Raw genomic sequence first — 51795 nt, forward strand, 5'->3', positions numbered from 1 at the left:
GCCGGTGCCTTGGCTCTCAGCGCCCGGTGGTGGTTGCCGGCCAGCGGCCGGCATGACCGTTACTCGAACGAACCGACCGAATCGTGGGCCAGGTTGTCGAAGCGGGTGTACTCACCGAAGAACTTCAGCTTGCACGAGCCAGTCGGGCCACCACGGTGCTTGCCGATGATGATTTCGGCCAGGCCCTTGTCCGGCGAGTTTTCCTTGTTGTAGTAGTCGTCGCGGTAGATGAACACGATCATGTCCGCGTCCTGCTCGATTGCGCCCGATTCGCGAAGGTCGGCCATCACCGGGCGCTTGTCGGTACGCGTTTCCAGCGAGCGGTTGAGCTGCGACAGCGCGATCACCGGCACGTTCAGTTCCTTGGCCAGTCCCTTCAGCGAACGCGAGATTTCCGAGATTTCGGTCGCGCGGTTCTCGCTGTTGCCCGGCACGCTCATCAGCTGCAGGTAGTCGATCACCACCAGGCCCAGGTCATGCTCGCGCTTGAGGCGGCGGCACTTGGAACGCAGCACTTCAGGCGACACGCCCGGCGTGTCGTCGATGAAGATCTTGGTCTCCTTCAGCATCTTGATCGCGCTGGTGACGCGGCTCCAGTCCTCGTCTTCCAGCTGGCCGGTACGCAGGCGCTGCGCGTTGATGCGTCCATTGGAGGAAATCAGGCGCATCGCCAGCTGCGATGCCGACATTTCCATCGAGAACACCGCCACGCCCTTCTTCGACTTGATGGCCGCGTACTCAGCGATGTTCAGCGCGAAGGTGGTCTTGCCCATTGCCGGGCGCGCCGCGAGGATGATCAGGTCGGTCGGCTGCAGTCCGGCGGTCATCGCATCGAACTCGTTGTAACCGGTCGGCAGGCCGGTGATGTTGCCGCCGTTCTCGAAGCGGTTGCGCAGCTCCTCGAAGGCATCCTTCAGTGCACCGGGCATGGCCACGAAATCGGTACGGCCACGCGCACCCTGTTCGGCGATTGCAAACACGCTCTTTTCCGCCGAGGCCAGCAGCTCGCTGCTGTCACGCCCCTCCGGCTGGAAACCGTCGTTGACGATGTCGGTGCCGACCTGGATCAGCTGCCGCAGCACCGCCTTGTCGCGCACGATCTCGGCGTAGGCCACGATGTTGGCAGCTGACGGCGTGGTACTGGCCAGTTCGATCAGGTAGGCGCCGTCACCCACCAGTTCCATCTTGCCCTGCGATTCAAACCACTCGCCCAGCGTCACCGCGTCGAACGGCCGTTCGCGCTCGGACAGCTCGCGGATCGCACGATAGATCATCTGGTGATCGCGACGATAGAAGTCGCTTTCGGTCAGCTGGTCGTTGACACGGTCATACGCCTCGGGCGCCAGCATCAGCCCCCCCAGCACCGCCTGCTCGGCTTCCACCGAATGGGGCGGTACCCGCAACTGGTCGATGCGCGACTCGTCGCGATCGCGATCGAAGCCATCACCGCGCTCTCTGCGGTTGGAACGGAAGCCGGGACGAGCGGACATGCTGCGGTGTTTCCTGCAAAAGTGGGCCAGACGAGTGTAGGCATGTGCCGACCCCGGCAGCCATGGACAAGCCTGTGGATAAGCCGCGGGAAAACGGGGGATATCCGCCGGTACCTGGCCAGACTGGCGTGAAAGCGTCGCACTGCCTGCGACGGGCGCCGTTGCGGCGCCCGAGCGGGACATTATCGCAGATCAACGCCCCGGGGTCGGATCCCCTTCGACGCAGGGGACTCTGACCCCGCAGGCGTCAATCGCCCTTGACGTGCACTGCGATCAACGCCAGGAACCGGTCCACGTAGCCCTGCAGGAACTTCTGCGTGCCTTCGTTGTGGATCGTGCCGTCGGCATCGATCAGGCCGTCCTTGAAGTGGATGAATGCCTCGGGCTGGCCCAGCACATGCATGTCCAGGAAGGCCAGGCTGTTGCGCAGGTGCTGCTGGGCCACGGCGGTACCGATCTGGCCGATGGAGGCGCCGATCACCGCCGCCGGCTTGCCGGCAAACGCACTGTCACCGTACGGGCGCGATCCGATATCGATGGCGTTCTTGAGCACGCCAGGCACCGACCGGTTGTACTCGGGTGTCACGAACAGCACCGCGTCGGCGGCGCGCACCTGGTCCTTCAGCCGGGTGCCCTGCGGCGGATAATCGGCGTCGAAATCCTGGTCGTACAACGGCAGATCGCCGATCTGCACGTACTGGAAGCGCGCGCGATCACCGGCGAGCTTCTCCAGCGCATGGGCCAGCTTGCGGTTGCAGGAATCCTTGCGCAGGCTGCCAACGAACACGGCGATGGTGGGGACGGACATCGGGACATACTCCTCACGGTGCGGGAGGCCCAGCCTAGTCGCCAGGCCCGTGCCATCCGGTGAAGATCAGCCGCCGGTCACGCCGGTCCGCGCCTGCCGCCAATGCGCCTGCCAAGCCTGGAACATCAGCACGTTCCACAAGTGGGTATGCCACTTGCGCTGCCCCCCCAGGAACTGCTGCCACAGCGGCTTCACCGCCGCCGCCGACAGCACGCCCTCACGCTCCAGCCGCGCCGGCTGCAGCAGGTCCTCGGCCCAGGGCCGCAGGTCGCCCTTCAACCAGTCACTGACCGGTGCGCCAAAACCGCGCTTGGGACGGTGCACCATTGAATGCGGCACGTAACGGCCCAGCACGCGCTTGAGCAGCACCTTGCTGGTCGTCTCACTGCGCTTGAAGCCCAGCGGCAGCGACCAGGCGAACTCGGCCACGCGCCAGTCCAGCAATGGCGCGCGCGCCTCCAGACTGACCGCCATCGAGGTCCGGTCGACCTTGCACAACAGGTCATCGGGCAGGTAGGTCACGAAATCGGCCAGCATCATCGCATCGGCCGGTGTCCCCGCGCCGTGCAGCGGATCGGCCAGGTCGTAGAAGCTGCCGGCGGCCTGCGCGCCGGGCACCGCCGCGGCAGGATCGCGCCAGCGCGAGATGCGGTTGCGGTAGACGTCGCCGATGCCACGTGCGCCGGTCTCGGCCAGCAGCGCGGCCAGGCCACCGGTCCGTGAGGCCTCGCCCTGCTGCTGCGAGCGTGCGCCCATCCAGCGCCGCAGCGGCCCCGGCACGCGTCCGAGCATCTGCCAGTTGCGCAGCGCGCGTACATACCGGGTGTAGCCGAAGAACAGCTCGTCGCCACCGTCGCCGGACAGCGCGACGGTCACGCCCTGCCGCGCCAGCCGTGCGACCAGCGCGGTCGGCACCTGCGACGCATCGGCAAAAGGCTCATCGAACATCGCCGGCAACTGCGGCACCACGGCCAGCGCGTCGGCGCCACTGACGTACAACTCGGTGTGATCACAGCCGAGGTGAGCCGCCAGCTCCCTGGCCAGCGGTGCTTCGTCATGTCCCGAGTCGGTGAAGCCGATACTGAAACTATGCACCGGCTGTCCGCTCTGCGCCTGCATCAGCGCCGCCACCAGCGATGAGTCCGTGCCGCCGGACAGGAATACGCCGACCGGCACGTCGGCCACCATGCGCAGCGCCACCGCATCACGCAGCAGCGTGTCCAGCTGTTCCTCGGCCTCTTCGATGCGGCCCTGGAACGGGGCGGCCAACGCCGCCTGCATGCGTGCGCGCGCATCCCAGTACGGGCGCTGTGCCTGCTCCGGGCGGTGTGCCGCGGCGCCTGCGGCCACAGCCGCTGCATCCAGCCGCAGCACCCGGCCCGGCATCAGCTTGTAGCAGCGCTGGTGGATGCTGTGCGGCGCCGGGATGTAATCCAGCCGCAGCAGCAAGGTGAGCGCATCGCGGTCGATGTCGTTGTCGAACGCCGGGTGTTGCCAGAGCGCCTTCAGTTCCGAACCGAACACCAGCGTGTCGCCGGCCCAGCCGTAGTACAGCGGCTTCTTGCCGACGCGGTCGCGGGCCAGCCACAGGCAACGATCCTGGCGGTCCCACAGCGCGATGGCGAACATGCCGTTGCAGCGCTGCAGGGTATCTTCCACGCCCCACTGCAGGATCGCCGCCAGCAGTACTTCGGTGTCGGAATGGCCGCGGAAGGTGTGCCCCAGCGGCTCCAGCTGTTCACGCAGAGCCGCGAAATTGTAGACCTCGCCGTTGTAGGCCATCACGTAGCGGCCGTCCGCCGAGGCCATTGGCTGGTGGCCCAGCGGGGACAGGTCAAGGATGCTCAGGCGCCGATGCGCCAGCGCGATGCCCGCCTCGGCATCGACCCAGCTGCCGCCATCATCCGGCCCGCGATGGTGCAGCGCCTGGCCCATGGCCAGCGCCTGCGCCTGCAGCGCCTCGGCCGACGCCAGCGGCGCCGGCAACAACATTCCCGCCAATCCACACATGCATCAGGGTTCCTGCGCCAGGTCGAGGGCGGCGCCAATCACCGCATTGTCGCTTGGAAGCCCAAACATTGCTGCCCCTGCCAGTGGCGTGTAGGTGTCGGCGCCACAGACGCGGCGCAGCGGCAGGTGACCAAAGCCGGCCTCGACCAGCGCCGTGACCACGCCCTCACCCACTCCGCCGCTGTGGCGGCCTTCGTCCAGCACCAGCACCCGCCGCGCGCTCGCGGCCTGGGCCGCGATGAAGCCGGCGTCCAACGGTACCAGCCAGCGCAGGTCGACCACCCGCACCTGCCAGCCCAGCTGCTGCTCGATCGCCCGCGCCGCGCGCAACGCCATCGGCACGCCATTGCCATAGGTGTAGATCACCAGGTCTCCGGCCTCCGGTGCATAGACCCGGCCCTCGCCCAGCACCAGCGCCCGGCCCTGTGCCGGGTAGTCGAACAGCCACTGGCCATCCCCCGCTTCGTGCAGGTCCTTGCTCATGTACAGCGCGATCGGCTCCAGGAACACCGCCACGCGCCCATCCACCCGCGCCAGTGCAGCCAGCGTGCGCAGCATCATCACCGCATCGTCGCCGCGCGAGGGGCAGCCGACCACCAGCCCGGGGATGTCGCGCAACGCGGTGATCGAGTTGTCGTTGTGGAAGTGCCCGCCGAAACCCTTCTGGTAGCCCAGCCCGGCCACCCGCACCAGCATCGGGTTGCGGTACTGGTCGTTGGAGAAGAACTGCAGCGAACAGGCTTCACCACGCAGCTGGTCGATGGCGTTGTGCAGGTAGGCCAGGTACTGGATCTCCGGAACCGGCAGCATGCCCAGGTTGGCCAGGCCCTGCGCCATGCCCAGGATCATGGTTTCATCCAGCAGCGTGTTGAACACCCGGCGTGGGCCGAAGCGGCGCAGCAGATCCTTGGTGACGGTGTACACACCGCCCTTCTGAGCCACGTCCTCGCCGAACAGCAGGCTCTGCGGATACTTCGCAAGCAGTTCCTGCAGGCCGTGGTTGATCTGGATCGCGAGATGCCGTGGCGCCTGTCGTTCCGGCAAGGCCTCGGCACCGCCATAGAGTGCCTCGCGCGCTTCGTCGGCGACCTCGCGCCGGGCTTCTGCCTGCACCGCCGCGGGCGTATAGGGTGCCAATGGCGCCATGACCTCCTGCAGCGACTGCAGCTTCGCGCGGCCTTCGGCATCGGCAGCGGCGGCCATGCAGCGCGCGCGCATCGTCTCGTAGGCCACTTCGATGGCGGCTGCATCCATCCAGCCCGATTCCAGCGCGATCTGCGCCGAGCGCAACAGCGGATCCTGTGCCTCGGCCGCGCACAATTCCGGCAATGCACGCCATTCCACCTCGAAGTCGGTGCCGGCGTGGCCCATCAGGCGCGTGGTGCGCAGATGCAGGAAGGTCGGTCGCCGCGTCCGTCGGCAGTGGTCCGCTGCGGCCTGCACCTGGGCGTGCCCGGTGGCCAGGTCGAGGCCATCGGCAAAGAAATAGTCCAGCCCTGGCTTGTGGCTGAAGCGCTCGGCAATCCAGCCGTCCGGCGTCTTCACCGAGATACCCAGCCCGTTGTCCTCGCAGACGAACAGGATTGGCGCCGGCAGTTTCTGGTAGGCGGCCCACATCGCGGTGTTGAATGCGGTCTGCGCAGTGGCATGGTTGGCCGAGGCGTCGCCGAACGAGCACAGCACGATGCTGTCGGCCGGAATGGGAAGCGCATGGCCCAGCCGCTTGCCGCTCTCGATGGCCAGCGCGGTGCCCAGCGCTTTCGGCAGGTGCGAAGCGATCGTCGAGGTCTGCGGCAATACCACAATGGCTTGCTGCCCCACACCTTGTGCCGGCCGCCACTGGCCGGGTCATCGGCGCTGGCCGCGAATGAAAGCGCCGCATCGCGCAACGGGTCGATGCCCGGCACCTGGCGCGAACGCTCGACCATGAAGGCGCCGGAGCGATAGTGCAGGAATGCGGGGTCGGTATGCCGGCAGGCCCGCGCCAGCAGCGCGTTGCCTTCATGGCCGGACGACCCGATGGTATAGAAGACCTTGTTCTGCACGCGCAATACGCGCGCCATCAGGTCCAGCTGGCGGCTGGCCAGCTGCGAATCGAACAGCTCACCGAAGGCCGCAGCGCTGAGCGTGCTGCCCGGCAGGATCGGCGCGTCCGGCGCAGGACGTGCGCGCGGTGTGCCTCGCCAGCCACGCACCGCGTCGAGGAAATTGGCGTCGCACACTTCGGCGCGGTTGAGCACGCGCATGCGCGCAGGAATCGGATCTGGAACCACAGCAAACATCGAACACCCTCCGTGTCGTTGTTGCGTTCCACCCGGCAGCGCCGGGCACTATTCTGTGGGATCAGGCGGCCTCGAAGCGCGCGCGCACCTCGGCGGTCACCGCTGGCATCGCCACGAAGCGCGGCTGCGCACGCACGCGCTGCAGCCAGGCGCGCACTTCCGGGAAGGGCGCCAGGCTGATGCCGCCCTCGCCTGCCACGTCGGTATAGGCGAACAGCGCAATGTCGGCGATGCCGTATGCGCTGCCGGTGAACCACTGCGCTTCGCGCAGGTGCTGCTCCATCACGGCCAGCGCGGTGGCGGCACGCTCGTGCAGGCGTGGCAGTTCAGCACGGCGCGGTGAATCGGGCGGTGTCCAGCCGCGGATGAAGCGCGCTACCGCCACGCATGGCTCGTGCGTGTACTGCTCGAAGAACATCCAGCTCAATGCCTGCGCACGTTCCCAACCGTCAGTGGGCAGGTAGGGCGTCCCTTCGGCCAACCAGAACAGGATCGCATTGGATTCAGTCAACACACGACCATCGTCGCGGACGATCAACGGCACCTTGGCGTTGGGATTGAGCGCGAGGAACTCGGCGGTGTGGGTCTGGCCATGGGCACTGTCCACTTCCACCCAGCGGTAGCGGCTGCCGAGCTGCTCCAGCAGCAGGCGGACCTTGTGGCAATTGCCGGACACCGACATGCCATGCACCGTCAACGGGACGCGCTCTTCCACCATTGCCTGATTCCTCGGATCCGGCCGGCGGCCAGCTGCACGCAGTCTGGCAAGCCCGCCGGTGAATGCCAAGCGCGGGTGCAGCATGGCAACACGGTAACGCTGGCCGCTGGCCGGCAATCGCACGAATCCTGCCACATCGAGGTTGCCGGCCAGCGGCCGGCACTACCGGCAACGCTCAGCGCACGCGCTGCCGCCATTGTTCGCGCGACTGGCCCCAGATCTGCATCGGCTTGTCGTTGTACGGCGGCGGCAATTCACCCATGCGCAGCAGCGTGCTGCCGAGCTTGCGCGCGACCGCCCTCGAGTTGTCGTTGTTCTCGGCGATGGTGTGGATCACCTCGTCCCAGCCCAGCGTGTCGAATGCCCAGTCGATGGCGGCAACCGCCGCTTCCGGTGCATAGCCCCGGCCCCAGCTCGCATGCCGAATACCCCAGCCGACCTCGGTTCCAGGCCAGTCCTGCGGCTGCCACGGTCCCATCCGGCCGATCCAGTCACCGCTGGATTTCTCGATCACGCTGAACATCGAGAAGCCGAACAGCTGCCAGGCACCGGCCAGGCTGCAGAAGCCGCGCCATGCCACCGAGGGCGGTTGAACACCCCCCAGGGTGCGCATCGTTTCCTCGTCGGCACAGAATGCCAGGTACGGTTCGTAGTCCTCGCGCAGCAGCGGGCGCAGGATCAGCCGCTCGGTTTCCAGGCGCAGGTCGAAGATGCTCATGCCGACTCCTTGTCGAAGGGGGCGTCCATCATGGTCGATTCCCTTTGCCCACGGATGAATGCCCGTGCGCACAACGAAACGGGCCGGCATGAGCCGGCCCGTCGGGTGCAGCAGGGTGTTCTGGATTACTGGCGCGTGGCCGCCGTGGCGCCGGCAGCAGCGGTCTGCGTGACCAGCTGGCCATCGACCACCGGCAGGCGATCGCTGGCCGGCTTGTTGTCCATGCGCACGGTCTTCTCGGCGCCATCATAGCGATAGGTCACGTTGTAGCCCTTCACCACATCATTGGTACCCATGGCGATGCGGCTGCCCGGCTTGCTGGCCATGCGCATGGTGCCGGTGGTGCCGTCCTCGTTGCGATAGGTCACGTTGTAACCGGTGACGCGGCTCGACTCGGACGTTGCGGTTTCGGTGTGGCACTGGCGCTCGGTACGATTGACCACGCGACCACCCACATGGCGCTTGTCGATCTGGTTGCCGATGAAGCCACCGGCCACCGCACCGGCTGCGGTCGCGGCCTTCTTGCCGTTGCCGCCACCGACCTGGTTGCCGAGCAGGCCACCCACCACCGCGCCAACCACGGTACCGCCAACGTTGCCATCACGCTCCGGCAGGCGTTCCTGCACCGTCACGTCCTGGCAGACCTCGTGCGGGGTCTGGGTGGTGGAGGTCTCACGCACCGGATCGGTGCCGATCACGGTGGCATAGGCCTTCTGCTTCTCGGTGATCGGGTCGACCTTCAGCACATCGGCATATTCCAGCCCGCGCGGCGCCGACGGGTCGAGCTTGTCACCACGTACGCCATCGTCTGTGGCGTTGCCATCGACCAGGCGCGACTCGCCATTGGGGGTTGCGGCGCTGATGGAGTCGGGCGAGCGGTCGCCACTCTTCATGAAGGCGGCGGTGGCGATGCCACCAACCAGCAGCGCGCCCGCTGCGACCAGGACAGTTGTAGTTGTGCTTTTCATGACCTGCTCCTTGCGGACCATCCGCAACGTTCTCGGGACAGATTGCAGCATGCGCTGCCTGAACGGAATCTCCACATTTCCTGCTCATTCCTGTAACCCATTCAGCATCGGGAAATGCAGGGCCCGTGGTAGCGTTTGCATATTCCCCACGAGGATCCCCGCCATGGCCAACCCGATGCTGCTGCCAGTACTGCAGTGGGCGCGCCGGCTGCGCTACCCCACCCTGTTCAAGCTCACCGCCGGCCTGTTCGTGCTGACGCTGTTCATCCCGGACCCCATCCCGTTCATCGATGAGCTGGTGCTGGGCTTCGGCACGCTGCTGCTGGCCAACTGGAAGAGCCGCAACGCCACCACGCCACCGCCGCTGGAACAGCGTTGAGCGTGCTGGTCGACAGCCACTGTCATCTCGACGCGAGCGCGTTCGACCCTGACCGTGCCGCGGTGATCGAGCGGGCGCAGGCCGTGGGTGTACGCCAACAGGTGGTGCCAGCGGTCACCGCTGCCAGCTGGCCGAAACTGCGCGAGGTCTGCCAGCAGGCGCCCGGGCTGTACCCGGCCTTCGGCCTGCACCCGATGTTCCTGGCCGATCACCAGCCTGGGCACCTGCCACTGCTGCGCCAGTGGATCGAGCGCGAACGCCCTTGCGCGATCGGCGAATGCGGGCTGGACTTCTTCGTCGAAGGACTGGATGCCGAGGCTCAACAGGCATATTTCATCGGCCAGTTGGAACTGGCCCGTGAGTTCGAGCTGCCGGTGATCGTGCACGCGCGACGCGCGGTGGATGCGGTGATCGCCGCGATCCGCCGCATCGGCGGCCTGCGCGGCGTGGTGCACAGTTTTTCCGGCAGCCCCGAACAGGCCGCGCAACTGCACAGGCACGGCTTCCTGCTGGGCCTTGGCGGTCCGCTGACCTACGAGCGGGCGCAGCGCCTGCAACGGCTGGTACGCGGAATGCCGCTGGAGCAGCTGCTGCTGGAAACCGACGCGCCCGACCAGCCCGACGCAGGGGTCCGCGGCCAGCGCAACGAACCGGCACGGTTGGCAACCATTGCCCGGCACGTGGCCGCGCTGCGCGGAATGGAGCTGGAGGCCCTGGCACAGGCCACGACAGAGAATGCGCGGCGGCTGTTCGCGCTGCCGGCGAACTGAGGGTAGTGCCGGCCGCCGGCCGGCAACTCCGGAATGATTCGATCAGCGCGGATGCCGGCCAGCGGCCGCCACTACCGTCACGCGTCGGCGTGATCCTCGACCACTTCGGCCTTCACCTTCTTCGGCTCCAGCAGCATCTCCAGCGCCTTGCCGACCGCCGCGAAGGCGAAGGCACCGGTGATGTGGGTTGCCGCACCGAGGCCTGCGCCACAGTCCAGTTTCAATGCAGCATCCGCACCCAGGTTCGGACGAATGCCGCAGACGCTGCCATCGGCCTGCGGGTACTTCACATTCTCCAGCGAATACACCGCCGGCACGCCGAAATAGCGCTTGGCGTTCTTCGGGAAGTTGAACTCGCTGCGCAGCTTCTTGCGGATCAGCGCCAGCATGGCGTCATGCTCGGTGCGCGAGACATCGCGGATACGTACCAGGGTCGGGTCGGTGCGGCCACCGGCAGCGCCGACGGTCAGCAGCGGCAGCTTGCGGCGGCGACACCAGGCGATCGTCTCGACCTTGACCCGGAAGCTGTCGCAGGCGTCGATCACCAGATCGAACCCGCGGTCCAGCAGCTCAGCCATGTTGGACATCGTCAAGAATGCCTGCACGGCGTCGACGTCGATCCCCGGGTTGATCGCACGGCAGCGCTCGGCCATCGCCTGGGCCTTGTTGCGCCCGTAATTGCCTTCCATCGCCGGCAGCTGCCGGTTGGTGTTGGACACGCAGATGTCGTCGGCATCGATCAGGGTCAGATGACCGACCGCCGAACGGGCCAGCGCCTCCACCACCCACGAGCCGACGCCGCCCATGCCGACCACCGCCACGCGACTGCCCTGCAGGCGCTCGAGCGCACCCACGCCATACAGCCGTTCGATGCCGGCGAAGCGTTGTTTGACCTGTTCGTTCATCGGGCTATTTTAACGTGCAGGTGCCAGCGCCCAAAGCACGCCGGCGTCGAACCCACCGTTGCACGCCCGGAGAGCCCGCATGAACGCCAGCCCGCCCCGCCGCCTGTCCCCTGCCCATCGCTACCTGTTCGTACTGTGCCTGGGCCTGCTGATCGGCCTGGTCGCCACGGTGATGGTAGGCCGCGCCCTGCAGGCGCGTCGCGACCCGTTCCCGGACAGCCTGATGCAGGTGATGCAGCGGCAGTCGCAGCTGCTGCAGCGGGCCCAGCAGCAGAACCGCTGCAGCCTGGCCGACAGCGTGCCGCGGCTGCAGGCGCTACGCCTGTTGTCCAATGACCTGGACCTGGCGTTTCCCGGGCTGAAGGACAGCACGCAGTTCCAGCAGCACGCCAGCCGACTTCGCGGCAACCTCAACACGGCGCTGGCTGCACCGCCAGGCGACTGCAGGGCCTTGGCCCAGCTCGTGGAAACGCTGCAGGCCGATTGCCGGGCCTGCCACCAGGATTTCCGCTGAGGCGCGTTCATCCTGCAGCCGGACATCGGGTGCGTGGTTGGCGCGTTGTTCACGTTCAAAGGGAGAGGATTCGTCCACCCTGCTGCATGACGCAGTACCACCCAACATACCCGCCTTCACGGCCAGGAGACGCCCCATGAAGATCCAGCTCATCGCCGCCAGCGCCATCGCTACCCTCGCGCTGGCCGGTTGTGCCACCTCGCCCGGTTACAGTGGCGGTGGTTACAACAACGGCTACAACAACGGCGGCTACGGCAACAACGGCGGCTACAACCAGGGCCGCTGCGCGGACTGTGGCATCGTCACCCGCATCAACACCGTGCCCTCGGGCCGCACCGCGCCCAGCGCGACCGGCGCGATCCTCGGCGGCATCGTTGGCGCCGTGGCCGGCCATGAAATCTCCGACCACACCGGTGGCAGCCGTGGCAACAAGAACATTGCCGCCGCTGCAGGCGCAGTCGGTGGCGCCCTGGCTGGCAACCAGATCCAGAAGAATGTGACCAGCGATACCTACGACATCAGCGTGCGCATGGATGATGGCCGCACCATCGTGGTCAACCAGCGTGACCTGGGTGGCATCCGTGAGAACACCTATGTGCGCGTGGTCAACGGCAAGGTCATCCTGCGCTGACCTGCAGCGGGCCAAAGGCAAAGAAAAAGGCCCGCTTGCGCGGGCCTTTTTTCATGCCGACGGACGGCAGGTGTTACATCGGCTGGACCTTGTCAGCCTGCAGGCCCTTCTGGCCCTGCACGACTTCAAAGCTCACACTCTGGCCTTCCTTGAGGCTCTTGAAGCCCTGGGTCTCGATGGCGCGGAAGTGCACGAACACGTCCTCGCCATTCTGCCGGCTGATGAAGCCGAAGCCCTTCGCATCATTGAACCACTTTACGGTACCGGTCTCGCGATCAGCCATCTCACTAACTCCCTTTGACTCTCTCTTGTTGTTGGAAACGCCTGGTGGGCGGCTGACAAGCAAGGGGGAAGCGAGGTGCATCGATGCAGCGGATCGGGAAGATCTTGCTTCATCAGGCCACGATCCACGGTGACCTTGCCAAGCTCAGCGACTGCAACTTAACCCGGCCAAAACGAAAAAGCAACTGGCAAAATCTTTCACTGTCAACCCCAAAACGGACTCCATACGGGACAGCATGGGACTCTCATTCATCTTGTATCTGCTAGCGGTCATTTTTGTCCTGATAGGCATCGCCGGCATCATCCTGCCGGCCCTCCCGGGCATCCCGCTGGTGTTCATCGGACTGCTGCTGGCCGCCTGGGCCGACGGCTTCGCCCACGTCGGCTGGCCCACCCTGGTCGCGCTCGGGGTACTGACCCTGCTTTCGCTGCTGGTGGACGTGCTGGCCACGGTGGTCGGCGCGCAGCGTGTCGGCGCCAGCCGCAAGGCGCTGTGGGGAACCTTCGTCGGCAGCATCGTCGGCCTGTTCTTCATGCCCATCGGCCTGTTCGCGGGACCGCTGGTCGGTGCCCTGCTCGGCGAGTACTGGCACACCCGCGAACTCAGCCGCTCAACCAAGGTCGGCGTGGCCACCTGGCTCGGCATCCTGCTTGGCCTGGCACTGAAACTGGCGGTTGTGATCGCGATGCTGGGCCTGTTCGCGTTCGCCTGGTTCTTCTGAGCCACCGGGCCTTCACGCCACGCGCACGCTGTGACCGTGCATAAACCGTGGGGCTGGCCGCGATCCGGCACAGCCGCCACACTGTGTGACTCCCGAATTCATCGAAGGGCCTGCTGCAATGACCCTCCCCACGCTGTTTCCCCGTCTGGCGCCGCTGGCGCTTGCCCTGGCCAGTGCACCGCTGGCTGCGCAGGAGTTCGCGCCTACCGCCGATGCCTCACCGGCCGCCTGCGCGGCAATTACCACCGACGCGGCCCGGCTGGCCTGCTATGACCGCCTGTTCGGGCATACCCCGGAGGCTACCGCCGCCGCTGATGCTGCCGCCGAAGCGGCTGCGCAGGCCCGCCGCGAAGAACGGCAGACCGCGCGCGTGAGCCAGGGCGAGGAAAAGCTGCGCGAGCGGGTGAGCGACCTGTTCCGCCCGGCGACGCCGGACAGCGCGCTGGCCAACGCCGGCCGCGGTTCGCTGCTGGACAGCCGCTGGGAACTGGCCGAGGACTCCAAGCTGGGGCCGTTCCAACTGCGCGCCTACAAGCCGGTGTACCTGCTGCCCGCCTTCTGGACCAGCGATCGCAACACCATGCCGCACTCGCCGAACCCGGCCAACAGCGTGACCACTCCGCAGGTACTCGACAGTGCCGAGCTGAAGTTCCAGATCAGCTTCAAGACCAAGATCGTCGAGAACCTGTTCGGCGACAACGGCGACATCTGGGCCGGCTACACCCAGAGTTCGCGCTGGCAGGCTTACAACGGCGAGGATTCGCGCCCGTTCCGCGAAACCAATTACGAGCCGGAAGTGATGATGGTGTTCCGCAACGGCTACTCGATCGGTGGCTGGCGCGGGCGCATGACCGGCATCGCGCTGAACCACCAGTCCAATGGCCGCGCCGACCCGCTGTCACGCAGCTGGAACCGGGTCATGCTCAACATCGGCCTGGACCGCGAGAACTGGGCGCTGGTGCTGCGTCCCTGGTACCGCATTCCCGAAAGCCGCAGCGAAGACAACAATCCGGACATCGAGGATTACATGGGCCGCGGCGACGCCACCCTGACCTGGAACCGCAATGGGCATGAGGTCTCGCTGATGGCGCGCCATTCACTGCGCACCGGAAGCCGTTCGCACGGTGCGCTGCAGCTGGACTACGGCTTCCCGATCAGCAACCTGCTGCGTGGCCATGTGCAGGTCTTCGACGGCTACGGCGAAAGCCTGATCGACTACAACCACAAGGCCACCTATGTGGGTGTGGGCGTGTCTCTGCTGGAGTGGTTCTGATGGACGTGACGATCTGGCACAACCCGGCCTGCAGCAATTCGCGCGGCGCACTGAAGCTGATCCGCGATGCGGGCTTCGAGCCGGTGGTGATCGACTACCTGGGCAACCCGCCGGACGCAGCCACGCTGCGCCAGGTACTGGCCGAATCCCGGCTGCACGCACAGGAACTGGTACGCAGCAAGGAGGCGCTGTTCACCGAACTGGGCCTGGACGGCGCCGACGACGCCACGCTGCTGGCGGCGATGAGCGAACACCCCCGTTTGATCAATCGCCCCGTGGTGCGTACGGCCAAGGGCACGCGGCTGTGCCGCCCACCGGAAACAGTGCTGGAGATCCTGTAACCCGAAAAAGGGACGGAGGGAATTAAGTCGTTTGTGCACAAACGACTTAATTCCCTCCGTCCCCTTTTTTGGTCACCGCCAGTCGGTGATGCCTTCGCGTCGGTAGACCTCGGCGAACGCCGGGCGCGCCTTCATCGAGGTGGCATGCGCCTTGAGCACCGGCCAGGTGTCACTGGGCCTGGGCATGTTGCGCGACCAGCGCATCAGCATCACCAGCATGTAGTCGACCACGCAGGGCCTGGCGCCCAGCAGGTACGGGCCGTGCGCCTGCAGGTGAGCGGCAACGTGCTGCCAGGCCGCTTCGAGCCGCTGACGCGCCCTCTCGCGGCTGGCCTCGACGTTCGCCTCGCCGGCCATTTCATGCGGATAGAACCAGGCCCGATAGGCCGGCTGCAGCGTATTGGCACACCAGAACATCCAGCGGTAGGCATCGCCACGCTGCGGCGTGCCCGGCACCGGGAGCAGGCCGGCCTCCGGGTGGCGATCGGCCAGGTACAGGGCGATGGCCGCCGCTTCCGTCAGTACCAGGCCATCGATCAACAGTGTCGGCACCACACCGGCCGGATTGAGCGCCAGGTACTGCGCCGCCTTGTGCTCGCGCGCGTCGAAATCCAGCAGCACCAGTTCATGCTCGATGCCGAGCTCGATCAGCAGCCAGTGCACGACCAGCGCGGCGGTACTGGTCGAACCATACAGCGTGGTGCTCATGCGGAAGATCCTGTGCGGGTGGATCAGCCGATTATGCGCCCACGCGCGCGATCATTGCTCAGCCGCAGCTGCTCATGCAGGAATCCCGGCGCTCGCCACAGGACATCATCGGCGCGCGCATCGCGCAGTCGTGCGTCTTCAGTTCGCAGGCACGGCGCAGGTCCGGATTGTCCACGTCCTTGCAGCGCTTGTCCGGCGCCGGCACCACCTGCTGCTCGCAGTTGCTCTGGCGGCTGCCGAGGGAGTCATTCTGCGCCATGCAGCTGCGATAGCCGGCCTGGCACTGCACGCGGCATTGCGCCGATGCGGGGAAATCCGCGCCTTCGTACGACGCCGGGGTGCTGCAACCGGCCAGGGCCAGCAGCACGCCTACCACGATGAACCGATGCAGGGCCATGGACACGTCCTGTGCGAGGGTGTTCCGACCGTAGCAGATCAACCGCTACCGGAACATCAATATTTTTGCCCACACAACAACGGCGCCACAGGGGCGCCGTTGTCTGGTCCGGGATGGAGGGCTTACTCCACCACCACCGGAATCTTGCCGATGCGGGCCTGCCATTCGCGCGGGCCGGTCTTGTGCACCGATTCGCCGGTGGAATCCACCGCCACGGTCACGGGCATGTCTTGCACGGTGAACTCGTAGATCGCTTCCATGCCCAGGTCGGCGAAGCCAACGACCTTGGCCGCCTTGATCGCCTTCGACACGAGGTAGGCCGAACCACCAACGGCCATCAGGTAGGCCGACTTGTGCTTCCTGATCGCCTCGATGGCGGCCGGGCCGCGCTCGGCCTTGCCGACCATGCCCAGCAGGCCGGTCTGTGCCAGTACCTGCTCGGTGAACTTGTCCATGCGGGTCGCCGTGGTCGGGCCGGCCGGGCCCACCACTTCGTCGCGCACCGGATCGACCGGGCCGACGTAATAGATGAAGCGGCCCTTCAGGTCGACCGGCAGTTCCTCGCCCTTGTTGAGCATGTCGACCATGCGCTTGTGCGCGGCATCGCGGCCGGTCAGCAGCTTGCCGTTGAGCAGCAGGGTCTGGCCCGGCTTCCAGCTGGCCACGTCTTCCGGGGTGATCGTGTCCAGGTCCACCCGGGTGCCCTTGGACGCGTCATAGGTCAGCTTCGGCCAGTCTTCCAGCGACGGCGGGTCCAGCATCACCGGGCCACTGCCATCCAGGGTGAAGTGCGCATGGCGGGTGGCGGCGCAGTTCGGGATCATCGCCACCGGCAGGTTGGCCGCATGGGTCGGATAGTCGTTGATCTTGATGTCCAGCACAGTGGTCAGGCCGCCCAGGCCCTGCGCGCCGATGCCCAGCGCATTGACCTTCTCATACAACTCCAGGCGCAGCTCCTCGATGCGGTTGGAGGCACCACGGGCCTGCAGCTCGGTGATGTCGATCGGTTCCATCAGCGCCTCCTTGGCCAGCAGCATCGCCTTCTCGGCGGTGCCACCGATGCCGATGCCGAGCATGCCCGGCGGGCACCAGCCGGCGCCCATGGTGGGCACGGTCTTCAGCACCCAGTCGACGATGGAGTCGGACGGGTTGAGCATGGCGAACTTGGTCTTCGCTTCCGAACCACCGCCCTTGGCGGCAACGATGACGTCGACCTTGTTGCCCGGCACCACCTTGACGTTGACCACGCCCGGGGTGTTGTCCTTGGTATTGATCCGCTTGCCGGCCGGATCAGCCAGCACCGAGGCGCGCAGCTTGTTGTCCGGATGCATGTAGGCGCGGCGAACGCCCTCATTGGCCATGTCTTCCACGCCCATGGTGGCGTCATCCCAACGCACGTCCATGCCGATTTCCAGGAACACGGTGACGATGCCGGTGTCCTGGCAGATCGGACGGTGGCCTTCGGCGCACATCCGCGAATTGATCAGGATCTGGGCCATCGCTTCCTTCGCGGCCGGCGACTCCTCGCGCTCGTAGGCGGCGGCGAGGTTCTTGATGTAGTCGACCGGGTGGTAGTACGAGATGTACTGCAGCGCGTCGGCGATGGACTGGATGAGGTCTTCCTGCTTGATCGATGTCACGGCTTGCTCGCTTGCTCGAGGCTGGCGGGGGTAATCCGCCCATTTTACCCCCTCCCCCGGCTCCGGGGTGGTCGTGCCGGCCGCTGGCCGGCAAGATTCCCCCGACGCTCTGTCACGCCACGCGCCACTGCGGCGTCCTTGCCCACATGAACGCCGAAACCGTTTTCCAGACCCACCGCCCGCGCCTGATGGCGCTGGCCTATCGCCTGCTCGGCAGCCGCGCCGACGCCGAAGACGTGGTCCAGGACGCCTGGCTGCGCTGGTCCGGCGCCGATCCTGCCGGCGTCCGCGATGCTGAGGCCTGGCTGGTCACCACCACCACCCGGCTCGGCCTGGACCGGCTGCGAGCGGCCAGGCGCGAGCGCGCGCACTATGTCGGCCCATGGCTGGCCGAACCGCTGGCGGTCACCCTGGAGCCGGACCCGGCGCCCGGTCCGGCCCAGCTGCATGCGCTGGCCAACGACGTCTCGGTCGCCTTCCTGACCCTGCTCGAACAGCTCGGCCCCGAGGAACGCGCCGCGTTCCTGCTGAAGGAGGCCTTTGACCACGACTACCGCGAAATCGCCGACCTGATCGGGCACAGCGAAGCCAACTGCCGGCAACTGGTGCATCGCGCCCGGCAGCGGTTGCAGGCCGGGCGGCCGCGCTTCAACGCCGACGCCAGCCAGCACCGGCAGCTGCTGGCGCGCTTCATGGATGCCTCGCAGCGCGGCGACAGCGAGGCGATCCAGGCCCTGCTGCACGCCAACGCGCTGCTGGTCTCCGACGGCGGCGGCGTGGTTACCGCCGCGATCCGCCCGCTGCTGGGCGCCGAGCGCATCGGCCGCCTGTTCTGGGCCATCGCGCGCCGCGGCGCGGTGCATCCGGCCCAGCTGGGCTACGTCAACGGCGAACCGGCGATCCTGCGCTTCCAGGGCGACCGCCTGCACTCGATCACCACCATCGAGGTGGTCGATGGCCGCATCGCCAACGTGTACAGCGTGCTGAATCCAGAAAAATTGCCGAAGGTTGTCACGCACCACAACGCTGCGGCGTCCTTGTGATGAAAGGCGGCCATCGTGGCCGCAGTGGAGCCCACGATGTCCGATCACACCTCCCCCCGCGTCCCCTACACCCGCCTGGCCGCCGAGGCCTTCAAGGGCCTGCTGGCCACCAGCCAGGCGGTGCATGACAGCTCGATTGATCCGACCCTGATGGAACTGGTGTTCCTGCGCGTGTCGCAGCTCAACGGCTGCGGCTACTGCATGGACATGCACGGCACGGCGCTGCGCAAGGGCGGCATCGAGCTGCGCAAGCTGGACACCCTGCCCGCCTGGCACGAAAGCCGCTTCTTCGATGCGCGCGAACGTGCGGCGCTGGGCTGGGCCGAGGCGCTGACCCGGCTGACCGACGGTGCGCCGTCGCAGGCGACGTTCGATGCATTGGCGCCGCACTTCGATGAGAAGGGCATCAGTGACCTGAGCATGGGCATTGCGGTGATCAATGCCTGGAACCGGCTGGGTGCGGGGCTGCTGCCGCCGCTGCCGTAACGGGGGGCTGGCCGGGCTGCCGCCCGGCACCCGCAGAGGCAACAACCAGAGCAACATCAAAAGCCGGCGCTACTGTGGGTTGGCGGGGTGGATCAGGTCGCAGGGGCGCTGCAAGTACGTCCATGTAAGCTCGGTCGCCGCATCCATGCGGCTCACGCCTCTGCGACCTGACCCACCCCGCCTTCGATAGTTCACTGGAGCTGCTGGTAGGTGTCGACCGTGGTCGACACGGTCGATCCACGCCGTGCATGGATACGGGAGGGTCAGATCCCTTTGTGTGGCAAAGGGATCTGACCCCGGTGCCGGCCACACGGCTGCACTGACCCCATCTGCACGGTCAGGCGCGCACAATACGCGCATGCCTGCTTCCCCCACCGCTGGCGCTGCCGCCGCGAAGAAACCCAGCCTGCGCCAGCGCTTCAGGGCGATGCGCAATCTGCCGCCGTTCCTGCGCATGGTCTGGAAGACCAGTCCGGCGCTCACCCTGGCCAGCCTGGGGCTGCGCCTGATCCGTGCCCTGCTGCCGGTGGCGATGCTGTACGTCGGCAAGTTGATCATCGACAGCGCCCTGCACCTGAGCCAGCACGATGCCGGCTACCCGCCGCTGGGCGAGGCGCTGTCCAGCGGCCTGCTCAATCCACTGCTGGGCCTGCTGGCACTGGAATTCGGCCTGGCCATCGCCTCGGACCTGCTCGGCCGACTGGTCAGCTACGCCGACGCTCTGCTTTCCGAACTCTTCGCCAACGCCACCAGCATCCGCCTGATGGAACACGCCGCGACGCTGGACCTGGAGGATTTCGAAGACCCGGACCTGCAGGACAAGCTGGACCGTGCGCGGCGCCAGACCATGGGCCGGATGAACCTGATGAGCCAGCTGTTCGGCCAGGTGCAGGACGCGATCACCGTGGCCAGCCTCGCCGTCGGCCTGCTGGTCTACGCGCCGTGGCTGATCCTGCTGCTGGCGCTGGCACTGGTGCCGGCCTTCATTGGCGAATCGCACTTCAACGCGGCCGGCTACAGCCTCAACTTCCAGTGGACGCCCGAGCGCCGCCAGCTCGACTACCTGCGCCAGCTGGGCGCCAGCGTGGAAACGGCCAAGGAAGTGAAGATCTACAACCTGCACCGCTTCCTGGTGGAGCGCTACCGGCGCCTGTCGGTGGCATTGTTCCAGGCCAACCGCGCCCTGGCACGGCGCCGCGCGTTCTGGGGCACGCTGCTGGCTGCGCTGGGCACGCTGGGGTATTACACCGCCTACGCCTACATCGCATGGCGCACGGTGCGTGGGGACTTCTCGATCGGCGACCTGACCTTCCTAGCCGGCAGCTTCCTGCGCCTGCGCCAGCTGCTGGAAGGCCTGCTGATCGGCTTCTCGCAGGTGGCCAGCCAGGCGCTGTACCTGGATGACCTGTTCTCGTTCTTCCAGATCCAGCCGGAAATCCACTCGCGCGATGGGGCCGTGCGCGTGCCGCAACCGATCCGCCAGGGCTTCGTATTCGAGAACGTCGGCTTCCGCTACCCCGATGCCGAACAGTGGGCGGTGCGCCACCTGGATTTCCAGCTGCGCGCCGGCGAAGTGCTGGCCCTGGTCGGCGAGAACGGTGCCGGCAAGACCACCCTGGTGAAACTGCTGGCACGGCTTTACGAGCCGGACGAAGGCCGCATCCTGCTCGACGGCCGCGACCTGCGCGATTACGACCTGGATGACCTGCGCGCCAACCTCGGGGTGATCTTCCAGGACTTCGTGCGCTACAACCTCAGCGCCGGCGAGAACATCGGCGTCGGCCAGGTCGAGGCGATGGACGACCAGGCACGCATCGCTGACGCGGCGCGACGCGGCATGGCCGAGGAAGTCATCGACGACCTGCCCGGCGGCTACGACCAGCAGATCGGCCGCCGCTTCAAGCAGGGCGTGGACCTGTCCGGTGGCCAATGGCAGAAGATCGCCATTGCCCGCGCATGGATGCGCAATGCGCAGGTGATGATCCTGGATGAGCCAACGGCAGCGCTGGATGCCCGCAGTGAGTTCGAGGTGTTCCAGCGGTTCAGGGAACTGGCGGATAATCGCACCGCAGTACTGATTTCCCACCGCTTTTCCTCGGTACGCATGGCCGACCGCATCCTGGTGCTGGCCGATGGCCGGATCGAGGCCAGCGGCACCCATGCGCAGCTGATGGCGCAGGGCGGCCGCTATGCCGAGCTGTTCGAGCTGCAGGCGGCGGGTTACCGCTGAGAACGCCTCTCGTTCCGCCCAATGAGAACTTGTCTCATTTGAGATAGAATCACCCCCGACGACTTTCGATAGATACGCCCATGTCCTCCGCTTTCGGCGCCGAAACGGTGCTTGAGGTCCGTCACTGGACCGATGCCTACTTCAGCTTCACCACCACCCGCGACAGCGGTTTCCGCTTCGAGAACGGCCAGTTCGTGATGATCGGCCTGGAAACCGAGGCGCGACCGCTGCTGCGCGCCTATTCCATTGCCAGTGCCAACTGGGAAGAACAGCTGGAGTTCTTCAGCATCAAGGTGCAGGACGGCCCGCTGACCTCGCGCCTGCAGCACATCAAGCCGGGCGACAAGGTACTGGTCGGCAAGAAGCCCACCGGCACCCTGCTGATCAGCGACCTGCATCCCGGCAGGAACCTGTACCTGCTGGGCACCGGCACCGGCCTGGCGCCGTGGCTGTCGGTCATCAAGGACCCGGAAACCTACGAGCGCTTCGAGAAGGTGATCCTGTGCCACGGCGTGCGCTACGAAAAGGACCTGGCCTACCGCGATTACTTCGAGAAGGAACTGCGTGAGCACGAGTTCCTCGGCGAGATGATCGGCGACAAGCTGCTGTACTACCCGGCCGTCACCCGCGAGCCGTTCGCCAACCAGGGCCGCCTGACCCAGCTGATGGAGAGCGGCGAGATGCAGCGCACCCTCGGCCTGCCGGAACTGAGCCCGGAAAACGACCGCGCGATGATCTGCGGCAGCCCGCAGATGCTGGCCGATCTTCGCACCGTGCTCGATGCCCGGGGTTTCCAGGTTTCGTCGCGCATCGGCCAACCGGGCCACTACGTGTTCGAACGCGCGTTCGTCGAAAAATAACCCGTCGCATCTGTAGAGCCGAGCCCGCGCTCGGCTTGCGCGCGGCGCGCGCCCTCGAAGTCGCCGGAAAAGCAGCCGAGCGTGGGCTCGGCTCTACAGCAGCGCTTCGATCGCGCTGCGCAACTGCTCCGGCCGGGTGGTGGGCGCATGCCGCGACACCACCTGCCCCTGGCGATCGACCAGGAACTTGCTGAAATTCCACTTGATGCGGGCACTGCCGAGCAGGCCACGCTTTTCCTGCGTCATCCAGGCCCACAACGGATCAGCGCCCTCGCCGTTGACCTCGATCTTCTCCGACAGCGGAAAGCTGACCGGATAGTCCAGCGAACAGAACTGGCGGATCTGCGCCGCGTCCCCCGGCTCCTGCGCGCCGAACTGGTTGCACGGGAAGCCGATCACCAGCAGGCCGCGTTCGCGGTAGTCCTGCCACAGCTGTTCCAGCCCGGTGTACTGCGGGGTGAACCCACAGCGGCTGGCAACGTTCACCAGCAGCAACGGGTGGCCCTGATAACGGGCCAGCGCCTGCGGCTGGCCGTCGAGGTCACGGAAGCTGAAATCGTAGGCGCTGGTCATGAGGGCGGGCCGTGGGCGGTGAATGCATGGTACCCGCGCCCGGAGCCGGCAACATGCCTTTTGACACAAGTGCGGGCGCCGCCGGCCGGGTTACCCTCGGGCCCTTGTTTGCCTTACCGGAGTTCCTGCCTTGACCACCCGCCTTGCCCTTGCCGTGGCCATGTCCCTCGGCCTTGCCCTGCCCGCCTTCTCGGCCGGCGCCGCCACCCCGGCTGCCAGCACCCATGCCCAGCAGGCCAATCCGTTCTTCGCCGAAAGCCCGCTGCCCCTGCATTATCCGCAGTTCGACAGGATCAAGGACAGCGACTTCGCCCCGGCCTTCGACGCCGGCATGGCGCAGCAGCTGAAGGAAGTGGAAGCGATCGCCAACAACAAGGCCAAGCCGACCTTCGACAACACCATCATCGCCCTGGAAAAGAGCGGTGACATCCTCGACCGTGCGACCACCGTGTTCTTCAGCCTGGTCGGTGCCGATACAAATGACACCCGCAAGAAGCTGCAGGCCGACTACTCGGCGAAGTTCGCCGCGCACAGCGATGCGATCGCGCTGAACGGCAAGCTGTTCGCCCGCATCCAGGCGCTGTACGACACCCGCGGCCAGCTGGGACTGGACGCCGAAGGCGTACGCCTGGTCGAGAAGTACTACGACAACTACGTGCGCGCCGGTGCCAAGCTGTCCGAAGCCGACAAGGCCAAGCTGAAGGAGATGAACGCCGAGCTGGCCAACCTGGGTACCAAGTTCAGCCAGAACGTGCAGTCGGAAGTGAACGCTTCGGCGATCACCGTCGACGACGTCAAGGAGCTGGACGGCCTGTCCAAGGAGCAGATCGCCGCCGCCGCCGAAGCTGCCAAGGCCCGCGGCCAGGACGGCAAGTACGTGATCACCCTGCTCAACACCACCGGCCAGCCGCCGCTGACCAACCTGGCCAACCGCGCCCTGCGCCAGAAGATCTACGAAGCGTCGGTCAGCCGTGGCAGCCGTGGCGGTGAGTTCGACAACACCGCGCTGGTCTCGCGCATCATGCAGCTGCGTGCCGACAAGGCCAAGCTGATGGGCTTCCCGAACTTCGCCGCCTACAACCTGACCAACCAGACCGCCAAGACCCCCGAAGCGGTCAACGCGATGCTGGGCAAGCTGGCTCCGGCCGCCGTGGCCAACGCCAAGCGCGAAGCTGCCGACCTGCAGGCGATGATCGACCAGGAACAGAAGGCGGCCGGCAAGCCGACGTTCAAGCTGGAACCGTGGGACTGGGCCTTCTACAGCGAGAAGGTGCGCCAGGCCAAGTACAACTTCGACGAGTCGCAGCTGAAGCCGTACTTCGAAATGAAGAACGTGCTGGAGAACGGCGTGTTCCATGCCGCCAACCTGGAATTCGGCCTGACCTTCAAGCAGCGCACCGACCTGCCGGTCTATCACGATGACGTCACCGTCTACGACGTGTTCGATGCCGACGGCAGCCAGCTGGCGATCTTCATCTTCGACCCGTATGCACGCGCCTCCAAGCGCGGTGGTGCGTGGATGAACTCCTACGTCTCGCAGTCCAAGCTGACCGGCTTCAAGCCGGTGGTCGCCAACCACCTGAACATCCCGAAGCCGCCGGCCGGCCAGCCGACCCTGCTGACCTGGGATGAGGTGAACACCACCTTCCACGAGTTCGGCCACGCCCTGCACGGCATGTTCTCCAACGTGAAGTACCCGTACTTCTCGGGTACCTCGGTGCCGCGTGACTTCGTCGAGTTCCCCTCGCAGGTCAACGAGATGTGGGCTGACAACCCGGTCATCCTGAAGAACTACGCCAAGCACTACCAGAACGGTTCGGCGATGCCGCAGGCGCTGCTGGACAAGGTACTGGCGGCGGCCAAGTTCAACCAGGGCTTCGCCACCACCGAGTACCTGGGCGCGGCCATGCTGGATCAGCGCTGGCACCAGATCGGCCCGGACCAGGTGCCGGCGGCCAAGGACGTGATGGCCTTCGAGCGCGCCGCACTGGAGAAGGACGGCATCTACTACGCGCCGGTTCCGCCGCGTTACAGGACCCCGTACTTCAGCCACATCATGGGCGGCTATTCGGCCGGCTACTACGCCTACATCTGGTCGGAAGTGCTTGATGCCAACACCCAGAAGTGGTTCAAGGACAATGGCGGCCTGAGCCGCAAGAACGGCGACCACTTCCGTGCCACCCTGCTGTCCAAGGGCGGCAGCGTCGACGCGATGCAGCTGTTCCGCGATTTCGCCGGCCACGAGCCGCAGATCGAACCGCTGCTGGAAAAGCGTGGCCTGACCGGCGCCGGCAACTGATCGCCTGCGCGGTAGCGTGAAACGAAAACCGCCCGGCAGACCGGGCGGTTTTTTTAGTTGAGGTCATCGCCGGAACAATCGTTCCCACCATCGTTTCTGCGTGTTTGCCGCCGGAGCCGTATCCGTATCCGTATCCGTATCCGTATCCGTATCCGGAGTTTCCGGCATGAACTGCGCCAGCTGCGCCGCGACGGCCTCTGCGTACAGCAACGCGCCATCGGGGGCGCAGTTGAGCAGATTGCTCATGCTGGTCGATGCGTTGAGGTCCATCGGATTCGGCTCGACCACCTCGCTTGCTTCCAGCAATCCGCATCCCTTGCCGATGGCATCATCGACAACGCTCCAGAACACGGCCAGTCGACCGTCGGAAAACAGCTCGTCCAGACGCGCGCGCAGGTCATTGTGCCCGACGTAGTCCGCGCGCATCTGCTTCAGCCGGTCATGCGTGATGAACACACCACCACTGTAGTTTTCGCGCAGGTGGTTGCCTGAAGCGGCGTCCGCCCACTGTGGCGGCACCAGTTGACGCCAGTCCGCGAAATAGCGGGCCACCACCGGATCGTCGATGAAGAACGAAAGGGCGCTCCCGCGAAGATAGTGATACCTGCGCAGGTGACCGGCCACGATCGCCAGGTACAAAGCATGCCCCTTCTCGAAGGGCACGTCTGCGCTGATCGAGCGTGCCTCGTCGATGCGTTCCTGCAGCTGCTCCATGTAGAACGGTTCGATCCGGAACTGCTGTTGCAGCGGCTCAACCAGCGTCGCGTCCTCCAGCGCACGGAAATAGAGGTCGCGGATTTCCGAGTCCGCGACTGGATGGTAGGTGATGTCCCAACCCATGCTGCAACGCCTTCAGGAATGCGGTAATGCCGCCGACCCGACAGCTTAGCGTCGTCGACACCCTTGCGGAGAGCAGACCGTGCAATACCCGTAGCCAACGTCAATGAGTGTCGTATCAGGCCCGATCTATCCCTCTCTCCCGACGCAACACTACCGTGGCGCCACGTACCCGCCCGGCACGCCTTCCGGCGACAGCACCAGCTGCCACAGCTGCGCATGCCGGCAGCGGAAGGTGGCCATCGACCCGGCCAGGTAGAAGCGCCACATTCGCCGGAAGTGCTCTTCGTAGTGCGCATCCAGCCGCGGCCACGCTGCTTCCACGTTGCGCCGCCAGGCCTGCAGGGTCAGGTCGTAGTCGGTGCCGAAGTTGTGCCAGTCTTCCAGCACGAAACGGCCTTCGAACGCCCGGGTGATCTGCGCCGCCGACGGCAGCATCGAGTTGGGAAAGATGTAGCGCGCGATCCACGGATCGGTGCGATGCCGGGAGATGTTGGTGCCGATGGTGTGCAACAGCAGCAGGCCGCGCGGCGACAGGCAACGCTTGACCACCTCGAAAAAGCCCGCGTAGTTCTTGTCACCGACGTGCTCGAACATGCCGATCGAGAAAATCGCATCGAACGGTTCGTCCAGCTCACGGTAGTCCTGCAATCGGATCTCGATCGGCAGGCCCGCGCACAGGTTCCGCGCGAACTCGGCCTGCTCCTGCGAAATCGTCACGCCGACGCCACTCACACCGTAGCGCTCAGCGGCGAACTTCAGCGCTTCGCCCCAACCGCAGCCGATGTCCAGCACGCGCTGGCCCGGGCGCAGGCCCAGCTTTCGGCAGACCAGGTCGAGCTTGGCTTCCTGTGCGGCGTCGAGATCATCGGCGTTGCGCCAATAGCCGCAGCTGTAGACCAGGCGCTGGCCCAGCATGGCCTGGTAGAGATCGTTGCCCAGGTCGTAATGACGGCGCCCGACCTCGTAGCTGCCCTGCCCCGCCTGCAGGTTGAACAGGCGCGCCTTCAGCGCATCGGCCACTTCGCGCCAGCCGTGCACCCGTTCATCCAGGTGCGCCTGCATCAGGTGGGCGAGGAATTCATCCAGGACGTTCGCATCCCACCACCCTTCCATGTAGCTCTCGCCCAGGCCGAGCGAGCCTTGGCCCATGACCCGCGCGAAGAAGCGCGGGTCATGCACCTGGATGTCCTGTGGCTGGGTACCGCCGATGCGGACCCCGGCTTCGTGGAGCAGGCCGGCGACCCGCTCCTGCAACCCTGTATCCACGTCACCTCCTCGACTGCGGTCAACCGCGTGCGAACAGCTCCACGTAGTCCTTGGCCACGTGCGGCAACAGCACCGCCGCCGGTACATCGGCGGTCTGGGTGCCGTCCGAGTATGGACCCACCTGGTACGGAGGGAAAACAAAGCGCAGCGCGGTGATCTGCCCCTTGTCGTCGGTCAGTGGCTGGAACTGGCTGAAATTGTCGGCCTGCGGGCCAGTACCGTCGGCGATCATGCGCGATGCGTTGCGCAGCGATTCCTGCAGTTGGGCCGGGTCCATGTCCTCGCCGCTGAGCCGCGTGGCCACGCGTTCGCGCAGCTGGTCGGCGACGAACTCACTGATCACCTTCCAGCCCTTGGCATCGGCCACCAGCTTGTCGGCGCTGAGCATCTGCTGCTGCTGCGGCAGCCACACGAAGCGCGCCACCAGTGGTTCGCCATGGGCGCCACCGGTATAGCGGCTGCCATCGGCACTGACCACCACCAGCTGCGGCGTTTCCAGCAGCTTCTCGAAGCTCAGCGACAGCTCGTAGGGCATGGTCGGCTTGTCGTTGCCCAGCCCGTCCAGCGCCTGCTGCAGGTCGCTGCGTGCGCTGGTGGCATAGTCCTGCAGCGCGCGCGCCAGGCCGGGGTAGCGGTCGATACCCGCCGGGTAGCTGATGCCCACCACCTCACGCTCGTTGTTTTCGATCACGTCGCGCAGGTCCAGCGGCGCTTCCGTGGCCGGCGTCTCGCCGGCGGCGGTGGCTTCGGCGGCGGGCGCCGCGTCGGTCGCCGGTGCCGGCTCGCTTTCACGCTGGCAACCGGCCAGCAACAGCACGCCCACCACGCCGGCCAGCACGCTGCCGTGCAGTGGCCGGTTGTTTCCAATCTTCATCGGGATCCCCTGTTCATGTTTGTACATCATCGCCTGCCATGGCTGAAGCGTGGCCCGCTGGCACTCAGCCAACGAGCAGGTCGTGGTACTCCTCGTGCCGCTGCAGGAAAGCCTCGGCGTAGGAACATGCCGGCACCACCTTGTACTTCTGCTCGCGGGCGAAACGCAGTGCCACGCGGGTCAACTCACCGGCGATGCCACGGCCGGCGATCGGCTCGGGCACCTCGGTGTGGGTGATCACCATGCGCTTGCGCTTGATCTGGTAGTCCAGCACCGCCAGCTGTCCTCGCACACGGGCGGTGAAGCGGTGGTTGGCCAGGTCGTGTTCGACCTCGTAGGCCAGACCGGGGGGCGTGACCGAAGCCATGGAACTGTCTCCTGCGGCGACTGCGTGGATGGTGCGCAGCCGGGCGCCATGATCGCGTGAAGCCTGAACAGGGGCAAGTCCAGTCCATTCACGTCAGTTTTCGCCCTCAAGCTGGAGGCGGGCCGGCCGCTATCGCCTATGGAGGGGTACGGCCAGGCTGGCACGACCCTTGCGACCGTTGACCATGCGCACCACCGTGGAGGCTCCCATGCACGCCAGCAATTCCCATTCCGATACCGACCGCGCCCTGCTGGAGGGCCTGCTGCAACTGGCGGTGGAAGGGCAGACCGAGGATCAGGATTTCCAGCGCATCGGCGAGGAAGTGTTCGCCCGCCTGCTGGATACCTACGGCCACACGACCCAGGCCTGAAACCGGATACGCCGGGGTCGGATCCGCAGGATCCGACCCTGGCACGCTTCAGCCGCCCAGGCGGAAGGTCGGGTTGGAGAGTTCGCGCAGGAAGTGGTTGAAGATGCTCGGCTGCATGGCCAGCATGAAGATCACGCCGAACGCCGCACCTGCCAGGTGCGCGCTGTGGTTGATGCGATCGCCGCCGCGCTTGTCCATCCAGATGCTGTAGCCGACGTAGAACGCGGCATAGATGATCGCCGGTGCCGGGATGAAGAACACCAGGATGATCGACCACGGCTTGATCAGGATGAAGGCGAACAGGACCGCCGACACCGCACCGGATGCCCCGAGGCTGAGGTAGTTCGGATTCTTCTGGTTCTTCAGGTAGCTGGGCAGGATCGAGACCAGCAGCGCGCCGATGTAGAACGCCGGGTAGGTCAGGTAGCTGCCGGTCAGCTGCACCATCACGCTCTCGATGAATCCCCCGAAGAAGAACAGGGTGATCATGTTGAAGATCAGGTGCGACCAGTCGGCGTGGATGAAGCCATAGGTCACCAGCCGGTCGTACTGGCGATGGCGGTCGACGGCCGGCGGCCACAGGATCAGGCGATCGGCCAGCTTGCGGTTGTTGAACGCCATCCACGACAGGATGGCGGTGATGGCGATCAACAGCAGATTGACGGGGGTCATGTCAGGCTCAGGCGCTACGGTAGTTGTCGACCATACGATAGCGTTTCGCGTACCAACCGAAGGCCAACGCCGCGACGAAGGCGAAACCGGCGAAGAAGAACATCAGGAACGCCGCTTCGCTCAGGCCCGTACTGGCGATCCTGTGGGTCACGGCATCGTTGCGCACGGCAGCGTTCGACAGCAGCACCCACAGGTTGCCGATGGTGGTGGTCAGGTTCCAGAAGCTCATCACCACGCCCTTCATCGCCTGCGGCGCCTGGCTGTAGGCGAACTCCAGGCCGGTGGCCGAGACCAGCACCTCACCGAAGGTCAGCAGCGCATACGGCAGCATCTGCCAGAAGATCGACATGGCGTTGCCGCCGTCCATCACCACCTGGATGCCGCCGACCACGATCCAGGCCAGGCCGCTGAAGGCGATGCCGGCGGTCATGCGGCGCAGCGCGGTCGGCTCAAAGCCGAAGCGGCGCAGGGCCGGGTACAGCACCAGGTTGTTGAACGGAATCAGGATCATCACCAGCAGCGGGTTCAGCGCCTGCATCTGCGAGGCGGTGAACCAGCTCGGCATCTGCATCTGCTGGCCCTGCAGGACCCAGGTCGAGGCCTTCTGGTCGAACAGCGAGAAGAACGGCGTGGTCAGCGCGAAGATCACCAGCACGCGCAGCACCGAGCGCACGCCTTCCACGGCTTCGGCCGGATGCTGGCCGCGGGCGCGGTCCAGCTGCAACCAGGTACCGCCACCGATGCCGGCGAGGATGGCCACCAGCGCCAGGCACAGGCAGATCACGATGCCCAGCGAACCGACCAGACCGAACGAGGCCGCCGCCAGCGCCAGGCCGAGCACGGCGATCACCAGGCCCGGACGGCCCTGGCCGGCCACGCGCGTGGTCAGCGCGGTCCGCACCACGTTGGCGAACGAATGCGGATCCTTCGGCGGCAGCGGCACCAGCACGTAGCGCTTGCGGCCCAGCCAGAACACGAAGGTAGCAATGAACATCAGGATGCCCGGGATACCGAACGCCCACTGCGGACCCCAGTTCTTCAGTGCCAGCGGGATCAGCAGCGAGGCGAACAGCGAGCCGAAGTTGATGATCCAGTAGAAGGCGTCGAAGACGATCTTGGCCAGGTGCTTGTTGCTCTGGTCGAACTGGTCGCCCATGAACGAGGCCACCAGCGGCTTGATGCCACCGGCACCCAGCGCGATCAGGCCCAGGCCGAGGAAGAAGCCCTCGCGGCTGTTCTCGAACAGCGCCAGGCACAGGTGGCCGGCGCAGTAGACCAGGCTGAACCAGAGGATGGTGTGGTATTTGCCGAAGAACCTGTCGGCCAGCCAGCCACCGAGCAGCGGGAAGAAATACACGCCGATCATGAAGCTGTGCATGATGTCCTTGGCTTCACCGGCACGGCCTTCCGCAGTGATTTCCTGCAGCAGCAGCGAGGTGATCAGGAACTGCACCAGGATGTTGCGCATCCCGTAGAAACTGAACCGTTCGCAGGCCTCATTGCCGATGATGTACGGAATCTGGCGCGGCATCTTTCCTTGGCCGGCGATGGGGGCGACTGCGTCCTGGCTCATCCTGTAAGGCATTCCTGCAAAGCGAAAGGCGCAAGGTTACCGGAACCGGGGCTTGCGAAGCACGCTGCAGGGCTGCATGACAACGGTGCCAATCCGTGGCAGGCCGTGCAGGCCCTGCCGGAAGTCACGGCACCTGCACGACAAAAGCGTAAACTTATCGTTATGCGCCCCCTCGCCCCCGCCCGCCTCCTGCTCAGCTGCCTTGCGCTGTTGCTGGCATTGCAGGCGCAGGCACGACCACAGGCGCCGGCCGCCGTTGCCAGTGAGAGCGAACCTCGGCAGCTGACGGTAGCCGCGCTGGAGCTGCCCAGCCGCGATGACGCGCAATGGAAGCAGCGCCGCGAGCAGGTCGCACAACTGCTGACCGACCTGCAGCCGGACGTGATCTCGGTGCAGCAGGTGCTGCAGCAGCAAGGCCGCAACCCGGCCTGCTGGCTGGCCAGCCGGCTGCGCTACAGCTGCGACTTCGTCACTGCCGACCCACCCAGCCAGCCACTGCGCCATGGCAACGCCATGCTGACCCGGCTGCCGGTGAGCGAGGACGGCGTGACCCTGCTGCATCCTCCCGGCACCTTCAGTGCGGCCGGCATGATGCGGCTGAAGCTGGGCGAGGCGCTGGTCAACATCTATGTGGCGCGGCTGCGCCCGGACCCGGACGAGGCCACCGCCCGCCAACACCAGACCAGCGACCTGATGACCTGGATCGGCGCCACCGCCGAAGGCATGCCCAGCCTGATCGCGGGCGACTTTTCGGCCAGCACGGTGGAGCTGGTGCGGAGCACGCCCGGCTTCCAGCCGGCACGGCGCAATCCCGGCGGCCGCGCCGAGCCGCCTGCAGCCAGTGGTGGCGGCGCCAGTGGCCACGGCTTGGACGTGCTGTTCCAGGTCAAGCACTTCGGCGGCATCCGCCAGCAGCCGATCCTGCTGCCCGCCGACGGCGACCTGCCCGGACTGCGCCTGGGCGTGTTGGCAACCCTGCGCCTGCAGGACGCTACGGCCACGGCGGAATAGGTCGTGCCGGGATCCTGCAACAGAAAAGGCCGGGGTCTCCCCCGGCCTTTCCACTCATCCCGTCACCGCGATCAGGCGATCGCTTCCTGGTAACGGCGCTCGACTTCATTCCAGTCGATGACGTTGAAGAACGCGCCGATGTACTCCGGGCGGCGGTTCTGGTACTTCAGGTAGTACGCGTGTTCCCACACGTCCAGGCCGAGGATGGGAGTGTTGCCTTCCATCAGCGGGCTGTCCTGGTTGCCGGTGCTCTCGACCACGACCTTCTTGTCCGGGGTCACGCTCAGCCACGCCCAGCCACTGCCGAAACGGGTCAGCGCCGCCTTGGTGAAGGCGTCCTTGAACTTGTCGAAACCGCCCAGGTCCTTGTCGATGGCCTTGGCCACGTCACCCACCGGGTTGCCGCCCGCGTTCGGGGCCATCACGGTCCAGAACAGCGAGTGATTGGCATGGCCACCACCGTTGTTGCGCACCGGACCCTGCAGGTTCTCCGGCAACGACTTGAGCTTCTTCACCAGCTCTTCGACCGGCAGGTCAGCGTATTCGGTGCCTTCCAGCGCCGCGTTGACGTTGTTGATGTAGGTCTGGTGATGCTTGGTGTGATGGATTTCCATCGTCGCCGCATCGATATGCGGCTCCAGCGCGTCGTAGGCGTAGGACAGCTTGGGCAGGGTGTAGGCCATGATGCATCTCCTGATTGCGAGGGCACCCGACGATGTCGGGCGGTGCGCCGTGAATGATGGGGACAGACCCGCAGATTACCAAGGGGGATGTAAAGGAAATTGCGTCCTGCCAGTGAGCACGACGGCAATTGTTACGCAGCAGTGACGCGGCGCCCTCCTCATGCGCCATGCAGCGCGCAGGCGCTACAGTGCGTGTACCACCCTCGCCCGCCCCTGCCCATGCGCAACCCCCGGCTGCTGATCACCGCCATCGCCCTGCTGCTGCTCGGCCTGGTCGCCAACCATTTCCTGCAGCGGCCGCCGGCGCCACAGTTCGCACCGGACCTGCAGGGAACACCCACCGCACGGGCGCCTGCCACGGCCACGCCCGGACGGGACAACGGCCTGCCCGCGTTCCTGCCCACCGAAGCACGCCAGACCATTGCCCTGATCCAGCGAGGCGGTCCATTCCCGCACCGCCAGGACGGCACCACCTTCGGCAACCGCGAGCAGCAGCTGCCGCAACGTCCGCGTGGCTACTACCGCGAGTACACCGTCGACACCCCCGGTGCACGCACGCGTGGCACGCGCCGCATCGTCACCGGCGGCGATCCGCCGGAGGCGTGGTACTACACCGACGACCACTACGAATCGTTCCGCAGCTTCACCGTACCGGCCCAGGGAGCGCAGTGATGAGCCACGATGATTTCGGCCTCGGCCTGCATGACATCAACAATGCCGGCGTCTATGCCATCGACAGCGATGACATCGGCGCACTGGCCGCAGCAATGCGCGATGCCAGCCTCAAGGTGATCCGCATCGATCTGGAGGGCGTGGCGGACAAGCGCACCCTGCTCGCCCGGCTCGCCGCGCAACTGGATTTCCCGGCCGGTTTCGGCGGCAACTGGGATGCACTGTCGGACAACCTGCGTGATCTGCAATGGCTGCCGGCCAACGGCTACGCGCTGTTCCTGTGCGATGTGGACGCGCTGCGCGCCGCCGCACAGAAGGACTTCGACACCCTGCTGGACGTGATGGATGAAGCCAGCCGCGATTGGGTCGGTCGCGATGTGCCGTTCTGGGTGTTCCTGCCGCAGAGCGCGTAAGGGCAACGCCCTGATAGAGGCTGACCTTGGTCGGCATGGGCGTGCCCCCATGGATCATCCACGCATGGTGTGGATCTACCCGGCCCAGCTGGATGCACAGTAGATCCACGCCATGCGTGGATGCGCCGTCCTAGCGGCTCCCGTTATCTTCCTGCAGTTCCTTCTTGAACGGGATGTCCGGCGGCGGCCGTGCCACGGCCGGCTGGTCCTGCATGTTGGGGTTGGTCAGGCCACAGCCACCGCCGGCCTGCAGGATCGAAATGACGCAGGAAATCCTCGTGTTGGTGCCCGGCAGTGGAATCTCCATCGCCTTGACGCCCTTGCGCACCCATTCGGCCAGCAGCGATTCCTGTGGCACCCAGTACTTGTCGAACGACGTCGGCGTGTAGTCGTACGGCGGACGTTTCAGCCATGTGCCCGATTGCGCGATGCGCTCCTTGCTCCAGCCGTCGTTGGCGCCACCGGGCGCACCGCGCTCGGCATGGCCATCGCCGTCCTGGCCTGGCACGCGCACGCTGCCATCGGCATTGAACAGGCCATTGCCCTTGCCGGCAGTGCTGGCCTGGCGGGCGCCACTGCTGGCACCGTCACGGTTACGGCTGGATGAACCCCAGTCGTCGCCCTTGGCAGGCGTGGCCCAGTTGCCTGGATTGGGCGCCGGGCGCGCTCCGGCGTTTGCCGTGCTGCTGGAGGCCGACGGACGCGTGCTGCTGCTCGTCTGCGCCGCACTGCCTTGGGCCGCAGCCGCAGGCGTCACGGTGGCACTGCCACTGGAGGATGCCGGTGCCGCCGCCGGTGCCGGGGCCACTTCACGCTCCCGCACCTGTACATCACGGCCGGTGGGCGCGCGTACGGCGGGCTCACGCCCGGCCACCGCCGCCATCCGCACCTGCGGATCGGCCACGGCCTGCACTTCACGTTCACGCACCTGCACGTCCTGCTGTGGCACGCGCACCTGCATTTCAGGGCTGCGCAGCGGTTTGGGTGCGACGGGCGCTTCGACGATGCTGACTTCGCGTTCGCGCACCTGGATGTCACGCACCTGCGGCGTGCGCACGGCCAGTTCCGGGCTGCGCATCTGGCTTGGCGTCGGCGGCGCCTGCACCGGCTGCACGCTGCGCTCGCGCACAACGGGCGTGCTGTCACGCGGTACGACGCTGACTTCGGTTCGAGGCACGCTGACCGGCGGCACCACGAAATCCGTGCTGGCCTGCGCCACCTCGGTGGCCTGGACCGGTGAAGGCGGCGGCGCGGCAACCGGCGCCGGCTCGGCTTCGGCTGGCGGCGGAGGAACACTGGCGGTCAGCGCGGATGCAGGGGAAGATGCGGCGGCTTCGGCAGCCGCCGGACGCGGGGCAGGAGCTGTGGCGGCGTCCGCCTGCTGCCCCGTCGCAACCCGACCTGCCGCAGCGGCCGCAGCGACTTCGGCGCCGGGCTGATCGCCCCCGCCTTCCTGGGTCGCGCGGCCGACGAACTCCACCTGCACGCGCTCGCCCTCGGCGCCCTCTTCGTCTGGCGCAGTGGTGCGGATCACCGCCACCCACAGCAGCAGCATGAAGAACAGCAGGTGCAGCAGTGCGCTGATCAGCGCCGAGGTCCAACGCATCCAGCGCTGGTCGCGCGGCGCAGCGTCCCAGTCCTGCCAGAACAGACGGCGCAACGCCTGCCACGGTGACAACTGCGGCGATTGGCCTGGCCGGCCGGGCAGCGGACGCGGCAGCAATACCGCAATCACTTCGCGGGCATGCAACGGCCGCGGCAGCGGCCCCAGCGAGCGCAGCCACAGCGCCCAGCCATAAGGCAGGCGCGTGGTCTTCTCAAGGACGGCGCGGGGCTGCTGGCGGGCCAGCAGCAGATCGATGAGTTGCTCGGCCCGGGTCAGAGGCACGCGTCAGCGATCAGGCGACGTTGTCGCGCGGGATGTACGGCGCGTGGCCGCTGTCGTGGTCGGTCGCGTCGCGCACGGCGGTCACGCCCGGCACACGGCCCATCAGGGTCTTTTCGATGCCCTGCTTGAGCGTCACGTCGGCCATGCCGCAGCCCTGGCAGCCACCACCGAAGCGCAGCAGCACCACGCCGTCGGCAGAGACTTCCTGCACGGCCACCTTGCCGCCATGCGAGGCCAGCTGCGGATTGACTTCGTTCTCCACCACCCAGTGCACGCGCTCGACCAGCGAGGCCGCATCACCGGGCGCTTCACCCTTGATGCGCGGCGCCTTGATGGTCAACTGCTGGGCACCGGCGGTGCCGGCGACGATGTCGATCTCGGCACCGTCGAGCCAGCCAACGCTGCCGGCATCGACATAGAGGGTGAAGCCATCGCAGTCCACCGCCCACTCGTCGCCCAGCAGGTCGGTGGGTTCGGCGAATTCCAGCCGGGCGTCGGCGCGCGGGGTACCGGGGTCGACCGCGCTCAGGCGCACGCCCATGCCAGGCACGCCCTCGCGTTCGATCAGCTTGCGGAAATGGGTCTGGGCAGTGTCGGAGATCTGGATCATCAGGCTATTCTAGCCAAGTAAGCGTCAGCCGCTCATTCGGTTTATACACCGTCCGGCGCATTGTTCAGTCAACACGAGGTGGAGATTCCCATGGCCGACCTGATTCCACTGGCCCAGGCCCGTTGCGTGCCACGCAAAGGCAGCGACCACAAGCTCGGCGAAGCCCGCTTGGCCGAACTGCTGCCGCAGGTTCCCGGCTGGGAGCTGAGCGAGGGCGGGCAGGCCCTGACGCGCACCTTCCGCTTCAAGGATTACTACGCCACCATGGCCTTCGTGAACGCGCTGGCCTGGATTGCCCATCGCGAGGACCACCATCCGGACCTGGGCGTGCACTACGACCGCGCGGTCGTGCGCTTTTCCACCCATGACGTGGGCGGTCTGAGCGAGAACGACTTCATCTGCGCGGCCAAGACTTCGGCCCTGACGGAGCAACTGCCATGAACGTACGCTTGCTGAGCCTGTCCCTGATCGCTGCGGCCGGCCTGGCCGGCTGCGGCTCGTCCGAACCGCCGGCACCACCGCCGCCACCGCCGACCGAAGTCGCAGCAGTGAAGACGCCGCCGCCGCAGTACCCGCTTGAACTGGCCTGCATGGGCGTGGGCGGCACCAGTACGTTCAAGGTGACCATCGGCACCGACGGCAAGCCGAGCGAGGTCGCCCTGCTGACTGGCGCGGGCAACCCGCAGCTGGACGAACTCGCCAAAACCGCCGTGCAGGGCTGGCAGTTCAAGGCCGCGACACGCAATGGCCAGCCGGTGCCGGCCACCATCCAGGTGCCGGTCAGCTTCAACCCGCCGCAGCCGAAGCCGGACCAGTGCTTCGCCATTGAAGAGCGCCTGCGCCGCGGCGGCTGATCGCACGCCCCCGACGAGGCCAGCCGGCGCCCGCCTCGCCCTCGCCGCCCCGGCCCTGTCCGGGGCGGTTGTCTGTTGACCAGGACTGCGTCGGTAGATGCTGCAGATTCCCCCCGAAAACATCTGGATTGCGCTGGCGGTCACCCTCGCGGCCGGCCTCGCCACTGCGATCGGCAGCCTGCTGGTGCTGTTCTCGCGCCGCCCCAACCCGCGCCTGCTGGCGTTCGGCCTGGCCTTCGCCGGCGGCGCGATGGTCTATGTGTCGCTGTCGGAAATCCTCAACAAATCCATTGCTTCGTTCGCACTGGCCCATGGCGAGCGCACCGGCTTCACCTACGGCACCCTGGCGTTCCTGCTGGGCGTGATCGTGATCGTGCTGATCGACCACTTCATTCCCAACCCGCATGACAGCCTGGACAAGCAGGATCCCGCGTTCCGCGAAAACAGCCGCGAGTACCTGAAGCGGGTCGCGCTGCTGACCTCGGTCGCGATCACCGCGCACAATTTCCCGGAAGGGCTGGCGACCTTCTTCGCCACGCTGGAAAGCCCGTCGGTGGGCATGCCACTGGCCTTTGCGATTGCCATCCACAACATCCCCGAGGGCATCGCGATCGCGGTGCCGGTGTACTTCGCCACCCAGAACAAGGCCTATGCGTTCAGCGCCAGCCTGCTGTCGGGCCTGGCCGAGCCGGTGGGCGCCGCGCTCGGCTACTGGTTGCTGTCCGGGTCGCTGTCGCACGCCACCTTCGGCTGGGTGTTCGGGCTGATTGCCGGCGTGATGGTGTTCCTGGCACTGGACGAGCTGCTGCCGGCCGCCAAGCGCTATGCCAAGGGTCACGAGACCGTGTACGGGCTGGTGGCCGGCATGGGCACGCTGGCGATCAGCCTGGTGCTGTTCAAATGGTGAGGGGTTTGCGGTTCGCCCTGTAGAGTCGAGCCATGCTCGACTGGCTCTCGCGCAACACGGCCGAGCCGCCGTCAGCGCAGGCGGTCCAGCGCCTCGGCCAGCTCATCCGCCAGCGGCGCGTTCAGCACATACGGGCTCTTGCCGTCGTCCAGTGCAAACTCCAACGAGGCTGCGTGCAGAAACAGGCGCTTCAGCCCGATCTGCTCACGAAGCCGCTTGTTGACCGCAGGATCGCCGTATTTGTCGTCACCGGCCACCGGATGACCCAGATGCTGGGCATGCACGCGGATCTGATGGGTGCGGCCGGTTTCGATGCGCACCTCGCAGTACGACTGGCCGCCGCGGCGCTCCAGCACCCGGAAGTGACTGATCGATTCCTTGCCGATCGCATTGACCTGTACATGGCGCTCGCCACCCTGACGCAGGCCCACGTGCAGCGGCGCGTCGACGGTCATCACGCCGTCCGGCATGCGGCCGGCCAGCAGGGTCAGGTAGCGCTTGCGGATGCCGGCGCCGTGGTCTTCACGCAACAGCGCCTGCAGTTCGCTCAGCGCCGAACGCTTCTTGGCCACGATCAGCAGGCCCGAGGTGTCGCGATCCAGCCGATGGACCAACTCCAGTGTCTGTCCCGGCCGCAACGCGCGCAGGGTCTCGATGGCACCGAAGCTGATGCCGCTGCCGCCATGGCTGGCCACGCCGGAGGGCTTGTTCAGGGCCAGCAGCCGGGCGTCCTCGAAGACGATGGCCTGCTCCAGGCGGCGCATGAACGCCTCTGGCGGGCCGGCCTTGTCTCCCTCCTCACTGAGACGGACCGGCGGCACACGCACCTCATCGCCCGCCTCCAGCTTGCGCTCGGCCTTGGCGCGGCCGCCGTTCACCCGAACCTGCCCGCTGCGCACCAGCTTGTACACCAGGCTGCGCGGGGCTCCCTTCAGCTGGCCGAGCAGGAAGTTGTCCAGGCGCTGGCCGGCGCGGTCGGCGGGAACGGTGATCATGCGCACGGAAGGCTTGTCGCCAGCGGGTTTGGTCGGGTCTTGGGCGGTCATCAGGCTGTTTATTCTGTTACACTCGGGGGGCGAGATAAGGGATTGATTTCGTTGGAAGTTACTCAGGGCCAGAAGCCCAGCTTCCGACGAATCCGGCACAGTGCGCGACCACCGCCCGCGGGGCGGCCATGTTAGCGGCTCACCGGCCTTCCCGGCCATCGCCGGATGCCTGACACGCAACCGTGCTGAACATGTCCCGCGTGGCGCTCCAGCCTGGCTGACAGCTGCCTGCGGCCCTGCAACACCCAAAACCCATAAGAGTGAAGCGCTCCCGCGGCCTGCCGTGGTGTCGTAGCGCTGGAAACCCAAGCCGCCCTCCCCGCGCTTGCGCGAATGGGCGGCGAGCCGTGTCCAGAGGCGAAACCCCATGGCGTTCCGCGCGGTAGCCGCTTGCGAGGAACGCAACAATGAAGCGAATGCTGATCAACGCCACGCAGGCTGAAGAGCTGCGTGTTGCCATCGTGGATGGCCAGTCGTTGTATGACATCGACATCGAACAGCCGTCGAAGGAACAGAAGAAGTCCAACATCTACAAGGGCCGGATCTTCCGCATCGAGCCCTCGCTGGAAGCCGCCTTCGTCGAGTATGGCGGTGGCCGCCATGGCTTCCTGCCGCTGAAGGAAATCTCCCGCGACTACTTCCAGGCCGGTGTCGACCACAACAAGGCCGGCATCCGCGAGCTGCTGAAGGAAGGACAGGAGATCGTTGTCCAGGTCGACAAGGAAGAGCGTGGCAACAAGGGCGCTGCCCTGACCACGTTCATCTCGCTGGCCGGCCGTTACATGGTGCTGATGCCGAACTCGCCCAGCGCCGGCGGCGTGTCCCGCCGCATCGAGGGCGAAGACCGTGCCGCGCTGAAGGAGGCCCTGGACAAGCTGAACATTCCCGACGACATGGGAGTGATCATCCGTACCGCCGGCGTCGGTCGCGATGCGGAAGAGCTGCAGTGGGACCTGGACTACCTGCTCAACGTCTGGCGCGCCATCGCCGAAGCCGCACTGAGCAAGCCGGCCCCGTTCCTGATCTACCAGGAATCGCGCCTGATCGTGCGCGCCCTGCGTGACTACCTGCGCGCCGACATCGGCGAGATCCTGGTGGACACCGAGGAGATGTACGAGCACGCCCGCGAGTTCATGCAGCAGGTGATGCCGCAGACCCTGCGCAAGCTCAAGCACTACAAGGACGACATCCCGCTGTTCAACCGCTTCCAGATCGAGTCGCAGATCGAAGGTGCCTACGAGCGCAACGTGCGCCTGCCGTCGGGTGGCTCGATCGTGGTCGACCAGACCGAAGCACTGACCGCAGTCGACGTGAACTCCTCGCGCGCCACCAAGGGCAGCGACATCGAGGACACCGCGTTCCAGACCAACCTGGAAGCGGCCGAGGAAGTGGCCCGCCAGCTGCGCCTGCGCGACCTGGGCGGCCTGGTGGTGATCGACTTCATCGACATGGCCTCCAACAAGCACCAGCGCGAGGTCGAGAATCGCCTGGCCAACGCGCTGAAGTACGACCGTGCCCGCGTGCAGGTCGGCCGCATCTCGCGCTTCGGCCTGCTGGAAATGAGCCGCCAGCGCCTGCGCCCGAGCCTGGGCGAATCCAGCCAGATCGTCTGCCCGCGTTGCGACGGCCACGGCCGCATGCGCAGCGTGGAGTCGCTGTCGCTGTCGATCATCCGCGTCGCCGAAGAGCACGCGATGAAGGAGAACACCGGGCAGGTGCTGGTCCAGGCGCCGGTGGAGATCGCCAACTACCTGTTGAACGAGAAGCGCAGCGCCCTGCGCGAGATCGAGCAGCGCCACGAAGCGCCGATCGTGATCGTCGCCGACGAGCAGCTGCACACCCCGCACTATGCGGTCACCCGCCTGCGTGAGAACGAGCTGGGTGAAGAGAGCAGCAAGCCCAGCTACCAGCGCGGCACCCCGCGCAAGCTGCCGGTGCACGCCCTGACCAAGGGCCAGCTGAACATCCCGCCGCCGGCAGTGACCCAGGTCAAGCACACCTCTCCCGCCCCGGTGCGCGAGGAAGCGGCTCCGGCTGCAGCCGCTCCGGCTCCGGTCGTGGCAGCGCCCGTGGCGCCGGCTTCGAGCGGCGGCGTGATCGGTTGGCTCAAGCGCGTGTTCGGTGGCGAGCCGGCGCCGGCGCCGGCGCCGGCCGCCCCGGCTCCGCGCCAGCAGCAGGACGGTGGTCGCAAGGACCGCAACAAGGATCGCAACAAGGATCGCAAGGACCGTCGCGACGAAAACCGTGGCAACGGTGGCAACGGCAACGCGCAGCAGCAGAAGGATGGCGGCAACCGCAAGGACCGCGCTGAGCAGCGCAACAAGGACGGCCGCAACGGCAACAACGGCAATGCCCAGCAGCAGCCGCAGCAGGGCAGGCAGAAAGAGCCGCAGCAGAAGGATGGCCAGCAGCAGCCGCAGCAGCAGAACAAGCCGCGCAACGAGCAGCAGGGCCAGGGCCAGAACCAGCCGAAGCTGAAGCAGCCCAAGCAGCCGCGCCAGCAGCAGGACGGTGACAAGCCGGCCGAGAAGCCGCAGCGCAACGTCGCCGAAGCCCCGGTTGAAGGTGTGACCGCGGCAGCAGCTGTGGCCGCCAACGCCGTCGCCGCCAACGTGGTGACCGCGCAGGAAGCCAGTGCACCGGTCGCCCCGGTTGCCCCGGTGGCCGCCGCCCCGGTGGACGCAGTACCGGTCGAGACCGCTGCCGGCGAGGCCGAGGTGGTTGCGGTTGCCGCTGAAGAGACTGCAGCCGACGCCCATGGCGAGCAGGCTGGCGAAGGTGCAACCCGCCGCCGTCGCGGCCGTCGTGGCGGCCGTCGTCGTCGTCGCGGTGGCGCCGAGAACGCTGCCGGTGGTGACGGCCTGGGCGATGACCAGGACGAGGGTGACGAGGGTGATGACGCCGAGGGCGTCGAGCCGAACGTCGACAGTGCCGCCCCGGCCACTCCGGTCGCCGCCGCACAGCCGACCCGTGCGCAGCCGGAATTCGATTTCGATGACGAAGCCGAACCGGTTGCTGTCGAAGCCGAGAAGCCGGTCCGTGCTGCCGCCGCTGCTGTCGCCGCACCGGTGGCGGTGGTGAGCAGCGCCGTGGTCGAGACTGCCGCACCGATCACCGCCGAAGTGCCGGCGGCGGTTGAAACCGCAGCCAAGGCAGAGCCGGTGTCCTCGCCGGTGCAGACCAGCATGCTCGATGCCATCGACGCAGCAACCCCGGCGCAGCCGGTGGCTGTTGCCGCACCGGCAGTCGAAGCAAAGCCGATCGCGGTGGAAGCAGCCCCGGTGGCTGAAGTCGCTCAGGCGATCGAAGCGAAGCCGGCGGCAGTCGAGGCTGCACCGGTGGCTGAAGCCAAGCCGGCCGCTACCGAAGCCGCTCCGGTGGTAGAAGCCAAGCCGGAGATCGTTGACGCTGCTCCGGTGGTTGAAGCCAAGCCGGTCGTCGAGCCGGTCGTGGTCGCCGAACAGCCGGTCGCGCCGGTGGCGGTGGAAGCCGCACCGGTGGAAGCTGCGGCCCCGGTCGCCGATGCAGTGGTGACACCGTCGATCGATCCGGTCGCCGATGGCCACGCCGATGCGGCAGCCCAGGCGGCCGAAGCCAAGGCGGCCGAAGCCAAGGCCGACGAAGAAGACGAAGAAAGCGCCAAGCGCACGCCGCCGGCGAACTGATCGCGCTTTGATCGCGTGAAAAAACGGCGGGGATCGATGATCCCCGCCGTTTCTGTTTGTGCGCCGGGCGCGTGCAGCGCTCTGGTAGAGGCCCACCCTGGTCGGCGCCGTTGTTGGAGCGAACGCGGACACGTCCGTGCCAACCAAGGGTGGCACCTACCAGGACATCAGTGCGCCGGAGCGAATTGCAGGCGGGTCCAGACGCCATAATGGTCCGAGGCCCAGCGACCGCTGTCATCGGGCTGGTCGAACAGGAGCTTGGCCTCACGTGCGACCATCGCGTCCTGCTGGAAGAAGATGTGGTCGATCCGCGAGGCCACCGGGTAGTAGTGCCTGTTCAGCGTACTGACCCCGGCCAGGTCGGTGTTGACGTGCACGCTGCCGTAGCTGTCACCGTAATGGCTGCGCAGCTCGCTCAGGTCACTGGCATCGACCAGCGCGTTGAAGTCGCCCGCGATCACCACCGGTGCGCCGGCCGAGGTGCTGGCGATGAAGCGCAGCAGGTCCTCGACCTGGGTGCGACGGATGCGCTGGCCATTTTCGTCGCTGCGCTCGTTGAAGTGGGTGGCATAGACGTTGACCGCCTTGCCGTCCACACTGATGCGCAGATGGGCGACCGTCCGGTAGTCGTCCAGCGGCTCTAGCAGGTGCTCACCCTGGGCGAGGATCGGCCGCCGGGTCAGCAGCGCATTGCCGTAACGTTTCGGCGCACCCACCGGATCGGTGGACACGAACACGTACTTGTAGCCGAGTTGGCTGGCCAGCCACTGCGCCTGGTTGCGCACGTTGCGGCGCTGGATCACCTCCTGCAGGGCAACCGCATCCGGCTGCAGGCGCTTGAGTTCGGCCAGGATGGTGCGGCGGCGGCTCGGCCAGTCCTCGCGGTCGTGATGCAGGTTGAAGGTCACCATGCTCATGCCTGGTGCGCTGGCGATGTCAGCCGCTGTCGCGGCGGTTGGCACGGCTGCCATCACGGCACCCGGCAATGCCAATGCAATGGCCAGTCCCAGGGCACGCACGGCCGTGCGCACCCTTCCCCCCTGCTGCTTCATCGTTACTGCCCCTTGCGCTCGGCGCGGCGCACCGCGCCCGGTACATCGATCTCGACCCGCGCCGGCAGCTGGTGCACGTGCAGTTCCCTGTCGGTCCATTCGGCCGCTTCGCCGTTGATGGTCGCCTCGCCCGGATCACCGGCGTACGGCCACGGCAAGACTACGCCACCGACCGGTGGCACCAGGCCCGGCTGCACCTCCAGCACCAGCTGCTTGTCGCTGCGCTGCAGGCGGTAGTTGAGCTGGCCCTGCGGCGTGCGCAGGCCCTGCACAGCGATGCCGTCGCCCTGCAGCCAGGCGGTCGGAATGCCGGCGGCCAACACCAGCGCATCGTCCATGTCACGGCTGTAGGCGAACATGTCCAGGGCCGAGCGCACGAAGTCCGAAGCGACCCAGGCATGCGGCAGGTCACCGACGAAGAACGGCTTGCGCGGCGTGCGCGAGACCACTTCGGCCCACTGGTTCCAGGCTTGCGGCGCACGGTCCTTGAAGAAGAACTCAGTCGCCTGCCAGGCGCGATCGCGCCAGCCAAGGCGGACGAAGGCGGCCACGTTGCGCCACTCGTAGGGCGTGTAGTCCTTCCACTCGCGCTTGCCGTCCCGACGGGCCACGAATTCCTTCCAGTAGCGCTCGAAAGTGGCATCGAGCGCCTGCTGCGGAAGGCGCCCCTGTTCACCGCCCGGAGCCAGCGCGATGGTGGTCGAGGTCGCATCGAAATCGCCCAGCTCGGCCGAGCCCGGCAGGTAATCGATGTTGTGCTGCTGCATCGCCGACAGCAGCGAGGCCTGCAGGTCATCACGGAACTGGTCACGCGATTCGGCAATCTGCATGGCTTCGACCTTGCCCAGCTGGGCCGCCAGCGATGCCGCATCCTTGTAGCCGCGCAACGCCCAGAAATTGTCCCAGTACGAATGCATCGGCTTGGCCGAATAGCCTTCATGGCTGATCGAGGCCGGCATCATCCCGTAGAACGCCGGATTGCGCGCCCGATTCTCGTCCGTGCGCTCGCTGGCGCGAAGCTGCTCCATGTAGTTGTAGGCGCCCTGCACATGCGGCCACATCAGTTCGGCGAAGGTGCTGTCACCGGTATAGCGCCCATACTCGGCAATGCTGTAGATCAGCTCGCCATGGCTGTCGTTCTCGGGCACCGGATCGCTGCCACGTGCATCGACACAGCACGGCACCTTGCCATTCTCGAACTGATAGGGCGCATACCAGTTGATGTAATCACGCACCGCATCACTGCGCCCCATGCGCAGAAGGCCCTCTGAAATCATCGCGCCATCGCGGATCCAGCTGCGCGCGTACGAGCGCGTGCCCGGCTGCAGGCGCGGGCCGACCCGCGAGATCAGCATGTGCGCCACGGCGGTGCGCAGGGTATCGACCAGCGCCTGGCCCGCAGCCGGTACTTGCAACGAGACCACCCCCAGCTTCTGCCGCCACTGCTCTGCGACCTGTGCCTGCGCCTTGGCCACATCCAGCGCCTGCGGCGCCCAGCCTCCGGTCTGTGGCAACACCACCGCCACTTCTCGGCTCTGGCCAGGGTCCAGCTTGATCGTATACAGCAGCGCACCGGACGCCATGCCGGTGCTGTCCTTCACCGCCGTGCTGGCCGGGTATTTCCCGGAGGCCAGATGCATCGCGTCGAGCTTGCCATCGAACGTGCTGGCAAAGCGCGCATCCGGCACCTGCAACGGATAGATGCGCGGCTCACCGTTGATGCGCACCAGCTGTTCGCCCACATCCAGCGCATCGATGCGACTGAAGCCGCCGACGGTATTGAGGAACTGGGTCGGCGGGTTCACCTGCCACGGCCGGATCGCCAGCGCCAAGGTGTACTCGTGCGCCACCTTGTCCGGATTGCTCAACCGGTAGCGGCCGATCAGCTGCGCGCGCTCCGGCGTGCCCTGCACGAAGCTGGTTACCGCCAGGCCGGCCTTCTCATGCACCCAGTCGACATTGGCGATGGGCAGGTAGCGATCCTGCAGCGACTGGGTGATGGCCACCGTCGACCAGTCCAGCAACTTGCCGTCCACGCGGATGAACGGCTCGATGCTGAAACTGCCCTTGGCCGGTTCCAGCGCACCGTCCTCGCTGATCAGTGCCTGCTCCTGGCCGCCATCGAGGCCGAGCAGGGTCCAGTACGGCTGTTCGCCCACATATGCACGCGGCAGCGAGCCGCGCGGCAGGTCGGCCGCCACCGAGGACAGGAATGCGTTCGGCGTGGCCGCGAACGCCAGCGGCTTGAGCGTGATGTCACGGATGCCATAGCGCCAGTTCGGGCCATCGTGCAGATCGAAGCGCACGTAGCGCGCGTCGGTATCCGGCAGCGCCAGCCAGTCGCGGCCGCCCGCACCGCCGGTCACCTCGCGCACGGTGCGCCAGTCCCGGCCATCCTCGGACGTCCGCACGGTGTAGCGATTGGCTTCCAGGTTCGGCAGCCAGTCAATCACCGCACCGCCGATCTCGCGGCTCTTGTGCAGGTCCAGGCTGATGGTCTGCTGCTTGACCCCGCCACTGATCCAGAACGTATCGCTCTTTCCGTCAATCATCCGGTCCTGCAGCGCGGTGGCGGTGTCGGCGATCACCGATGGCACCAGCGCCGAATCATCCTGCGGCGGCAGGCCCTGCAGGGTCAGCTTGTCGAAGCACACCGTGCCGCGGCCGCCGACCTTGCTGTAGATCGTGAACTCGACCGCAGCGCTGCGCGCCATCTCCTTCTCCGGCGACGGCCCCCATGCCTTGTCGATCTGGCGACGGCGGTATTCGGCCGGCGTCCACGCCTTGGGGAAGCTGTAGCCCGGACGATTGACCCACCAGACATTGTCGCCGCTGGCATCGATCAGCTTGAACTGCAGGTCGTTGCCCGGCGAATCCCCCCGCAGCTGGAAGCCGAAACGGTAGTTGGCCGGGTACTCGATGCCCAGCGCGCGGCGGATGCCGACGTAGCCCGACACCTTGTGGAAATCGTAGTCCAGGCACAGCGCGCGGCCGCCACCGGCACCGCTCACCGGACGCAGCGAACCGCTGACCTGGTCGGACAGCACCAGCTTCCAGGCGCCGATGTCGTCGAAATCGTCCAGTACCTTCGGCGCCGGCAGTGCCGGTGGTGCGGCGATCGCCAGGGAAGTCCACAACAGGCCCAGTCCAACGGCGATCGCTCGCTTCATCCCTTGACGCTCCCCAGCAACAGACCTTGGATGTAGTACCGCTGCAGCACCAGGAACAGTGCCAGCACCGGAACCACGGTGACCACCGCGCCAGCCATCATCATTTCCACGTCCATGATGTGCTCGCGCGAGAGGGTGGCCAGCGCCACCGGCAAAGTGTAGTGCTCCTGGTCGGTCAACACGATCAGCGGCCACATGAAATCGTTCCATGCCCCCATGAAGGTGAAGATCGCCAGGGTCACCAGTACCGGCTTGAGCATCGGCAGCACGATCTGGAAGAAGATGCGCAGCTCACCCGCGCCGTCGATGCGCGCCGCTTCAAGCAGCTCGTCCGGGATCGAACGCGCGTACTGGCGCACCAGGAAGATGCCGAACACGCTGGCCAGCGCCGGCACGATCACGCCGCCAAAGCTGTTGACCAGGCCCAGCTGCTTCATCAGCAGGAACAGCGGCAGCATCGCCACCTGCGCCGGGATCACCAGCGCTGCCATCAGCACCTGGAACAGGCGTTCGCGGCCAACGAAGTTGAGCTTGGCGAAGGCGTAGCCAGCCATGGTGTTGAGCAGCAGCGAACCCAGCGTGATAGCCAGCGACACCAGCAGGCTGTTGGCGAAGTTGCCGCCCATGCCGGTGCGCGCGAACAGCTCGTGGTAGTTGTGCGTGGTGATGCTCGAAGGCAGCAGTGGCGGCGGGAAATGACTGGCCTCGCCCTGCGGCATGAACGAGACCGAGAGCATCCACAGCAGCGGTGCAAGGCTGACCAGGGCCAGCACCAGCAACGCAGCATTGATCATCCACGGATACCAGCGCGACTGGCCGATTTCACGACTCATACCAACTGCCTCTTGCGGCCGAAACGCAGCATCACGGTGGTCACCGCCAGGATGATCAGGAACAGCAGGAACGCCACCGCGGAGGCGCGCCCCAGGTTCCACCACTTGAAGCCTTCCTCGAACATGAAATACAGCACGCTGACGGTGCTCTGCAGCGGATCGCCGCGGGTCATGACATACGGCTCGGCGAACAGCTGGAAATAGCCGGACACGGTGATCACGCCGACCACCAGCAGTACCGGGCCGAGCATCGGCAGGGTGATGTGCAGGAACTGCTTCCAGCGCGAAGCGCCGTCGATGCGCGCGGCTTCGTACAGGTCATGCGGGATCGCCTGCAGGCCGGCGAGGAAGATCACCATGTTGTAGCCGAAGTTCTTCCACACCGCGAACAGCATGATGGTCGGCATCGCCCAGTTGGGATCACCCAGCCAGTCGATCGGACTGATGCCCAGGTGGCCCAGCCCGTAGTTCACCAGTCCATAGCTGGTATGGAACAGGTAGCGCCAGATCACCGCCACCGCCACCAGCGTGGTCACCACCGGCGCGAACAGTGCCGTACGGAACAGGGCCTTGAAGCGTGCGGCCGGTGCGTTGAGCAGCATGGCCGCGCCCAGCGACACACCGATCGACAACGGAACGCCGATCAGCACGAAGTAGGCGGTATTCCACAGCGACTTCCAGAACATCGGCGTCTGCAGCAGGTCGATGTAGTTGCCCAGGCCGACGAAGCGCAGGTTGCTGCTGTCGGCCAGTGCATAGAGGTCGAAGTCGGTCACGCTCAGCGCCAGCGCCGAGGCGACCGGCAGGCCGAAGAACACGCCCAGCACGATCAGCGAGGGGCCGGCGAAGATCCAGCCGGCCAGCGAAGTACGTTTCATTGCGCGCTCCCGGCGGCCACTGCGCTGCTCGATTGCGGCGACGGCGCGCGCTCCTGCAGGCGTTGTTGTTCATGCATCCAGCGGCGCTTGGCCAGCACCTTGTCCACGCGCTGGTCCAGTTCGGCCACGGCCTTGTCCTGCGGCAGGCCACCGCGCACCACCTTCTCGGTGACAATGCGCATTTCCTGCACGATGCGCTCCCATTCAAGCACCTTCGGCGTCGGCTTGACCCGCTCCAGCTGATCGCGGAACGCGGCGGCCAGCGGATCGTTGGCCAGCGACGGCGCGTTCCAGGCGCTGCGGCGTGGCGGCAGGTCGCCGATGATCGAATGGAAGCGTGCCTGGATCTGCGGGCGCGACAGGAATTCGATCAGCTTCCAGGACGCCTCCTTCTGCTGCGACTTGCGGAAGATCACCAGGCTGGTGCCACCGGCGATGCCCGCGCCCGGACCGTTGGGCCCCGGCAGCGCAGCGGTGCCCCACTGTCCTTCCAGTTCCTTCGGCTGCAGTTTCTTGAACTCGCGGATGTTCCAGGGGCCGGAGATGTAGAACACGTTGAAGCCGCGGAAGAATTCATCCCAGACGTTGGAGATCTGCGTCTCGGACATCTTCGGCGCCCAGCCCTGCTCGAACATGTTGGCGTAGAAGGACAGCGTGCGGCGGAACCCCGGGCTGGCAAAATTGCCGCGGGTATCGTCGTCGCGCAGCAGCGGGTCGGGCTGCTGCAGGGCCAGCGACAGCTGCTGCTCGAACTCGTTGATCGGCATCAGCACCGCGTAGCGGTTCGGGCCCTGCATGCGCTTGATCGCCGCCATCTGCTCCTCCCACTCCGGCCACGTGCGCGGCGGGTGGTCGTAGCCGGCCTTGGCCAGCAGGTCCTTGCGGTAGTAGATCAGGCGCGTATCGACGTACCACGGCACGCCGACCAGCTCGCCGTGGATCACGTTGGTATCCCAGATGCCCTGGAAGTAATCTTTCGGATCGACCACAGTGGAGCGCTGCACGAACGGCTGCAGCGGGGTCAATGCATCGAGTTCGGCGAACTCCGGCACCCAGGTGTTGCCGAGCTGGCACACGTCCGGCAGGCCATCGGCGGCGAACGCGGTCAGCAGCTTTTCGTGCGCGGCGGTCCACGGGATGTTCTGCACATCCACCTTGATGCCGGGATTCTCGGCCTCGAACTCGTGGATCAGCTCGCTGACCACCTCGGCTTCGCGGCCCATCGCCCAGAAGCGCACGGTGGTGGTGCCCGGTTCGGTGCGGGCGCAGCCGGCCACGGCCAGGGTGGCCAGGGCAGGCAGCGCCCAGCGGCGCAGGCGGTCGATCCAGTTCGGCATCGGATTACTTGCCCTGGCCTGTGGTGCGGTTGGCATTGTTCTTCTGTTCCTGCGCGGCAGCCGCGCGTGATTCGGCGATACCCACCGCGCGTGCTGCCGCGGCCTTTTCGTCCTTCTGCAGTTCCAGCGGCTGGAACGACCCTTCCGGTGCCAGCCAGCCGCCGCTGAATCCGGCCCGCTCCAGGCCCTTGCGGATGTACGGATTCTTCTTCATCACTTCCCAGACGAAGTCGTTGCGGTAGTTGGCGATCATGGTCAGGATCGGCCCCTGGTCGATGGCGATGTAGTCGCTGGCGACCCAGCCGCGATCCGGCACCAGGCGACCGGTCTTGATCGGGATGTCGTAGTTGAAGCTGGGATTGAACGAATCCAGGAAGCCGTAGCTGGAATAGATGTAGTCGCCGTAGCGCTTGTGCATTTCCAGCGTCGCCGGGATCACCTGCTCGGGCGCGAACACCACCGAGGCGATCGCCGCAGTCGGGGCAATGGTGCCGTCATCGAAGTTCTCGCGCAGGCCGGCGCCGCGCGAGGAGTAGTGGCGGAACTGGCGCTGTTCGCCGCGGTACTCCTGCGTGGTGTTCTGCGGGCCATCGCTGGCGGTCAGGCCCCATACGTTCTCGCCATAGTCCTTCCACTGCATCGGGTTGGCGATGGCGTACTCGCGCTGGGCCAGCGCGGCCGAGCGGCTGTTGAGGAAATAGGTGCTGCCGCGCTCGCGCATGTACGCGTCCTGGATATCGCGGAAATCGATCCAGACGTGGCTGTACTGGTGGCCGAACAGCGGGCCGAAGGACAGGTATTCCTGGCCCTGGTAGACACCCCAGTCGTTGTCATAGGTGCGCGTCCACACCGTCCACGCGTCCGGGCTGACCGGGTGCGTGGGCGAGCCCAGGGCGAGGATGTAGACCATCATCGCCTCGTTGTAGCCCATCCAGTCGTGGTCGATGAAGCCGCTCTCCGGGAACCAGCCCATCGAGATCAGCGGTGCACGCTGCTGCAGCCACGGCCAGTCGACCTTCTTGTACAAGGTGTCGGCGATCTGGCGGATTTCCTTTTCGCGCGGATCGTCACCGTCGTAGTACGACTGCGCGAACAGCACGCCCATCATCAGCAGTGCGGTATCCACCGAGGACAGTTCGACCCAGCTGTCGTAGCGACGGCCTTCCTGCATGTCCAGGAAGTGATAGTAGAAACCCTTGTAGCCCGCCTTGCCGGTGCGCTGTGGGCCCATCGGCACGTCGCGGAAGAATTTCAGGGTGGTCAGGGTCCGGTCGATCGCCTGGTTGCGGCTGACCCAACCGTTCTCGATACCGATGGGATAGGCGGTCAGCGCGAAACCCACCGACGCGATGCTGGCGAACGGCCGCGACGGATAGCGGTCCGGGGTCAGCCCGTTGATCTCGTTGGTGGTGTCCCAGAAGAACTGGAAGGTGCGGCGCTCGATGTCATCGAACAGCGGCGGCAGCTCCGGCTTCATCGGCCGCGGCGGTGCATCGGCCTCGATCAGGATCACCGGCGGACGCGGCTTGGCAGGCTCCTGCTGGGCCGGCTGGCAGGCGGCGACGGCCAGGCTCAACGCTGCCGCGGACAACAGATGGCGTGCCTGCATGGCGCGGTTCCTCCGGTGGTCTGATCGATGGGAAAGCATACCGTCCAATGATCTGAAATCGTTTACAAGATGCGCTCTTAAAAAACCACGAAAAACGTGGTTTGACACCGCGATCATTGCCCACGCCGCTGCCCCCTGCCCGGCAGCGGCGTGGGCAA

48 protein-coding genes and 1 pseudogene are annotated in these 51795 nt (G+C 66.3%); 20 read left to right on the top strand and 29 right to left on the bottom strand.

Annotated features, from left to right (window positions below):
* Nucleotides 1–59: 59 nt before the first annotated feature.
* From ACM0PY_RS00785 to ACM0PY_RS00815, 7 genes and pseudogenes are all read right to left on the bottom strand, one after another.
* Complete coding sequence (locus ACM0PY_RS00785; RefSeq protein WP_049410515.1) at nucleotides 60–1490, bottom strand: replicative DNA helicase; 1431 nt, start codon at nucleotides 1488–1490, stop codon at nucleotides 60–62.
* A gap of 247 nt (nucleotides 1491–1737) precedes the next feature.
* Nucleotides 1738–2298 (bottom strand): NADPH-dependent FMN reductase, encoded by a 561-nt coding sequence (locus ACM0PY_RS00790; RefSeq protein ID WP_049410520.1) that lies wholly within the window; start codon nucleotides 2296–2298, stop codon nucleotides 1738–1740.
* Between the two features lie 66 nt (nucleotides 2299–2364).
* The gene (gene asnB / locus ACM0PY_RS00795; protein ID WP_180883875.1) at nucleotides 2365–4308 is read right to left on the bottom strand and encodes an asparagine synthase (glutamine-hydrolyzing); all 1944 of its coding nucleotides are present in this window, start codon (nucleotides 4306–4308) and stop codon (nucleotides 2365–2367) included.
* A gap of 3 nt (nucleotides 4309–4311) precedes the next feature.
* Nucleotides 4312–6590 (bottom strand): annotated as a pseudogene (locus tag ACM0PY_RS00800) (transketolase C-terminal domain-containing protein).
* 61 nt (nucleotides 6591–6651) lie between these two features.
* Nucleotides 6652–7308 (bottom strand): glutathione S-transferase family protein, encoded by a 657-nt coding sequence (locus ACM0PY_RS00805; protein ID WP_032954328.1) that lies wholly within the window; start codon nucleotides 7306–7308, stop codon nucleotides 6652–6654.
* Nucleotides 7309–7483: 175 nt separating this feature from the next.
* Nucleotides 7484–8026 carry a GNAT family N-acetyltransferase gene (locus tag ACM0PY_RS00810; RefSeq protein WP_005417537.1) on the bottom strand — a complete coding sequence of 181 codons (543 nt, stop codon included), beginning with the start codon at nucleotides 8024–8026 and terminating at the stop codon, nucleotides 7484–7486.
* Between the two features lie 125 nt (nucleotides 8027–8151).
* Nucleotides 8152–8994 carry a glycine zipper 2TM domain-containing protein gene (locus tag ACM0PY_RS00815; protein ID WP_065178309.1) on the bottom strand — a complete coding sequence of 281 codons (843 nt, stop codon included), beginning with the start codon at nucleotides 8992–8994 and terminating at the stop codon, nucleotides 8152–8154.
* Nucleotides 8995–9157: 163 nt separating this feature from the next.
* Between ACM0PY_RS00815 and ACM0PY_RS00820 the strand changes: the two genes are divergently transcribed.
* Nucleotides 9158–9373, top strand: a complete 216-nt coding sequence (locus ACM0PY_RS00820) for a DUF6116 family protein (protein ID WP_005417541.1) — start codon at nucleotides 9158–9160, stop codon at nucleotides 9371–9373.
* The gene (locus ACM0PY_RS00825; protein ID WP_180883873.1) at nucleotides 9370–10143 is read left to right on the top strand and encodes a TatD family hydrolase; all 774 of its coding nucleotides are present in this window, start codon (nucleotides 9370–9372) and stop codon (nucleotides 10141–10143) included. The genes ACM0PY_RS00820 and ACM0PY_RS00825 overlap by 4 nt, the downstream gene beginning before the upstream one ends.
* Before the next feature lie 77 nt (nucleotides 10144–10220).
* On the opposite strand, the gene ACM0PY_RS00830 is transcribed toward ACM0PY_RS00825, so the two are convergent.
* Nucleotides 10221–11048, bottom strand: a complete 828-nt coding sequence (locus tag ACM0PY_RS00830) for a tRNA threonylcarbamoyladenosine dehydratase (protein WP_134972252.1) — start codon at nucleotides 11046–11048, stop codon at nucleotides 10221–10223.
* Between the two features lie 79 nt (nucleotides 11049–11127).
* Here ACM0PY_RS00830 and ACM0PY_RS00835 point away from each other — a divergent pair, with 79 nt between their 5' ends.
* Entirely contained in the window at nucleotides 11128–11562 is a 435-nt protein-coding gene (locus tag ACM0PY_RS00835; protein WP_005417544.1) for a cytochrome c, read from the top strand.
* Between the two features lie 136 nt (nucleotides 11563–11698).
* On the top strand, nucleotides 11699–12193 hold the full coding sequence (locus tag ACM0PY_RS00840; protein ID WP_005417545.1) for a glycine zipper 2TM domain-containing protein: 495 nt from the start codon (nucleotides 11699–11701) through the stop codon (nucleotides 12191–12193).
* A 73-nt stretch (nucleotides 12194–12266) separates the two neighbouring features.
* Here the strand turns inward: ACM0PY_RS00840 and ACM0PY_RS00845 are convergent, their stop codons facing one another.
* Nucleotides 12267–12476: a cold-shock protein gene (locus tag ACM0PY_RS00845; RefSeq protein ID WP_005417546.1), complete on the bottom strand. Its 210-nt coding sequence runs from the start codon at nucleotides 12474–12476 to the stop codon at nucleotides 12267–12269.
* Nucleotides 12477–12711: 235 nt separating this feature from the next.
* Between ACM0PY_RS00845 and ACM0PY_RS00850 the strand changes: the two genes are divergently transcribed.
* The 3 genes from ACM0PY_RS00850 (at nucleotide 12712) to arsC (ending at nucleotide 14811) form a co-directional block, all read left to right on the top strand.
* Nucleotides 12712–13197 (top strand): DUF456 domain-containing protein, encoded by a 486-nt coding sequence (locus ACM0PY_RS00850; protein WP_180883871.1) that lies wholly within the window; start codon nucleotides 12712–12714, stop codon nucleotides 13195–13197.
* A 118-nt stretch (nucleotides 13198–13315) separates the two neighbouring features.
* On the top strand, nucleotides 13316–14470 hold the full coding sequence (locus ACM0PY_RS00855) for a phospholipase A (RefSeq protein ID WP_088496680.1): 1155 nt from the start codon (nucleotides 13316–13318) through the stop codon (nucleotides 14468–14470).
* Nucleotides 14470–14811 carry an arsenate reductase (glutaredoxin) gene (arsC, locus tag ACM0PY_RS00860; protein ID WP_180883869.1) on the top strand — a complete coding sequence of 114 codons (342 nt, stop codon included), beginning with the start codon at nucleotides 14470–14472 and terminating at the stop codon, nucleotides 14809–14811. The genes ACM0PY_RS00855 and arsC overlap by 1 nt, the downstream gene beginning before the upstream one ends.
* A 72-nt stretch (nucleotides 14812–14883) precedes the next feature.
* On the opposite strand, the gene ACM0PY_RS00865 is transcribed toward arsC, so the two are convergent.
* The 3 genes from ACM0PY_RS00865 to ACM0PY_RS00875 form a co-directional block, all read right to left on the bottom strand.
* The gene (locus ACM0PY_RS00865) at nucleotides 14884–15519 is read right to left on the bottom strand and encodes a glutathione S-transferase family protein (RefSeq protein ID WP_180883867.1); all 636 of its coding nucleotides are present in this window, start codon (nucleotides 15517–15519) and stop codon (nucleotides 14884–14886) included.
* A 58-nt stretch (nucleotides 15520–15577) separates the two neighbouring features.
* Nucleotides 15578–15916 (bottom strand): hypothetical protein, encoded by a 339-nt coding sequence (locus ACM0PY_RS00870; RefSeq protein ID WP_005417563.1) that lies wholly within the window; start codon nucleotides 15914–15916, stop codon nucleotides 15578–15580.
* A 122-nt stretch (nucleotides 15917–16038) separates the two neighbouring features.
* Nucleotides 16039–17556, bottom strand: a complete 1518-nt coding sequence (locus ACM0PY_RS00875) for a fumarate hydratase (RefSeq protein WP_005417564.1) — start codon at nucleotides 17554–17556, stop codon at nucleotides 16039–16041.
* Between the two features lie 146 nt (nucleotides 17557–17702).
* Here ACM0PY_RS00875 and ACM0PY_RS00880 point away from each other — a divergent pair, with 146 nt between their 5' ends.
* The 4 genes from ACM0PY_RS00880 to ACM0PY_RS00895 all read left to right on the top strand — a co-directional run bounded on the left by ACM0PY_RS00880 (nucleotide 17703) and on the right by ACM0PY_RS00895 (nucleotide 22175).
* Nucleotides 17703–18599 (top strand): RNA polymerase sigma-70 factor, encoded by an 897-nt coding sequence (locus tag ACM0PY_RS00880; protein WP_180883865.1) that lies wholly within the window; start codon nucleotides 17703–17705, stop codon nucleotides 18597–18599.
* 36 nt (nucleotides 18600–18635) lie between these two features.
* A complete protein-coding gene (locus tag ACM0PY_RS00885; RefSeq protein ID WP_134972238.1) occupies nucleotides 18636–19085 on the top strand; it encodes a carboxymuconolactone decarboxylase family protein in 450 nt (149 codons plus the stop codon).
* 358 nt (nucleotides 19086–19443) lie between these two features.
* A complete protein-coding gene (locus ACM0PY_RS00890; RefSeq protein ID WP_180883863.1) occupies nucleotides 19444–21315 on the top strand; it encodes an ABC transporter ATP-binding protein in 1872 nt (623 codons plus the stop codon).
* Nucleotides 21316–21395: 80 nt separating this feature from the next.
* Nucleotides 21396–22175 (top strand): ferredoxin--NADP reductase, encoded by a 780-nt coding sequence (locus ACM0PY_RS00895; protein WP_134972240.1) that lies wholly within the window; start codon nucleotides 21396–21398, stop codon nucleotides 22173–22175.
* 93 nt (nucleotides 22176–22268) lie between these two features.
* Here ACM0PY_RS00895 and ACM0PY_RS00900 read toward each other — a convergent pair whose 3' ends face one another.
* Nucleotides 22269–22748, bottom strand: coding sequence for a glutathione peroxidase (locus ACM0PY_RS00900; RefSeq protein ID WP_134972241.1), 480 nt, complete (start codon nucleotides 22746–22748; stop codon nucleotides 22269–22271).
* 130 nt (nucleotides 22749–22878) lie between these two features.
* Here ACM0PY_RS00900 and ACM0PY_RS00905 point away from each other — a divergent pair, with 130 nt between their 5' ends.
* Nucleotides 22879–25047 carry a M3 family metallopeptidase gene (locus tag ACM0PY_RS00905; protein WP_180883861.1) on the top strand — a complete coding sequence of 723 codons (2169 nt, stop codon included), beginning with the start codon at nucleotides 22879–22881 and terminating at the stop codon, nucleotides 25045–25047.
* Between the two features lie 63 nt (nucleotides 25048–25110).
* Here ACM0PY_RS00905 and ACM0PY_RS00910 read toward each other — a convergent pair whose 3' ends face one another.
* The 4 genes from ACM0PY_RS00910 to ACM0PY_RS00925 all read right to left on the bottom strand — a co-directional run bounded on the left by ACM0PY_RS00910 (nucleotide 25111) and on the right by ACM0PY_RS00925 (nucleotide 28394).
* Nucleotides 25111–25887 (bottom strand): hypothetical protein, encoded by a 777-nt coding sequence (locus tag ACM0PY_RS00910; RefSeq protein WP_235646702.1) that lies wholly within the window; start codon nucleotides 25885–25887, stop codon nucleotides 25111–25113.
* A gap of 150 nt (nucleotides 25888–26037) precedes the next feature.
* Nucleotides 26038–27153, bottom strand: coding sequence for a cyclopropane fatty acyl phospholipid synthase (gene cfa / locus ACM0PY_RS00915; RefSeq protein ID WP_180883857.1), 1116 nt, complete (start codon nucleotides 27151–27153; stop codon nucleotides 26038–26040).
* A 19-nt stretch (nucleotides 27154–27172) separates the two neighbouring features.
* Nucleotides 27173–28054, bottom strand: coding sequence for a DUF3298 and DUF4163 domain-containing protein (locus ACM0PY_RS00920; protein WP_134972247.1), 882 nt, complete (start codon nucleotides 28052–28054; stop codon nucleotides 27173–27175).
* Nucleotides 28055–28091: 37 nt separating this feature from the next.
* The gene (locus ACM0PY_RS00925; RefSeq protein ID WP_005417588.1) at nucleotides 28092–28394 is read right to left on the bottom strand and encodes a GNAT family N-acetyltransferase; all 303 of its coding nucleotides are present in this window, start codon (nucleotides 28392–28394) and stop codon (nucleotides 28092–28094) included.
* Nucleotides 28395–28602: 208 nt separating this feature from the next.
* Here ACM0PY_RS00925 and ACM0PY_RS00930 point away from each other — a divergent pair, with 208 nt between their 5' ends.
* Nucleotides 28603–28764, top strand: a complete 162-nt coding sequence (locus ACM0PY_RS00930) for a hypothetical protein (protein WP_180883853.1) — start codon at nucleotides 28603–28605, stop codon at nucleotides 28762–28764.
* A gap of 48 nt (nucleotides 28765–28812) precedes the next feature.
* Here ACM0PY_RS00930 and ACM0PY_RS00935 read toward each other — a convergent pair whose 3' ends face one another.
* Together ACM0PY_RS00935 and ACM0PY_RS00940 are read right to left on the bottom strand one after the other, a co-directional pair.
* Nucleotides 28813–29436 (bottom strand): rhomboid family intramembrane serine protease, encoded by a 624-nt coding sequence (locus tag ACM0PY_RS00935; protein WP_005417591.1) that lies wholly within the window; start codon nucleotides 29434–29436, stop codon nucleotides 28813–28815.
* A gap of 7 nt (nucleotides 29437–29443) precedes the next feature.
* Nucleotides 29444–31009: a POT-type proton-dependent oligopeptide transporter gene (locus tag ACM0PY_RS00940; protein WP_180883851.1), complete on the bottom strand. Its 1566-nt coding sequence runs from the start codon at nucleotides 31007–31009 to the stop codon at nucleotides 29444–29446.
* Between the two features lie 162 nt (nucleotides 31010–31171).
* Between ACM0PY_RS00940 and ACM0PY_RS00945 the strand changes: the two genes are divergently transcribed.
* Nucleotides 31172–32020, top strand: coding sequence for an endonuclease/exonuclease/phosphatase family protein (locus tag ACM0PY_RS00945; protein ID WP_069139760.1), 849 nt, complete (start codon nucleotides 31172–31174; stop codon nucleotides 32018–32020).
* Nucleotides 32021–32091: 71 nt separating this feature from the next.
* Here the strand turns inward: ACM0PY_RS00945 and ACM0PY_RS00950 are convergent, their stop codons facing one another.
* Nucleotides 32092–32703: a superoxide dismutase gene (locus ACM0PY_RS00950; protein WP_005410310.1), complete on the bottom strand. Its 612-nt coding sequence runs from the start codon at nucleotides 32701–32703 to the stop codon at nucleotides 32092–32094.
* Between the two features lie 219 nt (nucleotides 32704–32922).
* Here ACM0PY_RS00950 and ACM0PY_RS00955 point away from each other — a divergent pair, with 219 nt between their 5' ends.
* A complete protein-coding gene (locus ACM0PY_RS00955; protein ID WP_061478000.1) occupies nucleotides 32923–33375 on the top strand; it encodes a guanyl-specific ribonuclease in 453 nt (150 codons plus the stop codon).
* Nucleotides 33375–33788 carry a barstar family protein gene (locus ACM0PY_RS00960; protein ID WP_414609440.1) on the top strand — a complete coding sequence of 138 codons (414 nt, stop codon included), beginning with the start codon at nucleotides 33375–33377 and terminating at the stop codon, nucleotides 33786–33788. The genes ACM0PY_RS00955 and ACM0PY_RS00960 overlap by 1 nt, the downstream gene beginning before the upstream one ends.
* A 130-nt stretch (nucleotides 33789–33918) precedes the next feature.
* Here ACM0PY_RS00960 and ACM0PY_RS00965 read toward each other — a convergent pair whose 3' ends face one another.
* Both ACM0PY_RS00965 and ACM0PY_RS00970 read right to left on the bottom strand, forming a co-directional pair.
* Nucleotides 33919–35676, bottom strand: coding sequence for a dermokine domain-containing protein (locus tag ACM0PY_RS00965; protein WP_180883847.1), 1758 nt, complete (start codon nucleotides 35674–35676; stop codon nucleotides 33919–33921).
* 10 nt (nucleotides 35677–35686) lie between these two features.
* On the bottom strand, nucleotides 35687–36286 hold the full coding sequence (locus tag ACM0PY_RS00970; protein ID WP_049417239.1) for an NfuA family Fe-S biogenesis protein: 600 nt from the start codon (nucleotides 36284–36286) through the stop codon (nucleotides 35687–35689).
* Nucleotides 36287–36376: 90 nt separating this feature from the next.
* Here ACM0PY_RS00970 and ACM0PY_RS00975 point away from each other — a divergent pair, with 90 nt between their 5' ends.
* From ACM0PY_RS00975 to zupT, 3 genes are all read left to right on the top strand, one after another.
* On the top strand, nucleotides 36377–36727 hold the full coding sequence (locus ACM0PY_RS00975) for a 4a-hydroxytetrahydrobiopterin dehydratase (protein WP_021203009.1): 351 nt from the start codon (nucleotides 36377–36379) through the stop codon (nucleotides 36725–36727).
* Nucleotides 36724–37140, top strand: coding sequence for an energy transducer TonB (locus ACM0PY_RS00980; protein WP_180883846.1), 417 nt, complete (start codon nucleotides 36724–36726; stop codon nucleotides 37138–37140). The genes ACM0PY_RS00975 and ACM0PY_RS00980 overlap by 4 nt, the downstream gene beginning before the upstream one ends.
* A gap of 97 nt (nucleotides 37141–37237) precedes the next feature.
* Nucleotides 37238–38047 (top strand): zinc transporter ZupT, encoded by an 810-nt coding sequence (gene zupT, locus ACM0PY_RS00985; protein ID WP_005417614.1) that lies wholly within the window; start codon nucleotides 37238–37240, stop codon nucleotides 38045–38047.
* 71 nt (nucleotides 38048–38118) lie between these two features.
* On the opposite strand, the gene ACM0PY_RS00990 is transcribed toward zupT, so the two are convergent.
* Nucleotides 38119–39093 (bottom strand): RluA family pseudouridine synthase, encoded by a 975-nt coding sequence (locus ACM0PY_RS00990; RefSeq protein WP_134972810.1) that lies wholly within the window; start codon nucleotides 39091–39093, stop codon nucleotides 38119–38121.
* Between the two features lie 407 nt (nucleotides 39094–39500).
* Here ACM0PY_RS00990 and ACM0PY_RS00995 point away from each other — a divergent pair, with 407 nt between their 5' ends.
* The gene (locus ACM0PY_RS00995) at nucleotides 39501–42758 is read left to right on the top strand and encodes an Rne/Rng family ribonuclease (RefSeq protein WP_180883844.1); all 3258 of its coding nucleotides are present in this window, start codon (nucleotides 39501–39503) and stop codon (nucleotides 42756–42758) included.
* 167 nt (nucleotides 42759–42925) lie between these two features.
* On the opposite strand, the gene ACM0PY_RS01000 is transcribed toward ACM0PY_RS00995, so the two are convergent.
* From ACM0PY_RS01000 to ACM0PY_RS01025, 6 genes are read right to left on the bottom strand one after another with little or no spacing between them, the layout of a single operon-like run.
* Nucleotides 42926–43810 carry an endonuclease/exonuclease/phosphatase family protein gene (locus ACM0PY_RS01000; RefSeq protein ID WP_180883843.1) on the bottom strand — a complete coding sequence of 295 codons (885 nt, stop codon included), beginning with the start codon at nucleotides 43808–43810 and terminating at the stop codon, nucleotides 42926–42928.
* Nucleotides 43811–43812: 2 nt separating this feature from the next.
* Nucleotides 43813–46980 (bottom strand): discoidin domain-containing protein, encoded by a 3168-nt coding sequence (locus ACM0PY_RS01005; protein WP_180883841.1) that lies wholly within the window; start codon nucleotides 46978–46980, stop codon nucleotides 43813–43815.
* Entirely contained in the window at nucleotides 46977–47813 is an 837-nt protein-coding gene (locus ACM0PY_RS01010; RefSeq protein ID WP_180883840.1) for a carbohydrate ABC transporter permease, read from the bottom strand. The genes ACM0PY_RS01005 and ACM0PY_RS01010 overlap by 4 nt, the downstream gene beginning before the upstream one ends.
* Nucleotides 47810–48691 (bottom strand): carbohydrate ABC transporter permease, encoded by an 882-nt coding sequence (locus ACM0PY_RS01015; protein ID WP_005417621.1) that lies wholly within the window; start codon nucleotides 48689–48691, stop codon nucleotides 47810–47812. Before ACM0PY_RS01015 ends, ACM0PY_RS01010 begins: the two co-directional genes overlap by 4 nt.
* Complete coding sequence (locus ACM0PY_RS01020) at nucleotides 48688–50028, bottom strand: sugar ABC transporter substrate-binding protein (RefSeq protein WP_180883838.1); 1341 nt, start codon at nucleotides 50026–50028, stop codon at nucleotides 48688–48690. Before ACM0PY_RS01020 ends, ACM0PY_RS01015 begins: the two co-directional genes overlap by 4 nt.
* A 4-nt stretch (nucleotides 50029–50032) precedes the next feature.
* A complete protein-coding gene (locus ACM0PY_RS01025) occupies nucleotides 50033–51637 on the bottom strand; it encodes a glucoamylase family protein (protein ID WP_005417626.1) in 1605 nt (534 codons plus the stop codon).
* Nucleotides 51638–51795 lie beyond the last annotated feature (158 nt).

It is taken from the genome of Stenotrophomonas sp. BR163 (assembly GCF_047520985.2).
Classification (GTDB): domain Bacteria; phylum Pseudomonadota; class Gammaproteobacteria; order Xanthomonadales; family Xanthomonadaceae; genus Stenotrophomonas; species Stenotrophomonas sepilia.

Bases quoted from the DNA above. Each gene is read 5' to 3' on its own strand.
- arsC (WP_180883869.1), top strand. From the start codon at position 14,470: ATGGACGTGACGATCTGGCACAACCCGGCCTGCAGCAATTCGCGCGGC.
- ACM0PY_RS00920 (WP_134972247.1), bottom strand. From the start codon at position 28,054: ATGTACAAACATGAACAGGGGATCCCGATGAAGATTGGAAACAACCGG.
- ACM0PY_RS00850 (WP_180883871.1), top strand. From the start codon at position 12,712: ATGGGACTCTCATTCATCTTGTATCTGCTAGCGGTCATTTTTGTCCTG.
- ACM0PY_RS00845 (WP_005417546.1), bottom strand. From the start codon at position 12,476: ATGGCTGATCGCGAGACCGGTACCGTAAAGTGGTTCAATGATGCGAAG.
- ACM0PY_RS00870 (WP_005417563.1), bottom strand. From the start codon at position 15,916: ATGGCCCTGCATCGGTTCATCGTGGTAGGCGTGCTGCTGGCCCTGGCC.
- ACM0PY_RS00975 (WP_021203009.1), top strand. From the start codon at position 36,377: ATGGCCGACCTGATTCCACTGGCCCAGGCCCGTTGCGTGCCACGCAAA.
- zupT (WP_005417614.1), top strand. From the start codon at position 37,238: ATGCTGCAGATTCCCCCCGAAAACATCTGGATTGCGCTGGCGGTCACC.
- ACM0PY_RS00790 (WP_049410520.1), bottom strand. From the start codon at position 2,298: ATGTCCGTCCCCACCATCGCCGTGTTCGTTGGCAGCCTGCGCAAGGAT.
- ACM0PY_RS00900 (WP_134972241.1), bottom strand. From the start codon at position 22,748: ATGACCAGCGCCTACGATTTCAGCTTCCGTGACCTCGACGGCCAGCCG.
- ACM0PY_RS00815 (WP_065178309.1), bottom strand. From the start codon at position 8,994: ATGAAAAGCACAACTACAACTGTCCTGGTCGCAGCGGGCGCGCTGCTG.
- ACM0PY_RS00785 (WP_049410515.1), bottom strand. From the start codon at position 1,490: ATGTCCGCTCGTCCCGGCTTCCGTTCCAACCGCAGAGAGCGCGGTGAT.
- ACM0PY_RS01025 (WP_005417626.1), bottom strand. From the start codon at position 51,637: ATGCAGGCACGCCATCTGTTGTCCGCGGCAGCGTTGAGCCTGGCCGTC.
- ACM0PY_RS00910 (WP_235646702.1), bottom strand. From the start codon at position 25,887: ATGGGTTGGGACATCACCTACCATCCAGTCGCGGACTCGGAAATCCGC.
- ACM0PY_RS00840 (WP_005417545.1), top strand. From the start codon at position 11,699: ATGAAGATCCAGCTCATCGCCGCCAGCGCCATCGCTACCCTCGCGCTG.
- ACM0PY_RS00925 (WP_005417588.1), bottom strand. From the start codon at position 28,394: ATGGCTTCGGTCACGCCCCCCGGTCTGGCCTACGAGGTCGAACACGAC.
- ACM0PY_RS00820 (WP_005417541.1), top strand. From the start codon at position 9,158: ATGGCCAACCCGATGCTGCTGCCAGTACTGCAGTGGGCGCGCCGGCTG.
- ACM0PY_RS00865 (WP_180883867.1), bottom strand. From the start codon at position 15,519: ATGAGCACCACGCTGTATGGTTCGACCAGTACCGCCGCGCTGGTCGTG.
- ACM0PY_RS00890 (WP_180883863.1), top strand. From the start codon at position 19,444: ATGCCTGCTTCCCCCACCGCTGGCGCTGCCGCCGCGAAGAAACCCAGC.
- ACM0PY_RS00930 (WP_180883853.1), top strand. From the start codon at position 28,603: ATGCACGCCAGCAATTCCCATTCCGATACCGACCGCGCCCTGCTGGAG.
- ACM0PY_RS00805 (WP_032954328.1), bottom strand. From the start codon at position 7,308: ATGGTGGAAGAGCGCGTCCCGTTGACGGTGCATGGCATGTCGGTGTCC.
- ACM0PY_RS00940 (WP_180883851.1), bottom strand. From the start codon at position 31,009: ATGAGCCAGGACGCAGTCGCCCCCATCGCCGGCCAAGGAAAGATGCCG.
- ACM0PY_RS00945 (WP_069139760.1), top strand. From the start codon at position 31,172: ATGCGCCCCCTCGCCCCCGCCCGCCTCCTGCTCAGCTGCCTTGCGCTG.
- ACM0PY_RS00960 (WP_414609440.1), top strand. From the start codon at position 33,375: ATGAGCCACGATGATTTCGGCCTCGGCCTGCATGACATCAACAATGCC.
- ACM0PY_RS00810 (WP_005417537.1), bottom strand. From the start codon at position 8,026: ATGAGCATCTTCGACCTGCGCCTGGAAACCGAGCGGCTGATCCTGCGC.
- ACM0PY_RS00950 (WP_005410310.1), bottom strand. From the start codon at position 32,703: ATGGCCTACACCCTGCCCAAGCTGTCCTACGCCTACGACGCGCTGGAG.
- ACM0PY_RS01000 (WP_180883843.1), bottom strand. From the start codon at position 43,810: ATGAAGCAGCAGGGGGGAAGGGTGCGCACGGCCGTGCGTGCCCTGGGA.
- ACM0PY_RS00990 (WP_134972810.1), bottom strand. From the start codon at position 39,093: ATGACCGCCCAAGACCCGACCAAACCCGCTGGCGACAAGCCTTCCGTG.
- ACM0PY_RS00935 (WP_005417591.1), bottom strand. From the start codon at position 29,436: ATGACCCCCGTCAATCTGCTGTTGATCGCCATCACCGCCATCCTGTCG.
- ACM0PY_RS01020 (WP_180883838.1), bottom strand. From the start codon at position 50,028: ATGCCGAACTGGATCGACCGCCTGCGCCGCTGGGCGCTGCCTGCCCTG.
- ACM0PY_RS00970 (WP_049417239.1), bottom strand. From the start codon at position 36,286: ATGATCCAGATCTCCGACACTGCCCAGACCCATTTCCGCAAGCTGATC.
- ACM0PY_RS01015 (WP_005417621.1), bottom strand. From the start codon at position 48,691: ATGAAACGTACTTCGCTGGCCGGCTGGATCTTCGCCGGCCCCTCGCTG.
- ACM0PY_RS00855 (WP_088496680.1), top strand. From the start codon at position 13,316: ATGACCCTCCCCACGCTGTTTCCCCGTCTGGCGCCGCTGGCGCTTGCC.
- ACM0PY_RS01005 (WP_180883841.1), bottom strand. From the start codon at position 46,980: ATGAAGCGAGCGATCGCCGTTGGACTGGGCCTGTTGTGGACTTCCCTG.
- ACM0PY_RS00880 (WP_180883865.1), top strand. From the start codon at position 17,703: ATGAACGCCGAAACCGTTTTCCAGACCCACCGCCCGCGCCTGATGGCG.
- ACM0PY_RS01010 (WP_180883840.1), bottom strand. From the start codon at position 47,813: ATGAGTCGTGAAATCGGCCAGTCGCGCTGGTATCCGTGGATGATCAAT.
- ACM0PY_RS00980 (WP_180883846.1), top strand. From the start codon at position 36,724: ATGAACGTACGCTTGCTGAGCCTGTCCCTGATCGCTGCGGCCGGCCTG.
- ACM0PY_RS00955 (WP_061478000.1), top strand. From the start codon at position 32,923: ATGCGCAACCCCCGGCTGCTGATCACCGCCATCGCCCTGCTGCTGCTC.
- ACM0PY_RS00830 (WP_134972252.1), bottom strand. From the start codon at position 11,048: ATGAACGAACAGGTCAAACAACGCTTCGCCGGCATCGAACGGCTGTAT.
- ACM0PY_RS00995 (WP_180883844.1), top strand. From the start codon at position 39,501: ATGAAGCGAATGCTGATCAACGCCACGCAGGCTGAAGAGCTGCGTGTT.
- ACM0PY_RS00835 (WP_005417544.1), top strand. From the start codon at position 11,128: ATGAACGCCAGCCCGCCCCGCCGCCTGTCCCCTGCCCATCGCTACCTG.
- asnB (WP_180883875.1), bottom strand. From the start codon at position 4,308: ATGTGTGGATTGGCGGGAATGTTGTTGCCGGCGCCGCTGGCGTCGGCC.
- ACM0PY_RS00885 (WP_134972238.1), top strand. From the start codon at position 18,636: ATGTCCGATCACACCTCCCCCCGCGTCCCCTACACCCGCCTGGCCGCC.
- ACM0PY_RS00895 (WP_134972240.1), top strand. From the start codon at position 21,396: ATGTCCTCCGCTTTCGGCGCCGAAACGGTGCTTGAGGTCCGTCACTGG.